At 74.8% G+C, this 53,911-nt stretch carries 42 protein-coding genes; 11 read left to right on the plus strand and 31 right to left on the minus strand.

Annotated elements, in window-relative coordinates; genetic code table 11:
• Window positions 1–69: 69 nt before the first annotated feature.
• From O4J56_RS15925 to O4J56_RS15945, 5 genes are all read right to left on the minus strand, one after another.
• The gene (locus O4J56_RS15925) at window positions 70–708 is read right to left on the minus strand and encodes a TetR/AcrR family transcriptional regulator (RefSeq protein ID WP_270686589.1); all 639 of its coding nucleotides are present in this window, start codon (window positions 706–708) and stop codon (window positions 70–72) included.
• 135 nt (window positions 709–843) lie between these two features.
• Window positions 844–1,998 carry an acyl-CoA dehydrogenase family protein gene (locus O4J56_RS15930; protein ID WP_270686590.1) on the minus strand — a complete coding sequence of 385 codons (1,155 nt, stop codon included), beginning with the start codon at window positions 1,996–1,998 and terminating at the stop codon, window positions 844–846.
• Between the two features lie 666 nt (window positions 1,999–2,664).
• Window positions 2,665–4,716, minus strand: a complete 2,052-nt coding sequence (locus O4J56_RS15935; RefSeq protein WP_270686591.1) for an ATP-binding protein — start codon at window positions 4,714–4,716, stop codon at window positions 2,665–2,667.
• A gap of 70 nt (window positions 4,717–4,786) precedes the next feature.
• Entirely contained in the window at window positions 4,787–6,382 is a 1,596-nt protein-coding gene (locus O4J56_RS15940; protein WP_270686592.1) for an acyl-CoA carboxylase subunit beta, read from the minus strand.
• Complete coding sequence (locus O4J56_RS15945; protein WP_270686593.1) at window positions 6,379–8,106, minus strand: acyclic terpene utilization AtuA family protein; 1,728 nt, start codon at window positions 8,104–8,106, stop codon at window positions 6,379–6,381. The genes O4J56_RS15940 and O4J56_RS15945 overlap by 4 nt, the downstream gene beginning before the upstream one ends.
• 1,888 nt (window positions 8,107–9,994) lie before the next feature.
• On the opposite strand from O4J56_RS15945, the gene O4J56_RS15950 reads away from it, so the two are divergent.
• Window positions 9,995–10,534, plus strand: a complete 540-nt coding sequence (locus O4J56_RS15950; protein WP_270686594.1) for an isochorismatase family protein — start codon at window positions 9,995–9,997, stop codon at window positions 10,532–10,534.
• A 158-nt stretch (window positions 10,535–10,692) separates the two neighbouring features.
• On the opposite strand, the gene O4J56_RS15955 is transcribed toward O4J56_RS15950, so the two are convergent.
• The 11 genes from O4J56_RS15955 to O4J56_RS16005 all read right to left on the minus strand — a co-directional run bounded on the left by O4J56_RS15955 (window position 10,693) and on the right by O4J56_RS16005 (window position 23,307).
• On the minus strand, window positions 10,693–11,982 hold the full coding sequence (locus O4J56_RS15955; RefSeq protein WP_270686595.1) for a thymidine phosphorylase: 1,290 nt from the start codon (window positions 11,980–11,982) through the stop codon (window positions 10,693–10,695).
• Window positions 11,983–12,159: 177 nt separating this feature from the next.
• Window positions 12,160–12,573, minus strand: a complete 414-nt coding sequence (locus O4J56_RS15960; protein ID WP_270686597.1) for a cytidine deaminase — start codon at window positions 12,571–12,573, stop codon at window positions 12,160–12,162.
• Between the two features lie 124 nt (window positions 12,574–12,697).
• Window positions 12,698–14,008, minus strand: a complete 1,311-nt coding sequence (locus O4J56_RS15965) for an ABC transporter permease (RefSeq protein WP_270686599.1) — start codon at window positions 14,006–14,008, stop codon at window positions 12,698–12,700.
• Window positions 14,005–15,582: an ABC transporter permease gene (locus O4J56_RS15970; RefSeq protein ID WP_270686601.1), complete on the minus strand. Its 1,578-nt coding sequence runs from the start codon at window positions 15,580–15,582 to the stop codon at window positions 14,005–14,007. The genes O4J56_RS15965 and O4J56_RS15970 overlap by 4 nt, the downstream gene beginning before the upstream one ends.
• A gap of 481 nt (window positions 15,583–16,063) precedes the next feature.
• The gene (locus O4J56_RS15975; RefSeq protein WP_270686603.1) at window positions 16,064–17,710 is read right to left on the minus strand and encodes an ABC transporter ATP-binding protein; all 1,647 of its coding nucleotides are present in this window, start codon (window positions 17,708–17,710) and stop codon (window positions 16,064–16,066) included.
• Window positions 17,711–17,781: 71 nt separating this feature from the next.
• Complete coding sequence (locus O4J56_RS15980; protein ID WP_270686605.1) at window positions 17,782–18,852, minus strand: BMP family lipoprotein; 1,071 nt, start codon at window positions 18,850–18,852, stop codon at window positions 17,782–17,784.
• Window positions 18,853–19,457: 605 nt separating this feature from the next.
• A complete protein-coding gene (locus O4J56_RS15985) occupies window positions 19,458–20,210 on the minus strand; it encodes an alpha/beta fold hydrolase (RefSeq protein WP_270686606.1) in 753 nt (250 codons plus the stop codon).
• A 19-nt stretch (window positions 20,211–20,229) separates the two neighbouring features.
• Window positions 20,230–20,589, minus strand: coding sequence for a biotin/lipoyl-containing protein (locus O4J56_RS15990; RefSeq protein WP_270686607.1), 360 nt, complete (start codon window positions 20,587–20,589; stop codon window positions 20,230–20,232).
• Window positions 20,586–21,623, minus strand: a complete 1,038-nt coding sequence (locus O4J56_RS15995) for an alpha-ketoacid dehydrogenase subunit beta (protein ID WP_270686645.1) — start codon at window positions 21,621–21,623, stop codon at window positions 20,586–20,588. The genes O4J56_RS15990 and O4J56_RS15995 overlap by 4 nt, the downstream gene beginning before the upstream one ends.
• 8 nt (window positions 21,624–21,631) lie before the next feature.
• Complete coding sequence (locus O4J56_RS16000; protein WP_270686608.1) at window positions 21,632–22,669, minus strand: thiamine pyrophosphate-dependent dehydrogenase E1 component subunit alpha; 1,038 nt, start codon at window positions 22,667–22,669, stop codon at window positions 21,632–21,634.
• A 281-nt stretch (window positions 22,670–22,950) separates the two neighbouring features.
• A complete protein-coding gene (locus O4J56_RS16005) occupies window positions 22,951–23,307 on the minus strand; it encodes a hypothetical protein (RefSeq protein WP_270686610.1) in 357 nt (118 codons plus the stop codon).
• A gap of 177 nt (window positions 23,308–23,484) precedes the next feature.
• Here O4J56_RS16005 and O4J56_RS16010 point away from each other — a divergent pair, with 177 nt between their 5' ends.
• Window positions 23,485–24,081 (plus strand): Lrp/AsnC family transcriptional regulator, encoded by a 597-nt coding sequence (locus O4J56_RS16010; RefSeq protein WP_270686611.1) that lies wholly within the window; start codon window positions 23,485–23,487, stop codon window positions 24,079–24,081.
• Between the two features lie 72 nt (window positions 24,082–24,153).
• Here the strand turns inward: O4J56_RS16010 and O4J56_RS16015 are convergent, their stop codons facing one another.
• The 6 genes from O4J56_RS16015 to deoC form a co-directional block, all read right to left on the minus strand.
• Window positions 24,154–25,818, minus strand: a complete 1,665-nt coding sequence (locus tag O4J56_RS16015; protein WP_270686613.1) for a phospho-sugar mutase — start codon at window positions 25,816–25,818, stop codon at window positions 24,154–24,156.
• Between the two features lie 713 nt (window positions 25,819–26,531).
• Window positions 26,532–27,329 (minus strand): purine-nucleoside phosphorylase, encoded by a 798-nt coding sequence (locus O4J56_RS16020; RefSeq protein WP_270686615.1) that lies wholly within the window; start codon window positions 27,327–27,329, stop codon window positions 26,532–26,534.
• Window positions 27,330–28,489: 1,160 nt separating this feature from the next.
• Entirely contained in the window at window positions 28,490–29,224 is a 735-nt protein-coding gene (locus O4J56_RS16025; protein ID WP_270686617.1) for a GNAT family N-acetyltransferase, read from the minus strand.
• Between the two features lie 61 nt (window positions 29,225–29,285).
• Window positions 29,286–30,173, minus strand: coding sequence for an aldehyde dehydrogenase family protein (locus O4J56_RS16030; RefSeq protein ID WP_270686619.1), 888 nt, complete (start codon window positions 30,171–30,173; stop codon window positions 29,286–29,288).
• Window positions 30,166–31,632, minus strand: a complete 1,467-nt coding sequence (locus tag O4J56_RS16035) for an aldehyde dehydrogenase family protein (RefSeq protein WP_270686647.1) — start codon at window positions 31,630–31,632, stop codon at window positions 30,166–30,168. Before O4J56_RS16035 ends, O4J56_RS16030 begins: the two co-directional genes overlap by 8 nt.
• A 140-nt stretch (window positions 31,633–31,772) precedes the next feature.
• The gene (deoC, locus tag O4J56_RS16040; protein ID WP_270686620.1) at window positions 31,773–32,717 is read right to left on the minus strand and encodes a deoxyribose-phosphate aldolase; all 945 of its coding nucleotides are present in this window, start codon (window positions 32,715–32,717) and stop codon (window positions 31,773–31,775) included.
• A 256-nt stretch (window positions 32,718–32,973) separates the two neighbouring features.
• Between deoC and O4J56_RS16045 the strand changes: the two genes are divergently transcribed.
• The 4 genes from O4J56_RS16045 to O4J56_RS16060 all read left to right on the plus strand — a co-directional run bounded on the left by O4J56_RS16045 (window position 32,974) and on the right by O4J56_RS16060 (window position 36,440).
• Complete coding sequence (locus O4J56_RS16045) at window positions 32,974–33,678, plus strand: hypothetical protein (protein WP_270686622.1); 705 nt, start codon at window positions 32,974–32,976, stop codon at window positions 33,676–33,678.
• 137 nt (window positions 33,679–33,815) lie between these two features.
• Window positions 33,816–34,283 (plus strand): PTS sugar transporter subunit IIA, encoded by a 468-nt coding sequence (locus tag O4J56_RS16050; RefSeq protein ID WP_270686623.1) that lies wholly within the window; start codon window positions 33,816–33,818, stop codon window positions 34,281–34,283.
• Window positions 34,284–34,559 carry a PTS sugar transporter subunit IIB gene (locus O4J56_RS16055; protein WP_270686625.1) on the plus strand — a complete coding sequence of 92 codons (276 nt, stop codon included), beginning with the start codon at window positions 34,284–34,286 and terminating at the stop codon, window positions 34,557–34,559. It abuts the gene before it with no gap.
• A gap of 387 nt (window positions 34,560–34,946) precedes the next feature.
• Window positions 34,947–36,440, plus strand: coding sequence for a PTS ascorbate transporter subunit IIC (locus tag O4J56_RS16060; RefSeq protein ID WP_270686626.1), 1,494 nt, complete (start codon window positions 34,947–34,949; stop codon window positions 36,438–36,440).
• A 126-nt stretch (window positions 36,441–36,566) separates the two neighbouring features.
• Here the strand turns inward: O4J56_RS16060 and O4J56_RS16065 are convergent, their stop codons facing one another.
• A complete protein-coding gene (locus tag O4J56_RS16065) occupies window positions 36,567–38,168 on the minus strand; it encodes an MFS transporter (RefSeq protein ID WP_270686627.1) in 1,602 nt (533 codons plus the stop codon).
• Window positions 38,169–38,376: 208 nt separating this feature from the next.
• Here O4J56_RS16065 and O4J56_RS16070 point away from each other — a divergent pair, with 208 nt between their 5' ends.
• On the plus strand, window positions 38,377–39,126 hold the full coding sequence (locus O4J56_RS16070; RefSeq protein ID WP_270686629.1) for a TetR/AcrR family transcriptional regulator: 750 nt from the start codon (window positions 38,377–38,379) through the stop codon (window positions 39,124–39,126).
• Window positions 39,127–39,197: 71 nt separating this feature from the next.
• Here O4J56_RS16070 and O4J56_RS16075 read toward each other — a convergent pair whose 3' ends face one another.
• A complete protein-coding gene (locus O4J56_RS16075; protein WP_270686630.1) occupies window positions 39,198–39,932 on the minus strand; it encodes a hypothetical protein in 735 nt (244 codons plus the stop codon).
• Window positions 39,933–39,942: 10 nt separating this feature from the next.
• Window positions 39,943–40,731 carry a GbsR/MarR family transcriptional regulator gene (locus tag O4J56_RS16080; RefSeq protein WP_270686631.1) on the minus strand — a complete coding sequence of 263 codons (789 nt, stop codon included), beginning with the start codon at window positions 40,729–40,731 and terminating at the stop codon, window positions 39,943–39,945.
• A 244-nt stretch (window positions 40,732–40,975) separates the two neighbouring features.
• Between O4J56_RS16080 and O4J56_RS16085 the strand changes: the two genes are divergently transcribed.
• From O4J56_RS16085 to O4J56_RS16095, 3 genes are read left to right on the plus strand one after another with little or no spacing between them, the layout of a single operon-like run.
• Window positions 40,976–42,190, plus strand: a complete 1,215-nt coding sequence (locus O4J56_RS16085; RefSeq protein WP_270686632.1) for a cytochrome P450 — start codon at window positions 40,976–40,978, stop codon at window positions 42,188–42,190.
• Window positions 42,187–42,387, plus strand: a complete 201-nt coding sequence (locus tag O4J56_RS16090; RefSeq protein ID WP_270686633.1) for a ferredoxin — start codon at window positions 42,187–42,189, stop codon at window positions 42,385–42,387. Before O4J56_RS16085 ends, O4J56_RS16090 begins: the two co-directional genes overlap by 4 nt.
• 38 nt (window positions 42,388–42,425) lie before the next feature.
• Window positions 42,426–43,199 carry an enoyl-CoA hydratase-related protein gene (locus tag O4J56_RS16095; RefSeq protein WP_270686634.1) on the plus strand — a complete coding sequence of 258 codons (774 nt, stop codon included), beginning with the start codon at window positions 42,426–42,428 and terminating at the stop codon, window positions 43,197–43,199.
• 34 nt (window positions 43,200–43,233) lie between these two features.
• Here O4J56_RS16095 and O4J56_RS16100 read toward each other — a convergent pair whose 3' ends face one another.
• The 6 genes from O4J56_RS16100 to O4J56_RS16125 all read right to left on the minus strand — a co-directional run bounded on the left by O4J56_RS16100 (window position 43,234) and on the right by O4J56_RS16125 (window position 52,288).
• Window positions 43,234–45,729: an FtsX-like permease family protein gene (locus O4J56_RS16100; protein ID WP_270686635.1), complete on the minus strand. Its 2,496-nt coding sequence runs from the start codon at window positions 45,727–45,729 to the stop codon at window positions 43,234–43,236.
• Between the two features lie 186 nt (window positions 45,730–45,915).
• Complete coding sequence (locus O4J56_RS16105) at window positions 45,916–47,169, minus strand: heparan-alpha-glucosaminide N-acetyltransferase domain-containing protein (RefSeq protein ID WP_270686636.1); 1,254 nt, start codon at window positions 47,167–47,169, stop codon at window positions 45,916–45,918.
• A 75-nt stretch (window positions 47,170–47,244) separates the two neighbouring features.
• Window positions 47,245–49,215 (minus strand): acetoacetate--CoA ligase, encoded by a 1,971-nt coding sequence (locus tag O4J56_RS16110; RefSeq protein ID WP_270686637.1) that lies wholly within the window; start codon window positions 49,213–49,215, stop codon window positions 47,245–47,247.
• A 264-nt stretch (window positions 49,216–49,479) separates the two neighbouring features.
• Window positions 49,480–50,019: a Uma2 family endonuclease gene (locus O4J56_RS16115; protein ID WP_270686638.1), complete on the minus strand. Its 540-nt coding sequence runs from the start codon at window positions 50,017–50,019 to the stop codon at window positions 49,480–49,482.
• Window positions 50,020–50,216: 197 nt separating this feature from the next.
• Window positions 50,217–50,924, minus strand: coding sequence for a dethiobiotin synthase (gene bioD, locus O4J56_RS16120; RefSeq protein ID WP_270686639.1), 708 nt, complete (start codon window positions 50,922–50,924; stop codon window positions 50,217–50,219).
• A complete protein-coding gene (locus tag O4J56_RS16125) occupies window positions 50,921–52,288 on the minus strand; it encodes an adenosylmethionine--8-amino-7-oxononanoate transaminase (protein ID WP_270686641.1) in 1,368 nt (455 codons plus the stop codon). The genes bioD and O4J56_RS16125 overlap by 4 nt, the downstream gene beginning before the upstream one ends.
• Before the next feature lie 278 nt (window positions 52,289–52,566).
• Here O4J56_RS16125 and O4J56_RS16130 point away from each other — a divergent pair, with 278 nt between their 5' ends.
• On the plus strand, window positions 52,567–53,784 hold the full coding sequence (locus O4J56_RS16130) for an 8-amino-7-oxononanoate synthase (protein WP_270686643.1): 1,218 nt from the start codon (window positions 52,567–52,569) through the stop codon (window positions 53,782–53,784).
• Window positions 53,785–53,911: the final 127 nt, after the last annotated feature.

Below are 53,911 nucleotides of genomic sequence, written 5' to 3' on the forward strand. Positions count from 1 at the left end.
ACGCTACCGGGCCGCTTTTAGGGGCGCTTTTCCCGAGATCAACGACGTGGGGGCGACGAGTGCCCCGCCTCAGCGGCCCGGCCTCCGGGCGCCCAGTTCGCGGTCGAGGATGCCCGCCCACTGGCGCACGATGCGGCGGCGGCGCGCGGTGTCGTCGGTGAGCAGGGCCGCCAGGCCCAGACCGCGCCCCATGTCCAGGGTGGCCTGCACGGTCTCGCGCACCCCCGGGGCGGACTCGTCTGCGCCCAGGACCTCCACCGCCGCCCGGTGCGCCTCGCGGCCCACGTGCTCCTCCAGCGGGATGACCGAGGCGCGCAGCGCCGGATCGCTGGCGGCGGACGCCCACAGCTGCAGCGCGGCGGAGAACACCGGCCCGCAGTAGGCGTCGACCAGCATCTCCACCACGGCCTCGGTGCGGCCGGGGCCGCTGGGCAGCCGTTCGGCGCGGGCGCGGAGCTCCTCCAGGCGGGTGTCGCTCATGTGCCGCAGCGCCGCGGTGAACAGGTCCTCGCGGGTGCGGAAGTGGTGCTGGGCCGCACCGCGCGAGACCCCGGCGCGCTCGGCGACGGCGCCCACGGTGCTCCCGGCCACCCCCTTGTCGGCCAGGCAGGCCACGGCGGCCTCCAGCAGGCGCCGCCGGGTCGCGCGGCTCCGCTCCTGGCGCGGCTCGCGCTCCCCGGCCCGTTCCTCCCGCTGCGCCGTCCCCATCCGGTCCGTCTCCCCGTCCTCCCGGTGTCACGGCACGGCCGACCAGGGCCCGTGCCGCCGCCAACCTATCCCGACCCGGCCCGGCCGCGCGGTCCGGCGCGGCGGGCCGCCGGGGCGCAGGACCGCTTCAGCGCCTCAGTAGGACTTCGGCAGGCCGAGCGAGTGCTGGGCGACGTAGTTGAGCACCATCTCCCGGCTGACCGGGGCGATCCGGCCCAGCCGGGAGGCGGCCACGGCGGCGCCGATCCCGTACTCGCTGGCCAGGCCGTTGCCGCCGAGGGTCTGCACGGCCTGGTCGACCGCCCGCGCCGAGGCCTCGCCCGCCGCGTACTTGGCCATGTTGGCGGCCTCGCCCGCGCTCTCGTCGTCGCCGGCGTCGTAGAGCGCGGCGGCCTTCTGCGTCATCAGCCGGGCCAGCTCCACCTCCACCTTCACCTGCGCCAGGGGGTGGGCCAGGCCCTGGTGGGCGCCGATGGGGCGGCCCCACACCTCGCGCTCGCGGGCGTAGCCGACGGCGGCCTGTAGGGCGTGCCGGGCCGAGCCGGTGGCCAGCGACGCGGCCATGATGCGCTCGGGGTTGAGCCCGGCGAACAGCTGCAGGAGCCCGCTTCCGGGGTCGCCGACCAGGGCGTCGCCGGGCAGCCGGACGTCGTCCATGAACAGGGCGAACTGGTGGTCGGGGCTGACCAGGTCCATCTCGATGCGCCGCGCCTCGAAGCCGGGGGCGTCGGTGGGGACCATGAACAGGGCGGGGGCGAGCCTGCCGGAGGTGTCCTCCATGCGGCCGACGACGAAGACCGCGTCGGCGACGTCCACCCCGGAGATGAAGGTCTTGCGGCCGGAGAGCACCCACCCGCCGCCGTCGGGCCGGGCGGTGGTGGTGATGTTGTGCGCGTTGGACCCGGCGTCGGGCTCGGTGATGGCGAAGGCCGCGATGGTCGTGCCGGAGGCGATGCCGGGCAGCCAGCGGCGCCGCTGGTCGGGGGTGCCGAAGCGGGAGAGCACGGTGCCGCAGATGGCGGGCGAGACGACCATCATGAGGGTGGGGCAGCCGGCGGCGGACAGCTCCTCGAGGACGGCGGCCAGGTCTCCGATGCCGCCGCCTCCCCCGCCGAACTCCTCGGGGATGTTGACGCCGATGTAGCCGAGCTTGCCCGCCTCGGCCCACAGTTCGGTGAGGTAGGCGCCTTCGCGGGCCTTGGCACGGTAGTAGCCGCCGCCGTAGGAGGAGGCGAAGGAGCGGACGGCCTCCCGGAGGGCGAGGCGCTCGTCGGGTTCGGTGAATCGCATGCTGGGCCCTTCCGTGGTTCGAGGGGGTTCGGAGCGTCGGTTCGCGGGAGGAGGTGGGGGCCGGCGCCGTCCGGTCGGTCCGCGGGGAGCGCGGGGCCGGGCGGAGGGGCGGGCTCGGGGCGGCCGCCCGCGGGGCGGTGTCGGCGGCGCGGGCGGGGCGCGGAGGACCGCCGGAGCGGCGGCCGATGCGGGTCGGTGTTCCCGGGATCGTCTCCCGTGTGGGCCCCCTCGCGCACGAGAACCGGCACCCGCACCGCAGGGAACAGGGGGATCCGCCGCTTTTGGCCCGAATGCGGACCGGGCCGCGTTGCACCCGGAACCGGCCGTGGCGACCGGCCCGGAATTCGCCGAGCGGAAGTCGGGCGCCGGTCGGGGCGGCGCGGGCTCCGGGGCTCGGCCGCCCCCTTCGGGTCCCGGACGAGCCGGTCGGCGGGTCCGCCGGCGGCCGGGCGGCCTCCGCACCTTCCACGAGCGGCGGTCACGGTCGCCCGAGGGCCGCGGTCGCCCGCGCCGCTGGGTCCTGTCCGGAGTTCCCCCTCACCCGGCACCTCAGACGTTGAACGCGCCGAAGGTGCGGCCAAATCCGCCGGAATGACAGCACCTTCGTCGAGATCATCGACGAGGGGGCGGCTGCTCGGCGGGGCGCCGCCGAACTCCGGACAGGACCTAGAGGGCACCGTCGGCCCCGGGGTCCGGCTCGACGACCGCCAGGACGGTGCCCGTGTCCGCCCGGGTGGCCGCCCGCGCCACCTCGGCCACCGTTCCGGCCACCGGCGCCCGGATCTCGTGCTCCATCTTCATGGCCTCCAGCCACAGCAGCGGGGCGCCCTCCTCCACGCGGTCCCCCGCCGCGGCGGCGACGCGCGCCACCGTGCCCGGCATCGGCGCGAGCAGTGTCCCCGGCGGCACCGCCGCCTCCCGCTCCGGGAACCGGTCCTCGGGCACCAGGGCCACCGGTCCCAGCGCCGAGTCGACGTACACCGCGCCCTCCGCCCGGGCGACCGCGAAGGCGCGGAGGACCCCGTCGGCCAGCAGCTCCACCCGGTCGGGCGCGGCGCCGTGCACCCGGACGCCCGCCGCGTCCCCCGCCGGAACCGGGCCGGTCCGCCCGGAGGCGTACGCAACCTCGACCTCCTCCCCCGACGGCCCCCGGTAGCGGCGGACGTGCGGCGCCGACGGCAGGTTGCGCCACCCGGCGGGAAGCGCGCCCAGCACCGGCGCCTCCGCCCGGTTCCGCTCGGCCTCGGCCAGGGCCGCCGCGAGCGCGGAGAGCCGCACCGCGCGCGCATCGGCCAGGGGCAGCGCCAGCTCGGGGACGCCTCCGCCGGGCGGGCGCGCCCCCTCCGCGCGCCCGTCAGCACCGCCGCCGTCCGGCACGGGGCCGTCCAGGCCCTGCTCGGCCAGGAAGCGGATGTGCATCTCCCCCGCCGCGAAGACCGGGTGCCGCAGCACCCGCACCAGCAGGTCCCGGTTGGCGCCCACCCCGTGCAGCCGCGCCCCGGCCAGGGCCGCCGCCAGCCGCCGCAGCGCGTCGCCCCGGTCCCGCCCCCAGGCGATGACCTTGGCGAGCATCGGGTCGAACTCCACCCCGACGCGGGTTCCGGCCTCCACGCCCGCGTCGACGCGCACGCCGAACCCGTCGGGCACGGCGAAGCGCGTGCGCGCCGCGGGCACGTCGAAGCGGGCCACCGTTCCGCTGTAGGGCCGCCACCCGGCCGCCGGGTCCTCGGCGTACAGCCGCGCCTGCACCGCGTGCCCGCGCGGGGCGGGCGGGCCGCCCTCCGGCAGCGGCTCGCCCTCGGCGATGCGCACCTGCCACTCGACCAGGTCGAGCCCGGTCACGCACTCGGTCACCGGGTGCTCGACCTGAAGCCGCGTGTTCATCTCCAGGAACGCCGCTTCGCCGTCCTCGCCGACCAGGAACTCCGCCGTCCCCGCGCCGGTGTATCCGATCGCCCCGGCCATCCGCCGGGCCGCATCGTGCAGGCGCTCCCGGAGGCCGTCGCCGATGCCGGGGGCGGGCGCCTCCTCGATCACCTTCTGGTGGCGCCGCTGCACCGAGCAGTCGCGGTCGCCCACGGCCCACACCGCGCCGTGCGCGTCGGCGAGGACCTGCACCTCGACGTGGCGGCCGCGCTCGACGTACGGTTCGCAGAAGACGGCGGGGTCGCCGAAGGCCGAGGCCGCCTCCGCGCGTGCCGCCTGCACCGAGGCCTCCAGACCGGCCAGGGCGCGCACGACGCGCATGCCCCGTCCGCCGCCTCCCGCCGACGCCTTCACCAGCACCGGGAGGTCTGCCTCGGTGACCCGCTCGGGCTCCAGCGCGGCCGAGACGGGTACGCCCGCGCGCTCGGCGAGGGCCTTCGCGGCGGTCTTGGAGCCCATCGCCTCGATCGCCTCCGCTGGCGGGCCGATCCAGGTCAGCCCGGCTCCGGCGACGGCGCGTGCGAAGGCCGCGCTCTCTGAGAGGAAGCCGTAGCCGGGGTGCACGGCGTCCGCCCCGGCGCGCTCGGCGGCCTCCACCAGGGCTTCGGGGCGCAGGTAGGCGCGGGCGCCGTCGCCGTCCAAGGGCACCGCGGCGTCGGCCTCGCGCACGTGGGGCGCCCCCGCGTCGGCGAGCGCGTACACCGCGACCGTGCCCAGGCCCATGTCCCGGCAGGTGCGCATGACCCTGCGGGCGATCTCGCCGCGGTTGGCGACCAGCACGGTGCCGATCATCTGCGGGCTCCTCCTCAACGTCGCCTCCGCTCCGCCGCCGCGGCGGCCGACTGCCTGCACGCCCCGGTGCTCACATCCGGAAGACGCCGAACCCGTCGGCGCCGCGCACCGGGGCGTTGTGCACGGCCGACAGGCACAGGCCCAGCACGGTGCGCGTGTCCCGGGGGTCGATGACCCCGTCGTCGTAGACCCGCCCGGACAGGAACAGCGGCAGCGACTCGGCCTCGATCTGCCGCTCGACCGCCTCCCGCATGGCCGCGTCGTCCTCGTCGCTGTAGGCGCGCCCCTTGGCCCGGGCGGACGCGCGGGCGACGATCGAGAGCACCCCGGCCAGCTGCCTGGGGCCCATCACCGCCGACTTGGCGCTGGGCCAGGAGAACAGGAAGCGGGGGTCGTAGGCGCGGCCGCACATGCCGTAGTGCCCGGCACCGTAGGAGGCGCCCATCAGCACCGACAGGTGCGGGACGGTGCTGTTGGAGACCGCGTTGATCATCATCGCGCCGTGTTTGACGATCCCGCCCTGCTCGTACTCCTTGCCGACCATGTAGCCGGTGGTGTTGTGCAGGAACAGCAGCGGGGTGTCGGCGCGGTTCGCGAGCTGGATGAACTGGGCGGCCTTCTGTGACTCCTCGCTGAATAGCACCCCTTGGGCGTTGGCGAGCACGCCGAGGGGGCGGCCGTGCAGGCGGCCCCAGCCGGTGACGAGGGCGGCGCCGTAGGCGGGCTTGAACTCGTCGAACTCCGATCCGTCGAGGACGCGCGCCAGCACCTCGCGCGGGTCGAAGGGGGTGCGCAGGTCCTCGGGGACGATCCCGGCGAGCTCCTCGGGGTCGTACAGGGGCTCCGCGGGGCGGGCGGGGGCAGGGCCCGGCTTGCGGTGGTTGAGGCGGGCGACGATGCGGCGGCCGATGCGCAGCGCGTCGTGCTCGTCGTCGGCCAGGTGGTCGGCGAGGCCGGACACGCGGGCGTGCATCTCGGCGCCGCCCAGGGACTCGTCGTCGCTCTCCTCCCCGGTGGCCATCCTCACCAGGGGCGGCCCGCCGAGGAAGACCTTGGAGCGCTCGCGCACCATCACCACGTGGTCGCTCATCCCGGGCACGTAGGCGCCGCCGGCGGTGGAGTTGCCGAAGACCAGGGCGATGGTGGGGACCCCGGCCGCCGAGAGCCGCGTCAGGTCGCGGAAGAGGCGGCCGCCGGGGATGAAGATCTCGCTCTGGGCCGGCAGGTCGGCCCCGCCCGACTCCACCAGGTTGACCAGCGGCATCCGGTTCTGTTCGGCGATCTCCATCGCCCGCATCGTCTTGCGGCCGGTCCAGGGGTTGCTGGCGCCGCCGCGCACGGTGGGGTCGTTGGCGACGACCACGCACTCCACACCTTGGACGACGCCGACGCCGGTGACCACGCTCGCGCCGACCGGGTAGTCGCTGCCCCAGGCGGCCAGCGGGGACAGTTCCAGGAACGGGGCGTCGGGGTCGAGCAGCAGCTCGATGCGCTCGCGGGCCAGGAGTCCGCCGCGGGAGCGGTGCCGCTCGGTGTACTTGGGGCCGCCCCCGGCCAGGGCCTTGGCGTGCTCGGCGTCGATCTCGGCCAGCTTGGCGAGCATGGCCGCGCGGGCGGCGGCATAGGCGGGCGATGCAGGGTCGAGACGGGAGGGCAGGGCGGTCACGGCAGCAGGGCCTCCGGGATGTCGAGGTGGCGTCCGCGCAGCCACTCGCCGAGGGCCTTGGCCTGCGGGTCGGACCGGGCGCCGCTGCCCGCGCCGCCGCCGAGCAGGCCCTCGACGGTGAAGTTCAGCGCCCGCAGGCGGGGGAAGGCGTGGCGGGTGACGGCCAGGGGCGCGGTCTCGGGCAGCAGCCGGGTGAACTCCTCGGTGGTGAGGGCGTGGGCGAGCCAGCGCCAGGCATCGTCGGTGCGGGCCCACACGCCGACGTTGGCGTCGGCGCCCTTGTCGCCGCTGCGGGCACCGGCGACGAGGCCGAGCGGGGCGCGCCGGACCGGGCCCGGTGCGGGCGGGGGCGGGAGGTCGGGCTCGGGGACGGGGAGCACCTCGGAGGACGCCTCGGGCGGTGGCACCGGGACGCGGGTCCCGTCGGGGAGGACGGCGGTGTGCGCGGCCTCGGCGGCGGGGACGGTCGCGGCGGAGAAGGCGACCCCGTCGGGGCGGGCGTCGCCGGGCGGGGCGGTGGCGTGGAAGCCGGGGACCCCGGACAGGGCCAGCTCCACGGCGGCCTTCGCGAAGCGGCGGCCGACCTTGGAGCGGTCGGGGTCGGCGGCGGTGATGTGCAGCGGCACCGAGGCGCCGTCCTGGTCGGGGGCGTCGGGGTCGGCGGGCGGACCCACGCGGAACTCCAGCCGCTCGGGTTCGCGCCCGCGCAGGGCCGCGCGGAGCTGCCGTTCGGTGAGCGCGGCCTTGGCGGGGACGTCGAGGCCGGTGAGCACCAGGGTGACGTCGTTGCGGAACCCGCCGACGGTGTTCCTGCCGACCTTGAGGCCGGGCGGCGGCGCCTCCCCGCGGACCCCGTCCACGCGTACCCGGTCGGGGCCCAGCCCGGTGAGGCGGACGGTGTCGAGGCGGGCGGTGGCGTCGGGGTTGGGGTAGCGGGCGCCGGCGACCTCGTAGAGGAGCTGGGCGGTGACGGTGCCGACGGTGACGGCGCCGCCGCTGCCGGGGTGCTTGGTGATCACCGAGGACCCGTCGGCGTGCACCTCGGCGATGGGGAACCCGGGGCGGGTCAGGTCGCGCCCCTCGGCCTCCAGCTCGGCGAAGAAGGGGTAGTTGCCGCCGGTGGCCTGGGCGCCGCACTCGATGATGTGCCCGGCGACGACGGCCCCGGCCAGGGCGTCGTGGTCGGCCGGACCCCACCCGAAGCGGGCCGCGGCGGGGCCGACGGCCAGGGAGGCGTCGGTGACCCGGCCGGTGACGACGACGTCGGCGCCGGCGCGGAGGCATTCGGCGATGCCGAAGGCGCCGAGGTAGGCGTTGGCGGTGAGCGGGGCGCCGAGCCCGAGTTCCGCGGCCCGGGGCAGCAGGTCGTCGCCTTCCACGTGGGCGATCCGCACTCGCAGGCCGAGCCGGTCGGCCAGCTCCCGCAGCCGGTCGGCGAGCCCGGCGGGGTTGAGGCCCCCGGCGTTGGCGACGACGGCCACGCCGCGGTCGACGGCGGTGCCCAGGCACTCCTCCATCTGCCGGAGAAAGGTCCGTGCGTACCCGAGCGAGGGGTCCTTGAGCCGGTCGCGCCCGAGGATGAGCATGGTGAGCTCGGCGAGGTAGTCCCCGGTGAGGACGTCGAGCGGCCCACCGTCGAGCATCTCCCGGACCGCCGAGAAGCGGTCCCCGTAGAACCCGGAGGCGTTCCCGATCCGGATCGCTGTGGCACCGGTCTCACCCATGCCGAAGAGCGTGCCACGCAAGGACCCGAAAAACAAGCACGCGTGATTGTTTTTGGGGGCGCCCCCCTGGGGCGGGCGGCTGAGCTGGTACCCCACTTCAGGGCCCCGGCCGGGTGGAAGGCCGCCGGGATGCGAGGTCACTGGGCAGCGACGACGGGAGGGCGGCCCTCCTCGCAGCGCTGTCGGCCGTGCGGTGCGTGCGTGGTCACCGCGATGGGCAGCGACGGCGACAGCGGGGTGGTTCCCCGGCCATGCCTGCCGCCCGTCCGGTCGCTCGCGGCCCGGGTGGCAGGGCGGCTGAGCTGGTCCCCCACTTCAGGGCCCCGGCCGATCGAGAGGCCGCCAGAGTGCGAGGTCACTGGGCAGCGACGACGAAGGAAGGCGGCCCTCCTCGCAGCACTGTCGACCGTCCGGCGCGCGCGTGGTCACCACGATGGGCAGCAACGGCGACAGCCAGGCGGTTCCCCGGCCCCGTCTGCCATCCGGCAGGCGCCGAGGGGTCGGCGAGGCGGCGCGACGGGCGGGGGTCGCGCTCTTCGTCGCCCGGGACACTCGCCGGGCCCACTAAGCGAACCACCACAGACCCGTGACCTGGGTGAACACTCCACGTCAAGGGTGGGAAGGGACGGGATGCGCGCTCCGCGACACCCACCAAGGCCCTGGGGCGACGAACACGGCGACACCAGAACGGGATTCGGGAACACGATGCCCGGTTCGCGCCCATTTGACTGGCTCGACTCGCCGCCCGTGGCGACCGCACGGCCACCCCACCACCACGGACTCACGCCCAGGGCCCGAGGTGGGCCGATATCGACTACACGCGGTGACACCGGGCCCGACAAACGGTCCCGGTGTGCTGTTTAGGGCCCTCTGGGGCCGAATCCCGTTCTGGTGTCGCGATGACCGTGCACCCGCACCGCTCGCGAGGCCGGTCCGGGTGTCGAACAGGGCGCTGGAGGGGTCCGGCGCTCTCGGAACCGGGCAAACCGGGCGCCGGGCCGGTATGGGTGCGACCGGAACCCGCCTTCCGGGCGCCTCGGGCACCCCGGGGTCATCCTGGGTCGTAAAACCGACGCCTGATCAGCCCGAAAGCGTCGATCTCACGACGCAGGATGCGCGCCCCCTCGCCCGCTGCCCGTTATGCCCGGTATGTGTAGCCCGGACGGCCCTCTCCGCGATGATCTCGGGGAACCCGGGGTTAAAACGGACACGATAAGCCCGGCTTCCCCGAGATCAACACCAGTGCGTCCCGCGCCGCTGCCCCGTCGTTGATCTCGGGAGAAACGACGCTAAAACCGGCCTGGTAGGGGCGTTTTTCCCGAGATCAACGAGGAGCGGCACCGGGGGTGCGGGCGCCACGAACGCGGGCGAGCACCCGCCCACCCGGCCGCGCCGGCCACCCGAACCGCGAGGGGCCCGCCGCCCGGCAAGCAGGGCCGGGGAACCGCCCCGCTCACTCCGTCGCCGCCATCAACGCCGACCACGCACACGCGCCGCGCCCGACAGCGCTGCCAGAAGTGTCGCCCACCTTTCCTCGTCGCCGCCGACCACGCCACACCCCGCTGACCTACCGCTCGGCCGGGGCCGTAAGCGGGGTAACTGGTCAGCCGCCTTCCTGCCCGGACCGCGAGGGGCCTCGCGCCCGGCAGGCAGGGCCGGGGAAACGCCCCGCTCACTCCGTCGCTGCCGAACTCGCCGACCACGCACACGCGCCGCGCCCGACAGCGCTGCCGGAAGGGCCGCTGACCTGTCCTCGTTGCTGCCCTCTGCCTCACTCTCCGAAGGCCTTCCACCCGGCCGGGGACCATAAGCGGGGTACCAGGTCTGCCGGTGGGACCACCCCGAAAACCGCTGTTCCGTCGGTCGTCTGTCTCCTTACGCTGGGCCCATGACCCGAGCGCTTCTCGTCATCGACATGCACGCCTTCCTCGTCGAAGGACTCTGGCGCGGGGACGGTCTCGCGCGGCGGATCGCGGGGATCGTCGACCGCGCCCACCGGCAGGGCGTTCCTGTGCTCGTCCCCCACCAGGTCGGACCGCCCGGGGACCTCTTCGACCCGGCGCTGGACGGGCGCGGGGTCAGTCCCCTCGTCGGCATCCGCGACGAGGACCGGATCATCCCCAAGCGGGCCACCGACTCGTTCTGGGAGACCGGCCTGGACGAGGCCCTGCGCTCCCTGGGCGCCGACACGGTCGTGGTCACCGGGGCCGCCACCGACTACTGCGTCGACGCCACCGTCCGCTCCGCCGCCACCCACGGCTACGACGTGGACCTGGTCGAGGACGGACACGCCCCCATGGCGGCCGGCGACCCCGGTGCCGGGCTGTCGCCCGAGCAGATCATCGCCCACCACAATGCCGTCCTCTCCCGGGCGGTCCACCCCGGTGGGACGACCCGCCTGGTCAGCGCCGCCGACGCGCTTCGGTGAGGCCCACCGGCCTCCGTCGCCGCCGGGCACGGTGGCCGGGCACAGCGGCCTGGCACCACGACCAGGCACGTCTGCCGTGCACACGCCCGACGGCCGCCGACGCTGCGGGTGGCCCCACCGCCTGGCGGGCCGCCTATGCGAGGGCCCGGGGGCGCGGGTCAGCCCGTCGGGGCCTCTACGCGGTCGATGATCAGGGGCAGCGACTCGGCTCCCGCCGGCTGCAGTTTGGCGGCGCCCGTCAACGCCTCGGCCGCCGCGCGGAAGCGGGTCGGGTCGTCGGTGTGCAGGGTGAACAGCGGCCGCCCCGCCCGGACCCTCTCCCCCGGCTTCGCGTGCAGCACCACGCCCGCCCCCGGCGACACCGCGTCCTCCTTGCGCGCCCGCCCCGCCCCCAGCCGCCAGGCCGCGATCCCGACCGCGTGCGCGTCCACGGACGCCAGCACCCCCGACGCCGGCGCCAGGACCTCCCCCTGCTCCTTCGCCTGCGGCAGCGGCGCGTCCGGGTCTCCCCCCTGCGCGGCGACCATCGCCCGCCACGCGTCCATCGCCGTCCCGTCCGCGAGCGCGTCGGCCGGGTCCTTGGCCCCGCTCAGCCCCGCCGCCTCCAGCATCTCGCGCCCCAGCTCCACGGTCAGGCGCACCACGTCCTCGGGCCCTCCCCCGGCCAGCACCTCCAACGCCTCCTCCACCTCCAAGGCGTTGCCGACCGCGCGCCCCAGGGGCGTGTCCATCGCGGTCAGCAGCGCGCGGGTGCGCACCTTGTGGTCGGTCCCGATGTCGACCATGACCCGGGCCAGCTCGCGCGCGCTCTCCACGTCCTTCATGAAGGCGCCGGAGCCCACCTTCACGTCCAGTACCAGCGCCCCGGTCCCCTCGGCGAGCTTCTTCGACATGATCGACGCCGCGATCAGGGGGATCGACTCGACGGTGCCGGTGACGTCGCGCAGCGCGTACAGTCTCCGGTCGGCCGGGGCCAGCCCCGGTCCCGCCGCGCACACGGCGCCGCCGACCTCGCGCAGCTGTCCGCGCAACCGCTCCGGCGACAGGTCCGCACGCCAGCCCGGGATGGACTCCAGCTTGTCCAGGGTGCCCCCCGTATGCCCCAGGCCGCGCCCCGACAGCTGGGGGACGGCCGCGCCGCACGCCACCACGGCGGGCGTCAGCGGCAGCGTGATCTTGTCCCCCACGCCCCCCGTGGAGTGCTTGTCGGTGGTGGGCCGGTCCAGCCCGGCCAGGTCGAGGCGGTCCCCCGAGTCCAGCATGGCCTCGGTCCAGTGCGCGACCTCGGCCCGGGTCATGCCGCGCCAGACGATCGCCATGCACAGCGCGGCCATCTGCTCATCGCTGATGCCGGAGCCGTCGGCGTACCCGGCGATGACCCGGTCGATCTGCTCCCGGGTGAGTTCGGCGCCGTCGCGCTTGGCGGTGATGATGTCGATGGCGTCCATCGATGCCTCCGAGGGTCGTACGCTGGGCGGCCTCGGCGGGCCGCCCCGGGTGGGGAACGACGAGCGGGGGTCGCAGCCTAAGGAGCGCACGGGGCGGGCCGGAAGGGCCGGACGGACGGCTCGGCGGGGATTCCCGTACCGTCCGGCGCGCGGGGCCGGTCACCGTGCCGCTACCGGTCACCCCTTCAGGTCGTCGGGCCCGAACGCCTGCGGGAGCAGCGCCTTGAGGGCCATCGGGCCCTCGGCGGTGTCGACCAGCATGTCCGGCCCTCCGTGCTCGTAGAGGACCTGACGACAGCGGCCGCACGGCAGGAGGAGCCGCCCGTGCCCGTCGACGCACGCCATCGCCCGCAGCCTGCCTCCCCCGGTGGCATACAGGTCGGACACCAGTCCGCACTCCGCGCACAGGGTCAGCCCGAATGAGGAGTTCTCCACGTTGCAGCCGGACACGATGCGCCCGTTGTCCGTAACACCGGCGGCGCCCACGTGCAGGCCGGAGTAGGGGGCGTAGGCGTGCCTGGCGGCCGCCTGCGCCTCCGCCCGGAGCGTAGGCCAGTCGGGTGCGCCCGGATCGGCTCCTGTCTCGTCCATGCACGGACTCCTTCCCCGCCGCGGGCGCGGCGCAGCGGCCGTGTCCGGCCATCGTGATCGGGAACTCCGGTCCATGCGCCCATGCGGGGCCGGGGCCTTCCCGTGGAGGAGGCCCCGGCCCCGTTCAGCCGCTCCTCCTGCGCCACTGCCTCCCGATGCCCGCCGGCGGCCGCAGCCGCTGCGAGGCCAGCGCCAGCACGAGCAGGGTCGCGATGTACGGGCTGGCGATGACGACCTCGCTCGGCACCGTGTCGGTGAACAGGTACCAGGCGCCCAGGCCGGCGCCGAGCGCCGCCGCCACCGCGGCCGTCCGGAGCGGGCGCAGCCGCCTGCGCCACACCGCCGTCGCCACCGCCCCCAGGACGACCACCAGCAGCACCCCCGCCAGCAGCAGGAGCAGGGCGTGCACCGCGGGCCCCTGGCCGCGGATCTGCAGCGCGTCGGTGAACCCGAACAGCCCCGCCCCCATGGCCAGCCCGCCCGGGCGCCAGTTGCCGAAGATCATCGCGGCCAGGCCGATGTACCCGCGCCCGCCGGTCTGCCCCTCCTGGTACACCGAGGAGGCCACCATCGCCAGGAAGACGCCGCCCATCCCGGCCAGCCCGCCGGAGACCGCCAGCGCCGCGTACTTGTAGGCGTAGACGTTGACGCCCAGCGACTCGGCGGCGTCCGGGTTCTCTCCGCACGAGCGCAGCCGCAGCCCGAACCGGGTGCGCCACAGGATCGCGTAGGTCACCGGGAGCAGCAGCAGGGCGATGAGCGTGACCACGGACATCCCGGTGGTCAGCCCGGTGACGATCCCGGCCGCGTCGGCCGCCAGGAAGACGCCGCTCTCCTGAACCGGCCGCAGCAGGTCGGCGACGAACGGCAGCCCCACCGGGGAGAAGTCGGGCAGCTGCGGCGACTGCCCCGCCCCGCCGCCGGGGGCCTCCATGAAGTACAGCACCGACAGGTAGCGCATCGCGCCCACGGACAGGATGTTGATGGCCACGCCGGAGACGATGTGGTCGACGCCGAAGGTCACCGTCGCCACCGCGTGCACCAGCCCCCCGGCGACGCCGCCGAGGATCCCGGCCGCCAGCCCGGCCCACGGGTTGCCGGTGGTCCAGGCAGCGTAGGCGCCGAACCAGGTGCCGAAGACCATCATCCCTTCGAGGCCGATGTTGATGATGCCCGCGCGCTCGGCCCAGAGCCCGCCCAGTCCGGCGAGCCCGATGGGCACGGCGAAGGCCAGCATGGTCTGCACGGTCCCGCTCGCGGTCAGCGCGTCCTGCCCGCTGATCTCGCGGACCGCCGACAGCGCGACGAACGCCGCGAGCACCAGGCTGAGCACCCGCCACCGCCGCCACACCGCGCCCCAGCGGTCCAGGCGGCCCGCCCGCGCCGTCGGCGGCGCGGACTCCGCCGGCGCCTCCGCGGTCGTGTCCCGGCTCATGCGGCCACCTCCGCCCGGCCCAGCTCCCTGCCGACCTGCTGCTGCTCGTAGCGGCGCCCCCACCGGTGCACCACCTCGTAGACGACGACCACGGTGAGCACCACCGTGGCCTGGGTGACCACCGCCATCTCCTTGGGGATGCCGCGGAAGTCCAGCACCAGGGAGGCCTGGTCGAGGAAGCCCCAGAACAGCGCGGCCAGCGCGATGCCCACCGGGTGGTTGCGGCCCAGCAGCGCGATGGCGATGCCGATGAACCCGAGCCCGGCGGGGAAGTCCAGGGCGTAGTAGTGGGAGTCGCCGAGGAGCTGCGGCATGCCGACCAGCCCGGCGACCATCCCGGAGATGACCATCGCCAGCAGCACCATCCGCTTGACGTCGACCCCGCTGGCCTGCGCCGCGGTGGGCGACTGCCCGGTCGCGCGCAGGTCGAAGCCGAAGCGGGTGCGCTCCAGCATCCACCAGTACCCGGCGCCGACGGCGGCGGCGAGCAGCACCAGGCCGAACATGTCGACCCGCGAGCCCATGAAGTCCATGGGCACCGAGGGCACCCACCCCGAGGCGGGGATGGGGCTGGTGCCGATGTTGTTGACGCCGATCTCCACCGCCAGCCGGTCGGTGCTGAGCAGGTAGGCGGTGATGCCGGTGGCGATGGCGTTGAGCATGATCGTGGAGATCACCTCGGAGACGCCCCGGGCCACCTTGAGGAACCCGGCGAGCCCGGCCCACAGCCCGCCGACCGCCACCGCGGTGGCGATGATGACGGCCTGGTGCAGCACCGGCGGGAGCGCCACCGCCCCGCCGACGGCTGCCGCGGCCAGCGCCGCCAGCCGGTACTGGCCGTCGACGCCGATGTTGAACAGCCGCATGCGGAAGCCGATGGCCACCGCGACCGCGGACAGGTAGAGGGTGGAGGCGTTGTTGACGATGTTGACGAGGCTGTCGGGCCGGGTGCCGTGCCCGAGCATCTCGGCGAACGCGAACAGCGGGTCCACCCCGGTGGCCACCAGCACGGCCGCGGTGGCCAGGACCGCGAGCACCACGGCGGTCCCGACGGCGGACGCGGCCAGCGCCAGGTCGCGGCTGAGCCCGCGGTGGACGAGCGGCGCGGCGGCCCCGCCGGCGAGCCCGCCGAGGGCGTAGGAGACCGGTTCGATGAGCCACAGGTCCGCGACGGCCGCCACGGCGAGCCCGACGGCGACGCCCAGCACCGGGGACAGGACCAGGACGGCCCCCCGGATGAGCGGCGGCTCGCCGTCGCGCACGGCGGCGGCGAAGGCCGGGGGCAGCGCGCGCGGGGCGAGCACCGAGGCGAGGTAGGAGGCCGCGACGGCGACCGCCAGCGCCGCCGCGGCGATCAGGGACAGGTCCAGGAGCCAGGTGACCGCGGCCGCCGCGACGGCGGCCCCGGCGATGCCGGGCCAGACCTGTACGAGGCCGCCCCGCGGCGGCGCCTCGGAGGACGTGGGACGGGGCGCGGTCTCGGGTTCCCGCTCCGTGGGCCCCAGCGGCCCTTCGGGCCGGTCCGGCCCCTCGGGCGGTCCGCCGCCCGGCGGCCCGTGCTCGGCGCCGCTCATCGGCCGCCTCCGCTTCTGTTTCCGTTCGCGTCGGAGCGGCCGTTCCGGCCGCCTTTGCTGCCCCGGAGGCGACCGACCGGAGAGCCGTTCCAGTCGGCCCCGTTCAGCGCCCGTGCCGGGCCCTGCGGGTCCACCACGCGGGTCACGTCCGCCATCGGAGCCCTGACCGGCGCCGCGCCCTTCGGCGGTGGGCCGGGGGAGGCCCGCCGGAGGCGGCCACGCCCGCCGAGGGCCCCACCACTCCAGCGGACGTCATCGGGCCCACCCCGCCCGGTGCTCGGCGACGGCCGTACCGGGCGGGCGACTGCGCACCGGCGGCATCGCAACCTCTGCGGTACCGCATCCGTAAGGTGCTGTTCGGGGTTCGGCGGTGTCCCGCCCAGGAGCGGCCCTCCGGTGGACCCAGTGGACACATTGGTCCGGAGTCCCATTGGTCTCGGGGAACCCGTGCAGCATCGGAGGCCGACGGCGGCCACGCCGGTCATGCGTCGCCCCCGCTTCGGTCGCCGCCGCCGTCGGCGGGGTCCGCGTCCTGCTCCGCGTCCCCGCCCTCTCCCGGGGCCGCCAACGGGCGTACGCCGCCCTCGTCGGACTCGTCTCCCAGGGACACGCCCGTCATCGCCGAGCCCAGCCGTTCGGGGGTCACCCGACCCGGGTCGGCCTCGGCGACGAGCCGTCCGCGCAGGATCACCAGCAGCCGGTCACTCATCCCGATCAGCTCGTCCAGGTCGGCGGAGACCAGCAGCACGGCCAGCCCCTCCGACCGCGCCCGGCGCAGGTGCTCCCAGATCGCCGCCTGCGCGCCCACGTCCACCCCGCGGGTCGGGTGGGCGGCCAGCAGCAGCACCGGGTCGCCGCTCATCTCCCGCCCGACGATGAGCTTCTGCTGGTTCCCGCCGCTCAACGCGTCGGCGGCGGTGTCCACCCCGGGCGTGCGCACGTCGTAGTCGCGCACGATCCTGCGGGTGTCCTCCCGCGCCCCGTCGGCGTCGATCAGCGCCCCTTTCGCGCTGGGCGGCCGCGTCTGGTGGCCGAGCACCCGGTTCTCCCACAGCGGCGCCTCCAGCAGCAGCCCCTGCCGGTGCCGGTCCTCCGGGACGAACCCGACCCCCGCCTCGCGCACCGCCCGGGTGGGCAGGCCGGTGATGTCGGTGCCCATCAGCTCCACCCGCCCGGCGGCGGCCGGGCGGATGCCCATCACCGCCTCGATCAGCTCCGACTGGCCGTTGCCCTCGACCCCGGCGATGCCGACGATCTCGCCCCGCCGCACCCGCAGCGACACCCCGTCCACGGCGGCCCGCCCGTCCGGGGTGCGCACGGTCAGCCCGTCCACCTCCAGCGCCGCCTCCTCGGCCGCCGTGGACGCGCGCAGCTCCGGCACCGGCAGCGACCCGCCGACCATGAGCGCCGCCAGCTCCCGCGCGGTGGTGCGCGCCGGGTCCACCGTGTCCACGGTGGTGCCGCGGCGGATGACGGTGACGGTGTCGGCGACCCGCAGGACCTCGTCCAGCTTGTGCGAGATGAAGATGACGGTGAGCCCTTCGCGCTTGAGCTCGCGCAGGTTCTCGAAGAGCTCGTCCACCTCCTGGGGCACCAGCACCGCCGTCGGCTCGTCCAGGATGACGATGCGCGCGCCCCGGTAGAGCACCTTGAGGATCTCCAGGCGCTGGCGGTCGCCCACGCCGAGCTCCTCGGTGAGCGCGTCGGGGCGCACCCCGAGCCCGTACTGCCCGGACAGCTCCTCGACCCTCCGCCGGGCGCGCGCCCCGATGCCGTGGGCGGCCTCGGCGCCCAGCACGGTGTTCTCCAGCACCGTGAGGTTGTCGGCCAGCATGAAGTGCTGGTGCACCATGCCGATGCCGCTGCGGATGGCGTCCGCCGGGGAGGAGAGCGCCACCTCCCGCCCGTCGACGCGCACCGTCCCCTCGTCGGGCCGGTGCAGCCCGTAGAGGGTCTTCATCAGCGTCGACTTGCCCGCGCCGTTCTCGCCCACGATGGCGTGCACGGTCCCGGCCGCCACCTCGATGTCGATGTCGTGGTTGGCCACCACGCCGGGGAACCGCTTGGTGATCCCCCGCAGCTCGACCGCCGGAGGGGGTTGCCCCCCGGCCGCCTGCGCCCTGCCCATCTTCCTCCCGTCGGTGCTCCGCTCCGCGCCTTCCGGGCGCGGACGGGGTCCCCGTCCGCGCCCGGTGCCCGTCAGGAGGAGGAGACCTCGATCTCCCCGTCGATGATCTGCTGCTTGGCCTCTTCCAGCTCGTCGCCGATCTCGCCCATGGCCTCCTCGTTGGAGTCGGCGTAGTCGACGCCGCCGTCGGACAGGTCGAAGCGCTGCACGCCGGACTCCACCTCGCCCTCGGCCACGGCGGAGACGAACTCGAACACCGCGGTGTCGATGCGCTTCATGGCGGAGGTGACGACCAGGGGCTTCTGCGCGTCGGTGGCGCTCTCGTACTGGTCGCTGTCGACGCCGATGAAGTACTTCTCCTCCTCCTCGGCGGCCTCCAGCACGCCGTTCCCGGAGGCCCCGGCGGCGTGGTAGATCACGTCGGCCCCGGCGTCGTACTGGCTGCGGGCGGCCGACTTGCCCGCCGCGGGGTCCTGGAACCCGCCCATGTCCGGGGGCTGGCTCAGGTACTGGGTCTCGATCTCGATGCCGTCGTCGACGTGCTCGACCCCGGCGGTGAACCCGGACTCGAACTTCTCGATGAGCGGGGTCTGCACGCCCCCGACGAAGCCGACGTGGTCCTCCTCGGTGGTGTGCGCGGCGGCGACCCCGGCCAGGAAGGAGGCCTCCTCCTCGGCGAAGACGAGGCTGGTGACGTTGTCGAGGTCGTCGATCTCCTCGTCGACGATGGCGAAGTGCACGTCCGGGTAGTCCGGGGCGACCTCGCGCAGCGGCTCGGCGTAGGCGAAGCCGACCGCGATGACCACGTCGAAGTCCTGGTCGGCCATGAGGCGCAGCCGGTCGACCTTGGCGCTGTCGGGCTCGTCCTTGCTCGGCTCCAGGTCGTTGACCTCGGCGACGCCCAGCTCCTCCTCGACGCGCTGGAGCCCGCGGTAGGCGGAGTCGTTGAAGGACTTGTCGCCGCGTCCGCCGATGTCGTAGGCCAGGCCGACGCGCAGGTCGGAGGCGGAGCCGCCGCCCCCTTCGCCGCCGCCCTCCCCGTCGCCCCCGGAGCCCCCGGGGTCGTCGCAGGCGGACAGGGCGAGGGCGAGGGTCCCGGCCGCCACGGCGGCGGCGCCCCTGGCGGCGATCGTGCGTCTCACAGTTCATCTCCCCTTCGAGCACCGCGCCGACCCGGTTCGCGGGCCGGCCGCCGGGCCGTGAAACGGCCGGGCTATGCCGCCGGACGATATCCGTTTAGGGGAATTGCCACCATTAGCACCGGAAAGGTTGTTACGAAGGCGAGAGGAGAGTGTTGTCGGAATCCCGGAAAAACGTCGGATGAATGTCGTTCCGTCACAAGGACGGGCCGCGCGAATACCGTCCGCGATTCAGCCGAATCAAGACGAAACAGGGAGGAAACGGAAACGGCTCCCCTGGGCCCCGGGCCCACCGCGGCGACGGTGCGCCCCGCCCCCGAAACGCCCGGAAGCCCGGCCGCTCCGCCGGTCCGGCGGGGAAGCGGTCCGGCAGGGCGGGGCCCACGGGCGGAGCCGGACGCCCCCGGGCCCACGAGCACGAGAAAGGGCGGTGGAACGCCCGCTCGGCTTCACCGAATACGGACGTTCCACCGCCCTCATTCATCTCCTGGGCCACACGGTTCACATGGGGCACGGCGGGGTCGGCCCCCGGAGCCGAGAAGAGGAGGCGACGGGAAGGGCAGGCGCCGCCCCGAAAGACGGCGGCGGCCTCTCAGAGCCTTCCGTTTTCAGGACCCTCCGCTGCCCGCGGGCTCCTCCACCGCCAGGAAGTCCAGCACGGCCTCCTTGAGAGCACGCGCCGACACCGCGGTCGCATGGTCCCGCTTGGGAATCCGCACCACCCCGGCGCCGCAGCGCTCGGCCAGCTCCTCCACGTCCTCGGCCACGGCGTCCCGCTCCCCCGCCGCGAACAGGATCGGCGCACCCGGCACCGGGTCGGGGGTGAACGGCCGCGACGCCTGCCCCCGCGCGCAGGCCGCCAAGGCCTCCAGGTCGTTGCCGGGCAGGGTGCCCGCCACCCGGTACAGCTTCCCGAACGGCGAGTCGTCCCGCTCCAACGCGTGCAGGTCGGCCCCGGCGAAGGGGTCATTCGGGCCGAACCCCGCCAGCACCAGGCGCCGCACCCGGTCGGGGTGGCGCAGCGCCAGCTCCCAGGCGTTGCGCGAGCCCATCGAGTACGCGACGACGTCGACCCGGCCCGCGCCCACGGCGTCCAGGACGTGCACCACGTCGTCGGCGATCCGCTCGGGCGTGTAGGCGTCGTCCTCGTACGGCTTGCCGCTCCCGCCGTGCCCGCGCAGGTCCGGGGCGATCGTCGCGCGGCCCTCCAGGGCCGCGGGCCACCCGGTGCGCACCCAGTTCATCTCGTGGTTCGACCCGAACCCGTGCAGCAGCAGGACGGGGGGCGCCCCGCCCGCGGCGGCGGGGTCGCCCTCGACCGCGCACCGGATGGGCACCCCTGCGGGGAAGACCTGGTCCATCACTCACCGTTTCCCTGTGTCACTCCTCCGGCGGGCGCAGGCGCACCCGCCGCCGCGGCGGCTCCTCCTCCGTCGGGACGCGGCCCACGATCCCCGACTGGGCCCCCGCGCCGCCCTCCCCGGCCGGGACCTCCACCACGAAGGTGACCAGGGGCGCCCCCACCTGGACCACCTCGCCCTCGGCCGCGTGCAGCCGGGCGACGGTGCCGCCGTGCGGGGAGGGGATCTCCACCGCCGACTTGGTGGTCTCCAGCTCCACCAGCGGGGCGTTGCGCTCGATCGCGTCGCCGGGGGCGGCCAGCCACTCCAGAACGGTGGCCTCGACCAGCCCCTCGCCCAGGTCGGGCAGGGTGAAGGTGCGCTCGGTGGTCTCGGTCATGGGCGCTCGTACTCCAGGGTCCTCTGCACGGCGGACAGGATGCGGTCGATGGTGGGCAGGTACTGCGGCTCCAGCGGCCCGGCCGGGTAGGGCACGTCGAACCCGGCCACCCGCTCCACCGGGGCGGCCAGCGCGCCGAAGGCGCGCTCGGTGACCAGCGAGCCGACCTCCGCCCCCAGGCCCGCGGTCAGCGGCGCCTCGTGCACCACCACCGCGCGGCGGGTGCGGGACACCGAGGCGGCCAGCCCCTCGGCGTCGATCGGCTTGAGCCAGCGCAGGTCCACCACCTCCAGCTCCACCCCGTCCTCGGCGGCGTACTCGGCGGCCTGCAGGCACCGGTGCACCATGGCCCCCCACGCCACCAGCGTGGCGTGCCGCCCGGGGCGGAGCACGCGGCTGCGGCCCACCGGCATGTCGCCCGCCCCGGCGGCGGTGTCCACCGGGCGGCGCTCCCAGTAGCGGGCCTTGGGCTCCATGTAGACGACGGGGTCGTCGCAGCGCACCGACTGCACCAGCAGCCGATAGGCGTCCTGCGGGTCGGAGGGCGCGCACACCTTGAGCCCGGGCACGTGGGCGAAGAGCGCCTCCAGGCTCTCCCCGTGGTGCTCGGGCGCCTGGATGCCGCCGAAGCTGGGCAGGCGCAGGGTGACCGGCATCGGGGCGGCGCCGCGGCTGCGGTAGTGCATCCGGGCGAGCTGGTTGACGATCTGGTCCACGGCCGGGTAGGCGAACCCGTCGAACTGCAGCTCGGGGATGGGCCGCCAGCCGTTCATGGCCAGGCCCACCGCCATGCCGACGATGGCGGACTCGGCCAGCGGGGTGTCGAAGACGCGCTCGGCGCCGAAGTCGCGCTGGAGGCCGTCGGTGACCCGGAAGACGCCGCCGAGGGCGCCCACGTCCTCACCGAAGACCAGGGTGTCGGGGTCCTGTTCGAGGACGGTGCGCAGCGCGGCGTTGATCGCCTGCTGCATCGACATCTCACGGGTCACGGCCCCGGCGGCGGGGCCGCGGGCGGCGCCGGCCGCCTCGGTCATCGTGCCGGTCACGGGCGGACCTCCTCGTACCAGACGCGCTGCTGCCGGGCGAGCTCCTCGGTGGGCTCGCGGAAGACGTGGGCGAACAGGTCGGTGCCGTCGGGCTCGGGGGCCGTGCTCACCCCGTCGCGCACGGCCTCGGCGCGCTTGCGGGCCTCCTGCTCGGCCTGTTCGAAGAAGGCGGCGTCGCCGCTGCCGTCGGCCTCCATGCGCGCCCGCAGGAGCGTCAGCGGGTCGCGGTCGCGCCAGGCGCGCTCCTCCTCGGCGTCCCGGTAGCGGGAGGTGTCGTCGGAGGTGGAGTGCGGCTCCACGCGGTAGGTGAGCGCCTCGATGAGGCTGGGGCCCTGTCCCGCGCGGGCGCGCTCCAGCGCCTGGGCGGTGGCGCGGTGGACGGCGGCGGCGTCGTTGCCGTCCACCGCCGTGCCCGGCATGCCGTAGCCCTGGGCGCGGGCGGCGACCGACCCGCCGGCGACCTGCCGCTCGTTGGGCACCGACAGGGCCCAGCGGTTGTTCTGGCAGAAGAACACCACCGGGGCCCGGTAGACGGCCGCGAAGTTCATGGCCTCGTGGATGTCGCCCTCGGAGCTGGCGCCGTCGCCGAAGTAGGCCATCGCGCAGCCGGTCCCGCCGCGCAGCCGCTCGCCGACCGCCCAGCCGACCGCGTGCGGCACCGGGCCGCCGACGACCGCGTTCAGGCTGGAGAATCGGGAGGCCATGGGGTCGTACAGGCCGCCGTGCCACAGGGCCCGGTGGCTGGCCATGTAGCCGACCATGTCCACGCCCAGTGCCAGGGCCACGCCCATCTCCCGGTAGGTCGGGAAGGCGAAGTCGCGCTCGGCGTCGAGCGCCGCCGCCCCGGCGACCTGGGCGGCCTCCTGCCCGCGCAGCGAGACGTAGGCGGGGAAGACGCCCTGGCGCTGCAGGGCGATCGCCTCCTCGTCGATGCGCCGCGCGGTGAGCATCTCGCGGTAGCAGCGCCGCGCGAGGTCGGGGCCGAACCCCGGGTGGGGGTCGGGCCCGGCTGGGGTGGGGCTCGGCGTCGTCATGAGGGGCGGCTCCCTTGTCACCGGCATGACCTACGGTGTCGGCGTCGGCGGGTCGGTGTCGCTTTCGGTGCGCCGGCCGTCCGCCCGGGACGGTCGGCGACGTATCGGTCCACGTGCCCCGATTCTGGACACGGGATCGACAGTTGCGCTAGATATCGCGGCAAAGTCGAAACAGCGGCGGACGAAATCGGCGTTTCGGTTCGTGATCGTCTAACGCCAGGCGACGGAAAGGGGCCACGGACGGGGGTGGGGCGAGACGCCGCGGGATGGGCGCCGGGGGGTCACAGGTCGGGGAAGGGGTCCTCGGGCAGGCCGTCGTCGGCGATCTCTGCGTCGCAGGCGTTGATCACCGAGACGTACTCCTCCTCCACCTCGAAGGTGTGGCCGCCCAGCTCGAAGGCGGGGATGAGGTTGGTCTCCACCGGGCCGATGCGCACCCCGCGCGGGAAGACGTGCCAGATGCGCTTGGGGCGGGTACGGCTCCAGAACCGGTTGGAGAGCACCGTGACGGCCGAGTCGGTGACCACGAACACGAAGAAGACCGTCTCGTTCCACGAGGCCGGGAAGATGTAGCGGATGTCCTCGCCCGCGGGCAGGAAGCCGCGGACACGCTCACGCACTTCGGCGGGGACCGGCATGGCCCCTCCTCTCCCGGGGGCGGCCGTCCGCACGGAGCGCGGAAGGGGGCGGCCGCCGTCCCATGGTAGGCGGGGCCCAACCGTTCGGCCCCGTCTCACCGGTCAAGACGATAATGGACGAAAACGTCTCATACCTGGTACTTCGTTTCTGAGCACCCGCACCCATGGAGACGCCGCATGGCCCACGGGGACACCCGACCCGGACCAGACGCCCCGCCCGACGCCGAAGCCGTGAACGGCGCCGACGCCGAGCCCGACCGCCCCCGCGCCGCGGCCGTACCGGACCGCTCGCGCGCCCGCCCGCGGCGCGCCGCCCGGCTGCCCGACGCCACCGACGAGGTGATCATCTCCGCCCTGGCCGAGGACGCCCGCACCGGGATCACCGAGATCGCGGCGCTGGCCAACGTGTCCCGCGCGACCGCCTACAACCGCATCAAACGCCTGACCGACGACGGCATCATCCGCGGCTACTCGGTGATCGCCGACCACGCCCGGATGGGGCTGGGCGTGACCGCCCTGGTCCTGATCTCCGGCAGCCAGCCGGACTGGAGGGCCAATCGGGAGGTGCTGTCGTCCTACCCGGAGGTGGAGTACTGCTGGTACGTGGTGGGGTCGGCCGACATCGTCCTGCTGGTGCGCGTCGCCGACACCGACCAGCTGCGGGACCTCATCCTGACCCGGCTGCAGTCGCTGCCGGGGGTGACCGCGACCCAGACCCTCACCGTCATCGACGAGGTGGTGCACCGCCCGGTCGTCCGCCCGGCCGAGGACTGACGGCGGGGCACCGCCCGCGGACGCACGCCTCCGGCCCGCTCCCGGAGGCGGCCGCCGCCCGCCCGTACGCCCTCACATCACCCGGGCGACGGCCTCCTTCAGCGCCTCCAGGTGGCCGTCGGCCTCCCGCCGCACGTCGTCGATCTCGTCGACCACCGGCAGCACGACCTCCAGGTACGCCTTGAGTTTCGGCTCGGTGCCCGACGGACGCAGCGTCACGCGCCCGCGCGCGCCGCCGCCCAGCCGGTAGCGCAGGGCGTCGGTCGGCGGCAGTCCGCCCGCCCCCGGGGCGAAGTCCTCGACCCCCTCCACCTCCAGCGGCCCGAAGGCTCGCGGGGTGCGGTCCCGGAGCCGCCGCATGGCCCCGGCGATCCGGGCCGCGTCGTCGGTCCGCAGCGACACCTGGGCCGTGCGGTGCAGGCCGTAGGCGCGCGCCTGGTCGTCCAACAGGTCGAGCAGGGTGCGTCCGGCGCGCTTGGCGCGCGCGGCGATCCCGGCCAGGACCAGGGCCGCGCCGATGCCGTCCTTGTCCATCACCGGGCGGCCGTCGTCGCCGCCGATGCAGTACCCCAGGGCCTCCTCGTAGCTGAACACGTTGCGCTCGCCGGGGCCGCCCGCACGGACCAGCCACTTGAACCCGGTGAGCGTCTCGGCGCAGCGCACGCCGTACGCGGCGGCGATCTTGGGAAGCAGCCCGGCCGACACGATGGTGGTGGCCACCACCCGGTCGGGGCCGGAGGTGCCGCGCAGCACGTGCTCGGCGATCAGGCCGCCCACCTCGTCACCGGTCAGCAGCCGCCCGCCGGGGACGCCCACGGCGAGGCGGTCGGCGTCGGGGTCGTTGGCCAGGACGATGTCGGCGCCGACGCGCTCCCCTTCGGCCATGGCGGCGTCCATCACCCCCGGCTCCTCGGGGTTGGGGAAGGGGGCGGTGGGGAAGTCAGGGTCGGGCTCGTCCTGCTCGGCGACGCCGTAGGGGGCGGGCAGGCCGGCGGCGGCGAAGGCGGCGCGGAGCACCGGGCCGCCGACGCCGTGCAGGGGCGTGTAGCAGACGCGCACGTCGCGGTCGTCGCCGATGGGCAGGGCGGCCAGGGCGGCGGTGTAGTCGGCGGTCAGCCCCTCGGGGGCCGGGTCGACGGCGGTGCCGAGGGGCAGCTCGTCGGCGAAGGGGGCCCGGTCGATGGCGGCGGAGATCTCCGCGTCCGCGGGCGGGATGATCTGCGCGCCCTCTTCGCCGGGCGCGGCGCCGCCGGCGGTGCCCTGGAAGACCTTGTAGCCGCTGTCGCGCGCAGGGTTGTGGCTGGCGGTGACCATCACCCCGGCGGCGGCGCCCAGGCGGCGCACGGCGTAGGCGAGCAGGGGGGTGGGCAGCGGGCCGGAGAGGAGGACGGGACGGCACCCGGCCCCGGCGAGGACCTCGGCGGTGGCGCGGGCGAAGTCGGCGGAGCGGTGGCGGGCGTCGTACCCGACGGCGACGACGGCGCCGGGACCGGCCCAGTCGGCGACCCCGGCGGCCGCGCGCATGGCCACGGCGGTGTTCATCCGATTGGGCCCGGCTCCGAGCTCGCCGCGCAGGCCAGCGGTGCCGAACTCCAGGTGGGCCCCGAACCGGTCGGCGAGGGCCGCGTCGTCACCGGAGTCCAGGAGGGCGACGAGCTCGGCACGGGTGACGGGGTCGGGGTCGTGGGCCAGCCATTCGCGGGCACGGTCGCGCAGGACGGCCGTGGTCTCCTCCATGCGAACGCCTTTCTTACGCAGAGGGTGCGCCCCGGTCGCCCGGGCGTTGGCCAGCCTACTCCGCAAGCCTTGAAGGAGAACGGCCGTTGGACCCTAGCGAGAGGGATACGCCAGCGAACACACCGAATCGCCGGGCGCGGCCTGCCGCGCCACCCCAAGGCCGCATGGCCGCAGCAGCCGGCCAGCCGCCTACTACGGCAACCCCGCATACGCGGGGCTCAGGTTGCGATCTGGAGTTCACCGACGCAACAACGCGGTCCATCCCCGCGTACGCGGGGCTCAGCGCTCATCGCCCCCCGGCCCGGCGAGGACGCCCGGTCCATCCCCGCGTACGCGGGGCTCAGGAGTACGACGCGCACGAGACCGTGCACGCGACCGGTCCATCCCCGCGTACGCGGGGCTCAGCGCTCACGGGACGCTGAGGCTAAGCACAACGACGGTCCATCCCCGCGTACGCCGGGCTCAGGCGCCGTGGGCGGCGCTCCTCACGCGCGGCGCCGGTCCATCCCCGCGTACGCGGGGCTCAGCTGTAGTTTCCCTTTCTCCTGATGAGGCGCGCCGGTCCATCCCCGCGTACGCGGGGGTCAGACCGCCGACCACGGCGGCGACCTGTTCGTGGACGGTCCATCCCCGCGTACGCGGGGCTCAGAGCGAATGACCTGCTGAGACGTGAGGCGTTACCTTCCTGCAACCTCTCCTCGGCGACCGAGGCCTCAGAGCTTGGCGACCACGCCCGCAAGCAGGTCCCCGAGTCCGGAGGCGGCCTCGCGGCCGGTCTCCAGGACCTCCTTGTGGTCCAAGGGCTGGTCCGACAGCCCCGCCGCGATGTTGGTGACCAGCGAGATGCCGAGCACCGACGCCCCAAGGGCGCGGGCCGCGATCGCCTCCAGGGCGGTCGACATGCCCACCAGGTCGGCCCCGAGCGCGCGCAGCATGCGGATCTCGGCCGGGGTCTCGAACTGCGGGCCCGGCATGGCCGCGTAGACACCCTCGGGCAGCGAGGGATCGACCTCGTGCGCCAGCGCGCGCAGGCGCGGGTCGTACAGGGTCGTCAGGTCGACGAACTCCGCACCGGTCAGGGGTGAGCGGGCGGTGAGGTTGATGTGGTCGGCGATGAGGACCGGGCTCCCCACCGGCACGTCCGATCGCAGGCCGCCCGCAGCGTTGGTGAGCACCACGTTCTGGGCGCCCGCGCTGACGGCCGTGCGCACCGCGTGCGCGACAGCGTCGGTGCCGTGCCCCTCGTACAGGTGGGTGCGGCCGAGGAAGACGAGCACCTCGCCGCCGCCGGAGCTCACGGCGCGCACCGTCCCGGCGTGCCCAGTGACGGCGGGCGGTGGGAAGCCGGGGAGGTCGGTCACGGAGACCTCCTCGACGGTCTCCCCCAGCGCATCGGCGGCCGGTCCCCAGCCCGAGCCCAGAACGACGGCGGCGCGGAAGGAATCGGTACCGGTGCGCTCGCGCAGTGCGTCCGCGGCCTCTCGGGCTCTGGCGATGGGATCGGTGCTCACGGGTCGCGTTCTCCTCACGGTGGTCCGGGTCGTCGCGACCGCCCGCATGACGGGGCCGGTCGCGGGTGTGCCGCTTGGGGCATCCTTTCCCGTACCGACGGTCGAAGGCAATGGTGGCCGCTCCGGGCGCCACGTGTGTCGCGGAGGGAGGCGACGACGAAGGCCGGCGGCCCTCGTCGCAGCGTCGTCGGCCGTGAGGCGTGTACGTGGCCACCGTTGATGGCGGCGACGGCGAGACCGGGGCGGTTCCCCGGCCCTGCCTGCCGTCCGGCAGGCCGCGAGCGGTCCGGGCAGCGGCGCGACCGGGAGGGCGCGTGGTCACCCGCGCTCGTGGCGGCCGCCGCCCCGGCGCCCCCACCCCGGCGATGATCTCGACAAAGGTGCTGCCAAAACCGCCGGAATGACAGCACCTTTGTCGAGATCATCGCCGAGGGGGCCGCACGGGCGGCACATACCGGGCATACCGGACAGTAGGCGAAGGGGTCGGGCATCCCGCGTCGTGAAATCGACACTTTTCGGCAGATCAGGTGTCGATATCACCACCCAATTCGCCCCGGCACCGCCCGCCCCCGCCTCGGGACCTCCCGGATCGCGAGAAGCCCGCCGGCTGGCAGGCAGGGCCGGGGAACCGCCCCGCTCACTCCGTCGCCGCCGAACACAGCGACCACCCACACGCGCCACACCCGACAGCGCTGCCACACGGGCCGCCGACCTCTCCTCGCCGCCGCCAGCCACCCCACACCCCGGCGACCCGCCACCCGGCCGGAACCCGCAAGCGGGGAACCAGCCCAGCCGCCAGCCCACCCGAACCGCGAGGAGCCTGGCGGACGGCAGGCAGGGCCGGGGAACCACCCCGCTCACTCCGTCGCCGCCATCAACGACGACCACCCACACGCGCCGCACCCGACAGCGCTGCCCCACGGGCCGCCGACCTCTGCTCGTCGCCGCCAGCCACCCCACACCCCGACAGCCCACCGCCCGGCCGGAACCCGTAAGCGGGGAACCAGCCCAGCCGCCCGCCCACCCGAACCGCGAGAAGCCTGGCGGACGGCAGGCAGCACCCAGGAACCGCCCCCTCTTGCCGTCGCCGCCATCAACGACGACCACCCACACGCGCCACACCCGACAGCGCTGCAGCAACGGCTCCGCCCCGCCCCCGCTCACGTCAAGGGCATCGACAGCACGTGCTGCACGCCCGCGTCGGCGCCCAGGTAGCGGCGGCCCGTGTCCTCGAAGCCTCCGGCGATGTACGCCCTGTACCCCGCAGGGTTGGCCGCCTTCACCGTCGCCAGGATCTCCTCCGCCTCAGGGACGGCCTCGCGGGCCAGCGGCGGCAACAGGCGGCAGGCCCGGCGCGCCACGCCCTCCCCCTGCCATCGGACCTCGATCAGGAACGACCTCAGCATCACCGCCCGCTCCGGCGCCGCGGTCAGGCTCGACCCGTCGCCGGGCACGATCCCCGTCCCCGACGGCACGGACCTGTTGAGGATCCCGAAGCCCGCCGTCTCGCCGTCCACCAGGACCGCGAAGGGCACCTGCCCGGGATCGGCGTCGGCCTTGGGCAGCGTCGCCACCGGCGGATCCACGAACCTGCCCTGCCCCGGCGCCAAGCGCAGGCCCAGGACCTCGGCGCGGACGCGGGTGATGCGCGCGATCCGCGCGTCGGCGCCGGTCGGCGCCTCGCCCGTCGCCTCACCCGTCCCCTCGACCGCTGCCCCGCCCTGCGGCTCGTCCGACGCCCCCGCCAATGCCTCGTTCGCCGGTTCCCCCGACGCCCCCGACAACGCCCCGTCCGACGCCTCGATCGCCGGTTCGTTCGCCGGCTCGTCCAGTCTGTCCAAGCGGAGCAGCTCTACCGCGCCGCGGCGCGCCGGGGCTCCGGGTGCGCCGGGCATCGTCTCTCTCCTCCAGGTCTGCTCGCCGGGCCGTGGCGGCCAGGCCGATCCGAACGGCGGCTCAGGTGCCGACCGGGTGCCACACGGTCTTGGTCTCCAGGAACGGCCGGATACGGCTCAACCCCGGATCGGCCTCCCACTCCACCGCCGGATCCGGCCGCAGCACCCGCTTCAGGGTCTCGGCCGCCGCCTCCTCCAGGTCGGCCGCCGACTCCCCCGCCCCGGCCAGGTCCAGTGCGTTCACGTCGGCGTGCGCGGCCAGCGGCGGGGCGAGCTCGGCGGTGCGGCCGGTCAGGATGTTGGCCACCCCGCCGGGCAGGTCGGAGGTGGCCAGCACCTCGGCCAGCGCCACCGCGGGCAGCGGCGCGCGCTCGGAGGCGACGAGCACCGCCGTGTTGCCCATGGCGATCACCGGCGCCAGCACCGACACCAGCCCCAGCAGCGGGGCCTCCTGCGGCGCGAGCACCCCCACCACCCCGGTCGGCTCGGGCGCGGAGCGGTTGTCGTAGGGTCCGGAGACCGGGTTGGATCCGCCGAGCACCTGGGCGGCCTTGTCGGTCCAGCCCGCGTAGTACACCCACCGGTCGATCGCGGCGGACACCTCGCGCTCGGCCTCGGGGCGCCCCGCCCCGGTGGCGGCCGACAGCTCGGCGGTGAACTGGGCCCGCCGCCCCTCCATCATCTCCGCCGCCCGGTACAGGATCTGCCCCCTGTTGTAGGCGGTCCGCCCCGCCCACCCGGGGAACGCCTTGCGGGCCGCGGCCACCGCGTCCCGGGCGTCCTTGCGCGAGGCCATGCCCGCGTTGGCCAGGTGCTCTCCGTCCGCCGACGCCACGGGGTAGGACCTCCCCGACTCCGATCGCGGGAACGCCCCGCCGATGTACAGCTTGTGGGTCTTGCGGACGGCGACGCGCGGCGCCTCCGCCCCGTCGTGCCGGTGCTCAGGCAAGGTAGGCCTCCAGTCCGTGGCGCCCGCCCTCCCGGCCGTAGCCGGACTCCTTGTACCCGCCGAACGGGCTGGCCGGGTCGAACCTGTTGAAGGTGTTGGACCACACCACCCCGGCGCGCAGCCGCTCGGCGGTCCACAGCATCCGCGACCCCTTCTCGGTCCACACCCCGGCCGACAGCCCGTAGGGCGTGTTGTTGGCCTTGGCGACCGCCTCCTCGGGGGTGCGGAAGGTCAGCACGCTCAGCACCGGCCCGAAGATCTCCTCCCGCGCGACCCGGTGCGCCTGGGTCACGCCGGTGAAGACCGTCGGGGGGAACCAGTGGCCGCGCTCGGGCAGCGGGCACGGCGGCGACCAGGCCTCGGCGCCCTCGGCGCGCCCGGTCTCGGCCAGGGCGCGGATGCGCTCCAGCTGGGCGGCGGAGTTGACCGCGCCGATGTCGGTGTTCTTGTCCAGGGGGTCGCCGAGCCGCAGCAGGGCCATCCGGGCGCGCAGCCGGTCCAGGAACTCCTCGGCGACCGACTCCTGGACGAGCAGCCGCGACCCCGCGCAGCACACGTGCCCCTGGTTGAAGAAGACGCCGTTGACGACGCCCTCCACGGCCTGGTCCAGGGCGGCGTCGTCGTAGACGATGTTGGCGCCCTTGCCGCCCAACTCCAGGGTGAGGCGCTTGCCGGTCCCGGCGAGGGTGCGGGCGATGCCCCGGCCCACCTCGGTCGAGCCGGTGAAGGCGACCTTGTCGGCCCCCGGGTGCGAGACGAGCAGCCGGCCGGTCTCCCCGTCGCCGGTGACGATGTTGACGACGCCCGGCGGCAGCTCCGCCTCCTGGCAGACCTCGGCGAACAGCAGTGCCGACAGCGGGGTGGTCTCGGCGGGCTTGAGCACCGCGGTGTTGCCCGCCGCGAGCGCCGGGGCGATCTTCCAGGCGAGCATCAGCAGCGGGAAGTTCCACGGCACGACCTGCGCGCACACGCCGACCGGCCGGGGGTCGGGCCCCATCCCGGCGTAGGCGAGCTTGTCGGCCCACCCGGCGTGGTAGAAGAAGTGCGCGGCGGCCATGGGCACGTCGAAGTCGCGCGTCTCCTTGATGGGCTTGCCGTTGTCGAGGGTCTCCAGTACGGCGATCTCGCGGGCCCGCTCCTGCAGGATGCGGGCGATGCGGAAGAGGTACTTGCCGCGCTCGGCGCCGGGCAGGTCCCGCCACACGGTGTCGTAGGCGCGCCGTGCGGCGGCCATCGCCCGGTCGACGTCGGCCTCCCCGCAGACGGCCACCTGCGCCAGCGGCTCCTCGTCGGCGGGGTTGGCGGTGGTGAGGTGCTCGCCACTCTTGGCGGGCGCGAACTCCCCGTCGATGAACGGGTCGTAGGCCTCGCGCAGCCGCACCACCGAGCGCGACTCGGGGGCGGGCGCGTACTCCAGGGGCTGTCCGTCCAACCGCGAACCCTTCCTGCTCGTGCTCATGCTCGTGCCGCCGCCGGTGGCCGACACGCCGCCGCCGGCAGCCGACGCGCCGCCGTCGCCCGGTGCGCCGTCCGCACCGCCGGCCCCGTTCCCGCCCTCCGGCGCCGGAGGCCTGTCCTCGCTGCTCATGGGTGGCCGCCTCAGTCGATGGTGAAGTAGTCGGGACCGGCGTAGGCGCCGGTGCGCAGCTTGGAGCGCTGCATCAGCAGGTCGTTGAGGAGGCTGGAGGCGCCGATCCGGAACAGCGCCGGGTCCAGCCAGCGCGGCCCGGCCACCTCCTGCACCATCACCAGGTTGCGGATCGCGTCCTTGGCGGTGCGGATGCCCCCGGCGGGCTTCACGCCGACGGCGCGGCCGGTGGCCGCCAGGTTGTCGCGGACGGCCTCCAGCATCACCAGCACGACCGGGGGCGTGGCGGCGGGCGCCACCTTCCCCGTGGAGGTCTTGATGAAGTCGGCGCCCGCGCCCATCGCCAGCCAGGAGGCGCGGCGCACGTTGTCCAGAGTGGCCAGCTCGCCGGTCTCCAGGATGACCTTGAGGTGGGCGCCGCCGCAGGCCTCCTTCACCGCGGTGATCTCCTCGTGGACCTTGCGGTAGTCCCCGGAGAGGAACGCGCCGCGGTCGATGACCATGTCGATCTCGGTGGCGCCGTCGGCCACGGCGCGGCGGGTGTCGGCCAGCTTGGCCTCCAGCGGCGCGCGCCCGGAGGGGAACGCGGTGGCGACCGAGGCGACGCCCACGCCGCTGCCGCGCACCGCCTCGGAGGCGACGGCGACCAGGTCGGAGTAGACGCATACGGCCGCGGCCGACGGGGCGTCCGGGTCGTCGGGGTCGGGGCGGCGGGCCTTGGCCGCCAGCGCGCGCACCTTCCCGGGGGTGTCGGCGCCCTCAAGGGTGGTCAGGTCGACCATGCGCACGGCCAGGTCGAGCGCGGCGGCCTTGGCGGTCGTCTTGACCGAACGGGTGGCCAGCCCGGCGGCGCGTTCGCGGGCGCCGACCTCGTCCACACCGGGCAGGCCGTGCAGGAACTCGCGCAGGGCCCGGTTGGTGGGGGCCTGCTCGGCGGCGATGGCGGTCTGGGGCACGGTCCACCTCGTGAGCGGTCGTCGTGAGCGGTTCCTCGTCGTCGGCCGGGGATCGTCCGGCCCTCGCCTGGGGCCACCCTAACGCGCGGGCGACGGGCGGCCGCCCCGCGCCTGCCCCGTGCCCGCCCCGCACCCGACCGGCGCCCGGGGCGCGCCGGGTCCCGCCAGCGCTCGCACCGCCCGTGCGCCCCGTACCCTGAACAGGCGAAGGACGCCGGCACCGGGCCGGCGCCGCGCCGGAGGGGGCGAGGGGGACATGGCCGAGTTCCGGATCGTCTCGCAGGACGGGTTCGACCTGAAGCGGCTCGCGGCGGCGCTCGCCGAGTCGCAGGGCTGGCCGCGCGAGCGCATCGGCATCTGGGAGAACCGGCGCGACGGCGAGGTCGTCGTCACCGTCGACGACGAGCTGCTGGCCCCTTCCACCGGCCCCGACCCGCTGACCCTGCCCATGCACACCCCCCGCGACGTGCACCGTGCCTGCGAGCTGATCCGCCGCCGCGACGGTTCGCTGCGCGGGGTGGACTTCACCGAGCTCCGCCGCGAGGCCGCCCGCTTCTTCTCCGCCGGGTGGTCGGTGGCCGACCTGCTGCACGCGCTCAGCCACCGCCCCGACGGCGCCCCGTGGCCGCGCGGCGAGGGCTACCAGGGGGTGGAGTGGCTGCGGCACCGGCTCAAGCACTGGACCACCCCCAGCGGCGACATCCGCCCCTCGGTCTCCCAGGAGACGGTGCAGATGCGCATCGTCGGCCGGGCCGGGCTTCCCGAGGACATCGGCATGCCACCCGAGGGCACCGAGGGCTCCGCGCCGCGCACCGGCCGCGCGGCCCCCGACCGGGTGCGCGCCGCCGCCGACGACGCCCGGCGGCTCATCCGCGCCGCGACCCGCACCACCAGCGACGGGCTGTCCCACCAGGAGCGCACCGCATCCCGCATCAATCGGACAACAGACCCGGAACAGTAGCTTCGGGGCACGACACCCCAGTCGGTGATGCGTTACATTCCTCCGGTAGAACCGTAACGTTGTATACGGTCCGCACCGCGGACCCGCGGCCGCGGCCCGCCGCGGCCGTCCCTCGCGTCCCGTCGCCGGGAGGGCCCATGGCCGACACGTCCCTGTCCACCCTGCTGCCCGCCGACGCCATCGTGACCGGGATCGCGGCCGAGGACTGGCGCGCGGCGATCCGCGCCGCCGGGGAGCTGCTCGTCGCCGGAGGCGTGGCGACCTCGGACTACATCGGCCAGATGCAGGCGGCGGTGGACGAGTACGGCCCCTACATCGTCATCGCGCCAGGGCTGGCCCTGGCGCACGCCCGGCCCAGCGAGGCGGTGCTGCACACCGGCATGTCCTGGGCGAGCCTGGCCCGGCCGGTGGCCTTCGGCCACCCCCAGAACGACCCCGTGGAGCTGGTCATCGGGCTGGCCGCGGTGGACCACGACGGCCACTCCGGCGCCCTGTCCCGCCTGGCGCGCATGCTGGGCGACCCCGAACGGCTGCGCGAGCTGAAGAGGATGCGCGAGCCCGAGGCGATCCACAAGGCGATCACCGAGTACGAGAGGGGCGAATAGGTGAGGATCCTCGCCGTGTGCGGCATGGGCATCGGCACCAGCGTGCTGCTGAAGGCCAACGCTGAGAAGGCCGTCCAGGACCTGGGGCTGGACGCGGAGGTGGAGGTCGCCGACATCGGGACCGCGCGCGGCGCCGCCGCCACCGCCGACCTGGTGCTCACCTCCGGTGAGCTGGCCGCGGAGCTGGGCGACGTGGGCATCCCGGTCACGGTGGTGGCCAACTTCATGGACGCCGAGGAGATCCGCCGGGCCGTCGCCGAGGCCACCGGTCGTTGATCCCCGGGGAAGCCGACGCTGAGACCACGCGCTCACGTTCCGGGTCTTCCGGGGTGCCGGTGTCCTGCCCGGTCAGGGCGGCGGCCGCCGAGCTCCGTGATCGCGGGCGCTCAAGTGGCGGCAGCGGCGGCCCGACTGGCGGGGCCACTGCCGGTGCTGTCGGCGCTGTCAGCGCTTCCGGTACTGCCGGCGCAGCCGGCGCTCCCGGGGCCGTGGCGGCGGAGCACCGTCTCGCCCCGGGGCGAGCGGCCCCTCCCCCGCACACCGACAACCCCCGTCGTGAGACGGCGCTTGTAGGGGCGTTCTCCCCGAGACCGGCGCGGTCCGTCCGCGCGGGCTCTGGAGGGCCCCGAGACCCACGGTAGTTCGGACAGGCGGGAGCCGCCCATGGACGCGATCCTCGCGATCGCCCGATTCGTCGTCAACGAGATCCTCAGCGTCCCGGCCTACATGGTCGGCCTCATCACCGCCGTCGGCCTGATCGCGCTGCGCCGCTCCGTCGGACAGGTGGTCGGCGGCGGCATCAAGGCCGTGCTGGGCTTCCTGCTCATCGGCGCCGGGGCGGGCCTGGTCACCGCCGCCCTGGAACCGCTGGGCACGATGATCCAGGGCGCGGCCGGCGCGCAGGGCGTGGTCCCCACCAACGAGGCGATCGTGGCCATCGCCCAGCAGCAGTTCGGGGCCCAGGTCGCCTGGATCATGATCGCCGGTTTCGCGCTGAGCCTGGTGCTGGCGCGGTTCACCCCGCTGCGGTACGTGTTCCTCACCGGCCACCACACCCTGTTCATGGCCACCCTGCTCACCATGGTGCTGGCGACGACCGGCCTGCCCGCCGCTGCCGCGGTCGCCCTGGGCGCGCTGCTGCTGGCGGTGGTGATGGTGTCCCTGCCCGCCCTCGCCCAGCCGTGGACCCGGGCGGTGGGCGGCGACGGCAAGATCGCCATCGGCCACTTCGGCACCCTGGGCTACGTCGCAGCGGGCGCGACCGGGCAGCTCGTCGGCAGGGGCAGCCGCAGCACCGAGGACATGAAGCTGCCCGAGGGGCTGCGCTTCCTGCGCGACTCCATGGTGGCGACGGCGCTGAGCATGGTCGTCATCTACGTGGCCGTGGCCCTGCTGTACTGGGCCCGCCAGGGCACCGCCGCGGCGCTGGAGATGTTCCCGCCCGCCGAAGGGGTCGACCCCACCGTCGGGCACTTCGTGATGGCCTCGGTGATGGAGGGGCTGCAGTTCGGGATCGGCGTCGCGGTGATCCTGTACGGCGTGCGGACCATCCTGGGCGAGCTGGTCCCGGCCTTCCAGGGCATCGCCGAACGCGTCGTACCCGGGGCGGTGCCCGCCCTGGACGCCCCGATCGTCTTCCCCTTCGCGCAGAACGCGGTGCTCGTGGGGTTCCTTGCCAGCTTCGTCGGCGGGCTGGCGACGCTGGCGTTCATGGCCTGGGTGGTCAACCCGGTGTTCGGGCTGGCGCTGATCCTCCCCGGGCTGGTGCCGCACTTCTTCACCGGCGGCGCGGCGGGCGTGTACGGCAACGCGACCGGCGGGCGCCGGGGCGCGGTGGCCGGCGCCTTCGTCAACGGCGTGATCATCACCGTGCTGCCCGCGCTGCTGCTGGGCGTGCTGGGCACGTTCGGGGAGGCGAACACGACCTTCGGGGACGCCGACTTCGGGTGGTTCGGCATCGCGGTCGGCTACTCCTTCCGGGCCGGGGACGCCGCCGGGGTGGTGCTGTCGCTGCTGGTGGCGGCGGCGCTGTTCGCGGCGGCCGTGCTGGTGCAGCGCAAGGCGGTGCTCGGGGGCTGGGACCCGGCCGCGCGCCACAAGGAGGCGCTGGAGCGCCGCAAGGCGGAGGGCGAGAGGAAGAAGGGCTCTCCCGAGTAGGCCGCCCCGGACTCGGCGCACGACGCACAGCACACGGCGCACACGGGGGCACGGTGCACGGCGGGGCACAGTGCACAGCGAAGGGGGGCGGCCCCGCAGGGCCGCCCCCCTTCCTCCCGGTTCAGGTCACAGGTGGACGGCGGGCTCGGGCGCGGCCCCGTCCTCGGCGCCCTCCTCCTTCGCTGCCGGCTTCATGAACAGGGACAGCACCGCCGCCCCCGCCATGACCGCGGCCGCCACGCTGAACGCCAGGAACAGGCCGTCCATGAACGCCAGGTGGCTCGCCCGGGTGATCGCCTCGGCGACCGCGTCGGAGGCGCCCTCCGGGATCACCGCGGAGCCCTGGGCGACCGCGCTCTGCAGCGCGGCGAGGCCCTCCCCCTCCGGCAGCTCCACCCCGGCGTCGCCGAAGTGCCCGGGCAGCGTGGCGGCCACCCGCACCGACAGCACCGCACCCAGAACCGCCGTGCCCAGCGATCCGCCCAGCTGCATCGCGGCCTGCTGCATGCCCGAGGCCACCCCGGCCAGGGAGACCGGCGCGCTGGTGAGGATCGCGGCGGTGGCGCCGGTCATCACCATGCTCAGCCCCACGCCCAGCAGCACGAAGCCGACCGAGGTGTAGACGACCCCGGTGTCGGGGGTGAGCCGGGAGAGCATGAACAGCGCGACCGAGGCGCTGACCAGGCCGCCCACGGTGGGGACGCGGGTCCCCACGGTGTCGATGAGGCGCCCGGCCGGGGTGGCGCAGATGGCCATCATCGCGGTCAGCGGGAGCAGCTGCAGCCCGGCCTGCAGCGGGGTCAGCTCCAGCACCCCCTGCAGGTAGAAGGTGATGAAGAAGAGCGACCCCATCAGCCCCAGGGCCATCAGCACCATCAGCACCACGCCGATGGAGATGGGCGCGGAGCGGAAGATGCCCAGCGGCAGCAGCGGCGCCTCGGCCTTGCGCTCCCACAGCACGAACGCGGTGCCGAAGACCAGCGAGACCGCGAGCACGATCAGCGTCTCGGAGTGGGTCCACCCCTTGACCGGGGCCTCCACCAGCGCCCAGACCAGGGCGAAGATGGCGACGCTGAGCAGGGCGATCCCGGGCAGGTCCATCCGCGAGGAGGTGTCGGTCGGGCGGTTGGGCCCCAGCAGCCACACCCCCAGGCCCAGCGCGGCCAGGCCGACCGGGATGTTGATCAGGAAGGCGGCGTGCCAGCTGAACGCCGACACCAGGATGCCGCCGACGATCGGGCCGGCCGCGGTGGCGCCGCCGATCAGGCTGCCGAACATCCCGAAGGCCCGGCCCAGCTTCTCCGGCGGGAAGCTGGAGCGCAGCAGCCCCATCGCGGCGGGGGCGATGGTGGCGCCGAACACGCCCTGCAGGATGCGGAAGGCCACCAGCGGGACCACCGCCGAGGACAGGGCGATCGCCACCGAGGTGAGCGTGAAGCCGACGACGCCGGCCATGAACACGCGGCGGTGCCCGTAGCGGTCGCCGAGCTTGCCCGCGGTGATCAGGAAGACCGCCAGGCCGAGCAGGTAGCCGTGGGTGACCCACTGCAGCTCGGCCAGGGAGGCGTCCAGGTCGGCGCCGATCGCCGGGTTGGCCACGGCCACGATGGTGCCGTCGAGGGCGACCATCATCACGCCGAAGGCGATGGCCACCAGCGTGCCCCACGGGCTGCCGCGCAGCCCCTGGCGCCGCCCCGGCGGCGCCTCCCGTGGTGCGGTCTGCGTCATGCGTCCCCCGTTCCCCCGCGGTCCGTCCCGCGGTTCCTCCCGATCCGTCGCGACCCGGCAACACTAATGGCAGCCGCTGACAGATGACAATCACTGACGAATTTTGCATCCGGCGGTATCCTCGGACCGATCGACCCGCGAAAGCGGAGGTGGCGCCGCCCCCGCACGCGCCCCCGAGCGGGGGCGCGCGGCCGAACCGGAGGAGCACGTGACGGGAATCACCGACGGATCCGGTGCGCCGGACCACCCCGGCGGACTGCGCGAGCGCAAGAAGGCCCGGACCCGCGAAGCCCTGGTGGCGGCCGCGCTGGACCTGTTCGCCGCGCGGGGCTTCGAGGCGACGACCACCGAGGAGATCGCCGCCGAGGCCGACGTCTCCCAGCGGACCCTGTTCCGCTACTTCCCGTCGAAGTACGACATCGTTCTATCGGTCTACGACGACATCGAAGAGGTCTTCATCCACAGGCTCCGGGACCGCCCACTCGACGAGCACCCCTTCACCGCCATGGCCCGGGCGGTGCAGGACACGCGCGAGGACCTGAGCGCGACCGTGGTCGCGGGCCAGCTCCGGCTGCTGCCGGTGCTGGCCGAGTCCCCCCACCTGCTCGCGGCCCGGTTCGACTCGGGCAACCGGCACACGGCGCGCCTGGAGGCCCTGATCGCCGAGCGGTGCGCGGCCTCGTCCCGCGACCTCAGGCCCCGGCTGCTGGCCTCGGTCTTCGGATGCGCCATGAAGACCGCGGTCACCCAGGCCTGCATGGTCTCCGAGCCCAGCGCCGACCGGTTCTACTCCCTCATCGAGACGGTGATGGACACGCTCGTCCCAACGCTCACCGAGCCCTGGCACCTTCCGGGCGGGAAGGAGGCGCCTCCCACAGCGGACGGCGCCGGGTCGGTGGATCAGGGGTCGGGTTCCTCATCGTCGAACACAGCGGGCGATGTTTCCATGGCGTCCTGATCAGCCGCCACCCGTTTTTCACCTGCACGGACGCGCCGAGCCCCGGCGCCGCCGACCGAGCGCGGGGCGGCTCACCCCCCGTCGCCTCCCGTCGCCCCCGGCGCGTCCCCGGTCCCGGCGGAGTCGGCGGACCCGGCAGTGTCGGCGGAGTCAGCAGTATCGGCGAAGCCGTCGCCGCGCACCCCGGGCCGGAGCCGCATCCGCCTCCACAGCAGGGCGCCCGCGGCCGCCGCCACCGCCGCCGCGCCCGCGGCGGCCACCGGACCCACCCCCCAGGTCTGCACCGCCGCCTCGGCGAGCCGACGGCTCTCCGCCTGCGGGTCGGCCAGCACGGCCAGGCTGAAGACGGCCACCAGCAGGGCCACCGCCCCGGTGAGCAGCGCCCGCTGGAGGCGCCCCGGCTCCGTGCGGCGGTTCAGCACGCGGCCCGCCTTGAGGATGCGGGAGGCCCGCAGCAGCCGCAGCGACACCGCCACCCGCGCCAGGCGCAGCATCTGCAGCGGGCCGACCACCAGCACCACCGCGAGCACGGCGGCCGCGGCCGCCAGCGTCGACCAGCGGTGCTCGCGCAGCCACGCCCGCTTGCCCTCGGCCAGCAGGAACAGCAGCCCCCATTCGGCCCACAGCACCGCACCGGCGGCGATGTTGGCCCACCGGCCCGCCACCGCCACCGCGCCGGAGCCCCAGACCTCGCAGAACACGGCGGGGACCGAGAGGAGCGCCGCCGCGACCACCACGGGGGCCATGCGGCGCTCGGCTTCACGGGCCCGGAGGTTCACCGCTCCGAATCCGTTCCCGCCGCCCATGCGAGCGAGGCTACTCCTCAGGGTCCTGCGCCTCGGCTCCGGTGTCCGCGCCGGCCGGCGCCGCCGTCCCTCCGCCCGCGTCCGGCTCGCCGCCGACCGGGGACCACCACCCCGTCTCGCGCTCCCAGCGGGCGGTGATGTCCAACAGCGCCTCGGAGGACATGGCGAAGAAGGCCCCCACCTCGTCCAGGCGGGCACCGGCAGGGGTTCCGGGCCCGAGGATGCGCGCGCATTCACGGGCCGCGTCGGCCAGGCGCAGGTTCGCCCGGATGCTCGCCTCCCACGCCCGGACCCACGCGAGCCGGTCGGCGAGGTACAGGTCGCGGCGCCCGCCCGGTACGCGCTCGCGCCGCACCAGGTCCTGTTCCTCCAGGTAGCCGACGATCTTGGACACCGACGCGGGGCTGAGTCCGAGCCGCTCGGCGAGCTCGGCGGCGGTGAGGCCGGCGTCGGCAACGAACAGGGCGGCCATGACCCGCGCCGGGGTGCGCGGCAGGCCGGTCGCCTGGAGCGGCCCGACGACGATCTCCTCGGCGCGGCGCCGCGCCCCGTCCACCGGGCCGGGGGCCCGGGACGCCGAGCGGGGCGGCGCGGCGGGGCCGCGGCGGGCGCGGCGCTCGGTCTCCTTCTGGGCGCGGTCGGGCCGGTAGTCGTTCGGCCCCCCGTTGCGCATCACCTCGCGCGTCACGGTGGAGGTGGGCCGCCCCAGCCCGCGCGCGATCCCGGCGTAGGACAGTCCGTCGCCCAGACCGCGGGCGATCCGGCGGCGCTCCTCGGGGGTGAGGCGTCCTCCGGGCATGGGCTCCCCCTTCACTCGTCGGCGGGCCGTGCCGACATGCGCGGCCCTGCACCCCATTGTGCGTTCACTCGAACTCCATTGCAACGTCATGACGACGCGAGGGTTGCATTCACCTCATCCCCACCGCAACAATTTTCTCCACAGACCAGGGACAACAGGCGATCCGACCTCCGCATGCATTGATGAGTTTTTGAATGCAACGTAGCGTTTCATTCGATCGAAACTCCGACGGGGGAGATCCACCATGACCACGGCACCGTTGCCGGAACTGCCCGAGATGCCCACCGCGCGCCCTGCCGGGCGCCCCTTCGCCCCGCCCGAGGAGCTGGCGGCGGTGCGCCCGCTGGCCCGCATCCCGCTCGCCGACGGAAGCCCGGGGTGGCTGGTCACCGGGTTCGCCGCCGCCCGCGCCGTCACCTCCGACCCGCGCTTCAGCAACCGGATGGAGCTTCAGCGCCTCGTGCTGCCCCGGGCCGGCATGCCCGACCGGATGCCGCCCGCCCCGCCGGGGATGTTCCTGCAGACCGACCCGCCCGAGCACACGCGCTACCGGCGGCTGCTCGCCGGGAGGTTCACCGTCCGCCGGATGCGCCTGCTCACCGAGGGCGTGGAGCGGACCGTCGCCGAGCACCTGGACGCCATGGAGCGCGCGGGCGGCACCGCCGACCTGGTCGCCGCCTACGCCCAGCCCATCCCCGCCCTGGTGATCTGCGAGATCCTCGGGGTCCCGACCGAGGACCACGACCGCTTCCAGGAGAACACCCGGGCCTTCAACGACCCCGCGGCCACCGCCGAGGAGATGGGCCGCGCCATGCAGGAACTGGCCGGCTACCTGCGGGACCTGGTGAACGCCAAGCGCGCCGCCCCCACCGACGACATCCTCAGCGAGCTGACCGACTCCGACCTCACCGAGGAGGAGCTGGTCAACGTGGCCACGCTGCTGCTGGGGGCCGGGCTGGACACCACCGCCAACATGATCGCGCTGGGCACCTACGCCCTGCTGCGCCACCCCGACCAGCTCGCGGTCATGCGCGACGACCCCGAGGCGGTCGACGGCGGAGTGGAGGAGCTGATGCGGTACCTGAGCATCGCGCACACCGGCCAGCGCGCCGCCCTGGAGGACGTCGAGCTGGAGGGGCACATGGTCAAGGAGGGCGACATCGTCGCCCTGTCGATGGCCGCCGCCAACCGGGACCCCGAGCGGTTCCCCGACCCCGACCGGCTCGACCTGCGGCGGGAGGCGCCCGGGCACATCGGCTTCGGGCACGGCGTCCACCAGTGCCTGGGGCAGCAGCTCGCCCGCGTGGAGATGCGGGCCGCCTTCCCCGCGCTGCTGCGGCGCTTCCCCGACCTGCGCCTCGCGGTCCCGGAGGAGGAGGTGCCGCTGCGCTCCGATTCGGACATCTACGGCGTGGACCGCCTGCCCGTGGCCTGGGGGCCGGAAGGGGCCGGGCGATGAGGATCAGCGCCGACCGCGACCGGTGCATCGGGGCGGGGATGTGCGTCCTGACCGCCGCCGACCTCTTCGACCAGGACGAGGAGGAAGGGCTGGTGCTGGTGCGCGACGGGGCGCCCGGCGCCGACCGGGAGAAGGACGTGCTCCGGGCCGCCCGCCTGTGCCCGTCCGGCGCGCTCTCGGTCACCCGCGACGCCTGAACCGGCCCGCTCCCCGGACCTCGGCGTAACGTCGGTTCATGAGCAGCAACGACCGTGTCCTCGTGGAACGCTCCGGACCGCACGCCACCATCACCATGAACCGGCCGGAACGCCGCAACGCCCTGTCCGAAGGGTTCATGGACGAGCTGACCGCGGCCTTCGAGGAGGTCGCCGCATCCGACGCGCTGGGCATCGTCCTCGCCGCGAACGGCCCGGTGTTCTCCGCCGGGCACGACTTCGCCGACCTGGCCGGCGCCGACCACGCCGCGACCCGCCGCACCCTGCTCACCTGCGCCCGGCTCATGCGCACCGTGCAGTCGGCGCCCCAGGTCGTCCTGGCCCGCGTGCACGGGCTGGCCACCGCCGCGGGGTGCCAGCTCGTCGCCACCTGCGACCTGGCCGTGGCCGGGTACAGCGCCGGGTTCGCCGCCCCCGGCGGGAAGGGCGGCTGGTTCTGCCACACCCCGATGGTCGCCGTCTCCCGCAACGTGGGGCGCAAGCGGGCCGTGGAGATGGCGCTGACCGGCGACGTCATCGACGCGGGCACCGCCGCCGAGTGGGGCCTGGTCAACCGGGCCGTCGCCGACGCCGAGCTGGAGGGGGCCGCACGCGACCTGCTGGACCGCGCCACCCGCGGCTCCCCGCGCAGCAAGGCCCTGGGCAAGCAGGCGCTCTACGCCCAGCTGGACCGGGCCGAGTCCGACGCCATGGCGTACGCGGTCGAGGTGATGGCGGCCGCCGCCCAGACACCGGAGGCCCAGGAGGGCATGGCGGCGTTCCTGGAGAAGCGCACACCGAAGTGGCCCGCTTGACCCGCCCTCCGTCCGCCACTGTGCGGGGACCGCCTCACTCCCCTGCCAGGGAGGCCGCGATCGACGTCCGCCCCGCCCGGCGCGCGGGCAGGGCGGCGGCCGCCATCGCCGCGAGCCCCGATCCGACCACGATCACGGCCAGCTGGCCGACCGGCACCGCGGGCACCGCGTCGGCGCGCATCGCGGTGATCGCCGCCAGGCCGTACACGCCGCCGACGACCGCGCCCGTGCACGCCCCGACGGCCCCCAGGACCAGCGCCTCGACCGTCAGCATCCGCCCCAGCTGCCGTCGGGTGACCCCCAGGGCGCGGAGCAGGGCCGACTCCCGGGTCCGCTCCACCACCGACAGGCTCATCGTGTTGGCGATCCCGACCAGCGAGACGAGCACGGACAGGGCCAGCAGGCCGCCGACGATCATCACCAGGTTGGACAGCGTCGCCTCCAGCTGCCGCCGGGCGTCGTCGGTGCCGGTGATGGACACGGCCGGGTGGTCCTCGGTCCCGGCCTCCACGGCGGCCCGGCCCTCCTCGGGGCTCAGCCCCGGGTCGGTGTTGATCATCAGCGCGCCGTAGCCGCGCTCCCCGAACAGGGCGGTGAAGGCTTCCGGGGCCATGGAGAACGGCGGGTAGGGCGACGCCCGGACGATCGCGGCGACCTCCAGGTCGACCGTCCGCCCGTCCCCGGTGGCAGCGCTGACCGTGTCCCCCACGCCGAGGCCGAACTCCTCGGCCCGTTCCGGAGTGACCGCGACCTGTCCGCGCCCCATCTGCTCCGGGTCCACCCCGGCGACGACCACCGGCTCCTCGAACGGGCCGCCGGGGACCACGCTCGCCAGTCCGGCCTCCTTCCCGTCCAGCTCGACCACGGCCTCGCGCTGTGCGCCGATCTCGGCGATGCCGTCGGTCCCCTGGAGCCGCTCGACCACCTCGGGCGGGATCTGCGCCTGCTCCGCCGTCCCGGGTGCCGTCACGATGAAGTCGACCGGGAGCGCATGCTCCACGCCCTTGCCCACCGACGCCGAGAAGCTCTCCGTGGCCACCGACACCCCGGACATCAGGGTCACCCCGACGGCCAGGGCGACCGCGGTGGTGGCAGCGCGGCGCGGGTTGCGGCGGGCATTGGCCACCGCGAGGCGCCCGGGGGTGCCGAACAGCCGCCGCGGGAGGAAGCCGACGACCGCCACGGCCGGGCGCACGAGCACCGGCCCCAGGGCGACCAGCCCCAGGAAGAGGACCATGCCGCCGGCCACGACGGTGGTCAGCGCCGTGGGCCCCGCGCCCAGGACCGGCACGGCCGCCGCGGTGGCCCCCGCGCCCGTCGCAGCCGCCGACAGGCCCAGCACGCCGCGCACCGAGCCGAACCGCCCGCCTTCGCGTTCACGGGTGCTGTTCAGCGCCGCGACCGGGGGCACACGCGTGGCGGCGTGCGCGGGGAGGGCCGCGGCGCCGACGGTGACGGCGAGGCCGGCGGCCAGGCTGATGGCGAGGGTCTGCGGCGTGACCGTGACCACCGAGAAGGGGATGTCGCTGCCGAAGGCCCTGAGGAGGGGGACGGCCGCGTACCCGGCACCGACCCCGGCGGCGGCTCCCAGCACCGACGCGGCGGCGCCGAGCGCGGCCGACTCGGCCAGGACGCCGCCGAACACCTGGGAGCGGGAGGCCCCCACGCAGCGCAGGAGGGCCAGCTCGCGCTTGCGCTGGGCCACCAGGATGCCGAAGGTGTTCCCGATGACCAGTCCGGAGACCAGGAGGGAGACCAGGGCGAGCACCGCCAGCCCGGCGCTGAGCAGGGCCGGGTCCACGCCGCTGCCCGCCGCCTTCGCGTCGGCCCACTCCCGGCCGGTCAGGACCTCGCGGCCCCCTTCACCGACGGCGGCGGCCACGTCGGCGCGCAGGTCCTCGGGGGCCGGGCCCGACGAGGTGACGTAGATGCCCGCGTACCCCGCCTTCCCGGTGACCGCCTTGGCCGAGGGGAGGGTGAAAACCGCCGCCCCGCGCAGGGCCATGGTGCCCTCGCCCCGGGTGTCGACCAGGCCGGTGACGGTCATATCCCGCTGCCGTCCCCGGGCGTCGAGCACGCCGACCGTGTCGCCGACGGCCGCGCCCGCGTCCTCCGCGGTCGACGCGGCCAGCGCGACCTCGTCGTCGGCGCCGGGGGCCCTGCCCTCCGCCAGGGAGGTGCGCAGGGTGACCGAGGCGGCGACGGGCTTCTGGCGCAGGGGGCGGCCGTCGGCTCCGAGCAGGGTGGCCTGCCCTTCCACGGCTCCTTGGGCGCGCTCGACGCCGTCGAGCGCCGCCAGCTCGTCCACCGCCTCCTGGGGCAGTTCGCGCAGGCCGCTGGTGGCGAGCACGGCCACGTCGACGTCGGCGGTGTTGGCGGTGACCGTCCGTTCGGCGTCCGCGCGCAGGGTGTCGCCGAGGACGAGGGTCCCGGCGGTGAAGGCCACCCCGAGCACGGTCGCCAGGGCCGCCATGGCCAGCCGCGCCTTATGGGCGCGGAGCCCGGCGAGCGTCGTCCTCCACACTGGCATCACCCTTCCGGCATCGCTGCGAGCGCGGAGGCGCGGTGCCCCGCCGCCGCTTCTTCGGCATTGCGGCGACGGTAGTCAGGAGGCTTCGCCGGCGGGATCGGCCGATCGGCCGAATGGATTCACGGGGGCCTCGTCCTCGTGGACGACCCCCTGCGCCGACCCCGGCAGGGCCGTATAAGGCTGGACTCAGGCCTGCCGGACCGGGCGGGCTCCCCGGTCGGGGACCAGGGCGGCGCCGCGGTCGGCGAGCCATCCCAGGGCGCGTTCCAACGGCCCCCGGCCCAGCGTCAGTTTCCACAGCGTGCACAGCACCAGCGCCGCGACGACGAAGGCCTCCCACCGGAACGGGGCCGTGTCCTGGAAGGACATGCCGCCGATCGCCATGACCACGATGTGCCCGGCGTACACCGTCAGCGCCATGGACCCGGCGGCCGACAGCGGGTACACCAGCACCCGCGCGCGCTCGGCCGCGTACAGGCAGGCCACCAGCACCATCAGGGACGTGCCGATCGCGCCCACGGCCTCGTAGCTGGTGCCGCTGTGCGGGCTGGCGATGAGCAGCCACAGCGGGGAGTCCGTCGGGACCTGCCCGTGCATGTTGTCCAGCTCCCCCACGACCCACTCGCGCATGGGCGCCAGCTCGGAGGCGTTCAGGGCGCTGGTCCCCCAGGTCGACGCCGCGAGGTCGGTGGCCAGCCGGTCGACCCCGCCCAGGGGGAACAGCAGCAGCCACGAGCCGCCGTAGCCGAGCAGGGCCAGCGCGGCGCCGGTGCCCAGCATGCCCAGGCGCACGCGGGTCGCGTTCAGGTCCATCCGGCCCACCGCCATGCCCGCCACCACGAACGCCATGAACGTGAACGCCGGGTAGTAGCCCGTGAGGAGGAGGTCGGTGACGCCGCCGATGGAGTTCTCCCGGAAGCCCTGATCGTCCATGGCCGAGCGCAGCAGGAACGACGCCTGCGGGCCGATCAGCGCGATCGCCGCCGCCGTGCAGCCCAGCGCGACGGGGCCCAGGGTGAGCAGCGGCAGGGCCAGGACGAAGAACCCGGCGTAGTAGGCCAGGATGACCGCGACGGGGGCGCCGAGCAGGTCCAGGAACATCCCGAGCAGGGCCAGCACCACCGCGCGCACCAGGATGCGCGCCACGGGGCGCTGCAGGGCCAGGCCGGGCAGGGGCCGGTTCCTGCCGGTCATCAGTGCCAGGGACACCCCGGCGAGGAAGGCGAAAAGCGCCGAGGAGCGGCCGCGGGTCAGGCCGTGGAAGGCCTCGGCCGCCTCGTCGCCCGCCAGTCCGGCGAGGCCGAGCGAACCGATGCCGAGGTGCACGGTGAGCATGCCGAAGACGGCGAGGGCGCGCGCGGCGTCGATCCCGGCGATGCGCTCGCGCGGCGCGGGCGCCGCCGGCCCGTCGGGGAGGCGGGGGTCCTGGGGCGGTGTCACGACGCCCACCCTAGGAGGTATTGCGGTGTTTTGGGGCGGTCGACGGGGACCGGTTCCCCGGTCCCCGTCCGCCGCTCAGTCCTCGCCGCGCGCGAGCTTCGAGAAGTAGTCCAGTGCCTCGGGGTCGGCCAGGGAGTCGCGGCTGGCCACCTTCTCGGCGGGCTCGCCCATCAGGATGCGCTTGACCGGCACCTCCAGCACCTTGCCGGACAGTGTGCGCGGGACCTGGGCGATGGCCCGTACCGAGTCCGGGACGTGCCGGGGCGAGCAGTCCTCGCGGATGCGGCGCGCGATGGCCTTGGTGAGCGCCTCGTCCAGTTCGGCGCCCTCGCGCAGGACGGTGAACAGCTCGATGCGCGAGCCGCCGTCCTCCTGGGGGACGTCCACCACGAGGGCGTCGACGATCTCGTCCAGGGACAGCACCGCGCGGTAGATCTCGCTGGTGCCCATGCGCACCCCGCCCCGGTTGATGGTGGAGTCGGAGCGGCCGTAGATGACGGCGGTGCCGCGGTCGGTGATGGAGATCCAGTCGCCGTGCCGCCACACCCCCGGGTACATGGAGAAGTAGCTGTCGCGCAGGCGCTCCCCGTCCTCGTCGCCCCAGAAGTACAGCGGCATGGACGGCGCGGGCTCGGTGACGACCAGCTCGCCGACCTCGCCGGTCAGCTCCTTGCCGTCGGGGTCCCAGGCGGCCACCGCCATGCCCAGCGACCGGGCCTGGATCTCCCCCTCGTACACCGGCAGGGTGGGCACGCCGCCCACCAGGCAGCTGCAGATGTCGGTGCCGCCGCTGGTGGAGAAGAGCCACAGCCCGTCGCCGAACTCGCGGTAGCACCAGTCGAACCCCTCGGGGCTGAGCGGCGAGCCGGTGGAGCCGATGGCGTGCAGCGCCGACAGGTCCCGGCCCTGCGTGGGGTGGATGTCGGCCTTCATGCAGGTGGACAGGTACCCGGCGCTGGTGCCGAAGACGGTGACCCCGGCGCGCTCGGCCAGGTCCCACAGGGTGCCCAGGTCGGGGTGGCCGGGGTTGCCGTCGAACAGGACGATGGAGGCCCGGGTGAGCAGCACGCTCACCAGGAAGTTCCACATCATCCACCCGGTGGTGGTGAACCAGAACACCCGGTCGGTCTCCTGGGCGTCCAGGTGGAGGTGGAGGTTCTTGAGCTGCTCCAGCAGGATGCCGCCGTGGCCCTGCACGATGGCCTTGGGCAGCCCGGTCGTGCCGGAGGAGTAGAGCACCCACAGCGGGTGGTCGAAGGGGACCCGCTCGAACTCCAGGCCGGCGCCCTCTCCGGCGCGCTCCAGCGCCTCCCAGGACAGGGCGTCCTCGGGCACCTCGTCGCCCAGGTAGGGCAGGACGACGGTGTGCTCCAGGCCGGGCAGCTGCGCCCGCAGCTCGCGCACCGTGTCGGAGCGGTCGAAGTCCTTGCCGCCGTAGCGGTAGCCGTCGACGGTCAGCAGCACCTTCGGTTCGATCTGGGCGAAGCGGTCGATGACGCTGCGCACGCCGAAGTCGGGCGAGCAGGAGGACCAGACCGCTCCGATGGAGGCGCAGGCGTAGAACGCGGCGGCCGTCTCGGCGATGTTGGGCAGGTAGGCGGCGACCCGGTCGCCGGGGCCCACCCCGAGGCGGCGCAGCCCGGCCGCGATGGCGGCGGTGCGGCGCTTGAGCTCGCCCCAGGTCCACTCGCCGAGGACGCGCAGCTCGGAGGCGTGGCGGATGGCCACGGCGTCGTCGTCGCGGTCGGCGAAGATGTGCTCGGCGTAGTTGAGGCGGGTGCCGGGGAACCAGCGCGCTCCGGGCATGGACCGCTCGGCGAGGACCTCGGCGGGCGGGGTAGAGGAGCGGACGCCGTAGTAGTCCCACACGGCCGACCAGAACCCGTCGAGGTCGGTGGTGGACCAGCGCCAGAGGGAGTCGTAGTCGCCTTCGTCGACGGCCGCCCCCCGCTCCTCGCGCACCCAGCGGGCGAACGCGGTGATGTTGGACCGTTCCCGCCGTTCGGTGTCGGGGGTCCAGAGCACGGGGGGTGGTGGCTGCGTCATTGCTGGCGCCCTCCTCATGTCACGCAGGCGAGCGGTCGGCCGCGCCCGCCGGTCAGGCGGGGCCGCCGCTGTGATGTGACGCCCATCTAACAACACGGTCGGAGTGTCGCGCATCACGGGGGTCGGTGAGCCCGACCGGCGAAGCGCAGGTGGAGGGGGCCCTGGAGGCGTCCCGCCGCGACACAGCCTGACGGCGGGACGGAACGGCCGCCATGGCGATCGGGCACACAGAGGACCGAAGGGAGATGGCGCGACGGGCCACGGCTAACGAAAGGCCGTGGGAAGGCCGTCGCGCATGTGGTCGTCCGGTGCCGGCGTCCGCACGGGCCACGGCAGAGCGGGCACATTCACGTAGTCCCCCATCGCCCCTTCGGAGGTCTCCCTGTACTCCTCCTGCTCAGGCGCGCTGTAGAGGATCCACGGGTCGCCACTCTGCCGAACGATCAGGTAGCAGGGGACACCCAGCCGCGCGTACAGCTCCTTTTTCGCCTTCTCATCACGGATGCGGGAGGAGGGTGACACGACCTCGACGACGAGCAGGACCTGTGCGCCAGGACGCATCCCCGAGGCGGGGAGCCGTGTCCCTTCCTCGAAGACCGCTACGTCCGGCCGTGGATCGTCGTTGCTCCCGGAGAACCGGACGGGAGCGCTCATTGCGGCCGGATGCCCGTTGTGGCGCGCCTGCAGCAGGATGTCCAGTTGTATCTCCTGGTGCAGCTGACCCGGCGACGGCGGAATGATGACCTCCCCATCGATGAACTCATAGCGGATGTCGTGCTGGTCCAACAGCTCCGTGACCTTCACCGACCCCACCCTCTTCGAGGTCCCGAGCGGCGACGCGGGCGGACCAGAGGGGCGGGCCCCACCGACTCCGCCGCAGATCGCCGCAGATCGCCGCCCCTGCGTCGTTGCTCTCGGGAAAAGCGTCCCTGAAACGTGGGCCGACGGCGCCCTTTCTCCCGAGATCGACGCGGAGCACACCAGCTTGTCCGCGCGCCCCCTTACACAGTGGCGCCGCGGCTGAGGACCGTCGCCTCCAGGTCCGGCACCATCGCCTCCACCGCCGCGGCGGAGAACGCCTCAGGCACCAGGGCCGCCATGCCCTCGGGCAGTGCCCCCAGCAGCGGCGCTCCGGCCTCCACGGGAAGATCTCCGAGGTTGCACCGCTCGGCCAGGCCCGGCTCCCGGGGCCAGCTGCCGATCACCACCCCCGCACACATGATCCGCCGGGCGCGCAGCGCCTCGGCCGTCAACGCCGTCTCGTTGAGCGTCCCCAGGCCCGCGCGCGCGACCAGCAGGACCGGGGCCGACAGGGACGCGGCCACGTCGGCCAGGGTCGACCCCCGCTCGTCGAAGCGCACCAGCAGCCCGCCCGCGCCTTCGACCAGCACCAGGTCGTGGCCCTCGTCCTCCAGCTCCGCGGCGGCCCGCGCCGCCCGCTCGGCGGGCAGCCCCGGCATCCCGGCCCGGCGGGCGGCGGTGGCCGGGGCCAGCGGGTCGGGGTAGCGGACCAGCTCCCGCACGGTCGTGCCCGGGGCCAGGCGGGCGACCTCGTCGGCGTCCCCCGGCTCGCCCGGCCGCACCCCGGTCTGCGCCGGTTTGAGCACGGCGACCCGCCGCCCCGCCCGCAGGGCGAGGGCCGCGAGCGCGGCCGTGCACACGGTCTTGCCCACCCCGGTCCCGGTCCCGGCGACCGCCATCACCCTCATGCGGTCGCCTTGAGGGAGGCCTCGGCCGCGACGAGCATGCCCCCGGTGACGGCCTCCAGGTCGGAGGTGTCGCAGATGTAGGGCGGCATCGCGTAGACGTGATTGCGGAAGGGCCGCAGCCAGCACCCGGCTTCGACGGCGGCGCGCGTGGCGGCCGCCATGTCCACGGGCCGGTCCAGCTCGATCACCCCGATCGCGCCCAGGACGCGCACGTCGCGCACGCCGGGCAGGGCGCGCGCGGGGGCCAGCCCGTCGCGCAGCCCCCGCTCGACCCGGGCGACGTCGCCGCGCCAGTCGCCGCCGGTCAGCAGGCCGACGCTCGCCGCCGCGACCGCGCACGCCAGCGGGTTCCCCATGAAGGTGGGCCCATGGGCGAGCACCGGCACCTCCCCCTCCGAGATGCCGCGTGCCACCTCCGGCGTGCACAGGGCGGCGGCGAGCGTCAGGTATCCGCCGGTCAGCGCCTTGCCCACGCACATCACGTCGGGGACGACCCCGGCGTGTCCGGCGGCGAACATGGAGCCGGTCCGGCCGAAGCCGGTGGCGATCTCGTCGAACACCAGCAGCAGGCCGTGCTCGCGGGTGATGCGGCGCAGCTCGCGCAGGTAGCCGGGGCTGTGGAAGCGCATGCCGCCGGCCCCTTGCACCACCGGCTCCACGATGACCGCCGCCAGCTCGCCGGCGTGCGCGGCGACCAGCCGCTCCAGCCCGGCGACGTAGGCGGGGTCCGGGGCGGCGCCGAACCCCTCGGGCGGGGCGTCGGCGAAGACCTGCCGGGGCAGGACGTCGCCCCACAGGGCGTGCATCCCGCCCTCGGGGTCGCACACCGACATGGCGTGGAAGGTGTCCCCGTGGTACCCGCCGCGCCAGGTCAGGATGCGGCGCCGCTCGGGGCGGCCCTGGGAGCGCTGGTACTGCAGGCACATCTTGAGCGCGACCTCAACCGACACCGACCCGGAGTCGGCGAGGAAGACGTGGCGCAGGTCACCGGGGGCGGAGGCGGCCAGCAGGGCCGCCAGGCGGGCGGCGGGCTCGTGGGTGAGGCCGCCGAACATGACGTGTCCGAACCGGTCGAGCTGGGTGCGGGCGGCCGCGTCGAGGACGGGGTGGCGGTACCCGTGGATGGCGGACCACCAGGACGCCATGCCGTCGACGACCTCCCGCTCGCGGCCGTCGTCGCCGACGAGGCGCAGGCGTGTGCCGTAGGCGTCGGCGACGACGTAGGGGGCACCGGCGGCGCCGGGGCCCACGGACGAGTAGGGGTGCCAGAGCAGGTCGCGGTCGACCTCGCGGACCCACTCGGCGGCGGCGCCGTTCGCGGCGGCCTCGGCGCCGTCGGGGGCGGGTCGGGGCGGAGACGTCATACCCGCACATCCTTCCGGGGGCCCGGCGGCGGGGCGATGCTCCCTCCCACAGAGTTGGGCGGGGGAGGTTTGTGCGTTCCCGTGCATGACGAGGGGACCGGAGGCATGTGAGGCTCCACGTGACCGTTTTCCAGGCGGTCCGGGCGGGCGGCGGTACCCCGCCGCCCGCCCGTGGGGACCGGCCGCGGGGCGCCCCACGACCCGACCGGACCGGCGGTCCGCCCGACCGATCGTCATCCCGGTGGGCCCCGCCCCAGAGCAGGAAGGCGGCCCCGACCGTGAACGCGACGACCGACGACACCGCCCCTGTGCCGCCGTTCGGGTGGCTCGCCGGGGCCGCTCGGGAGCGGGCCTCCGCCGGGCTCACCCGGGTCCTTCGACCGCGCCCCCACGACGAGGACGTCCTCGACCTGGCCTCCAACGACTACCTCGGGCTCGCCCGCCACCCGCGGGTCACCGAAGCCGCCGCGAAGGCCGCCCGGCGCTGGGGCGCCGGAGCGACCGGGTCGCGTCTGGTCACCGGCGACACGTTGCTCCACCGCGCGCTGGAAGACGAGCTCGCCGACTTCTACGGCACCGAGTCAGCCCTCGTCTTCTCCTCCGGCTACGCCGCCAACCTCGCCATGGTCACCGCGCTCTCCGGGCGCGGCGCGCACCTGGTGTGCGACCGCCTGAACCACGCCTCCCTCATCGACGCCGCACGGCTGGCCAAGGCGGCGGGCGCCCACGTCTCGCTGTTCGACCACGCCGACCCGGGTTCGGCCGCCCGGGAGCTGAAGACCGCCCGCGACCGGTCCGCCCTCGAACGCCGTCTCGTCGTGTCCGACACCGTCTTCTCCGTGGACGGCGACCTGACCGACCTGCCCGGCCTGTCCGACGCCTGCCGGAGCGCGGGCGCCGCACTGCTGCTGGACGACGCCCACGGCCTCGGCGTCGTCGGGCACGGCGGCGCGGGCGCCCTCACGGCCGCGGGACTGCGCGGCGCCGAGGACGCGGTGGTCTCGGTGACGCTGTCCAAGTCCCTGGGAGCGCAGGGCGGCGCCGTCCTGGGGCCGTCCTGCGTCATCCGCCACCTGGTGGAGACGGCGCGCACGTTCATCTTCGACACCGGTCTGGCCCCCGCGTCGGCCGGTGCGGCCCTTGAGGCGCTGCGGTTGATCCGCGCCGACGCGGGACTCGCCGGGCGCCTGAGGGACCGCGCCCGCGCGCTCTCCACCGGCCTGGCCGCGCACGGTCTGCAGGTCTCCTCCCCCGACGGCGCCGTCGTCTCGGTGACGGCGGACTCGCCCGACGCGTGCACGCGCTGGGCCCGCCGATGCGCGGAGAAGGGTGTGCGGGTGGGGTGCTTCCGCCCACCGTCGGTCCCGGACGGCCGCCCCCGCCTACGCCTGACGGCCAGGGCCGACCTGTCCCCGACCGACATCGCCCACGCGGTCGCCACGGTGGCGCACTGCCGCCCCGATCCCCCATTGATCTCGGGAAGAACGCCCCTGTAGCCGCGCTCTCAAGCTTCGGGTCGCCACGATTCGGCGGGCGGCTGGGCAGGTACCCCGCTTGAGGGCCCCAGCCGAGCGGCAGGCCGACGGAGCACACCGATAAGGGCGCCAACGAGAACAGGCCAGC

It is taken from the genome of Nocardiopsis endophytica (genome assembly GCF_027706725.1).
Lineage (GTDB): Bacteria > Actinomycetota > Actinomycetes > Streptosporangiales > Streptosporangiaceae > Nocardiopsis_A > Nocardiopsis_A endophytica.

What these genes read in the sequence shown, in the direction of transcription:
- O4J56_RS15995 (WP_270686645.1), bottom strand. Translation starts at nt 21,623, where the DNA reads ATGACCGAGGCGGCCGGCGCCGCCCGCGGCCCCGCCGCCGGGGCCGTG.
- O4J56_RS16035 (WP_270686647.1), bottom strand. Translation starts at nt 31,632, where the DNA reads ATGAGCACGAGCAGGAAGGGTTCGCGGTTGGACGGACAGCCCCTGGAG.
- O4J56_RS16090 (WP_270686633.1), top strand. Translation starts at nt 42,187, where the DNA reads ATGAGGATCAGCGCCGACCGCGACCGGTGCATCGGGGCGGGGATGTGC.
- O4J56_RS16015 (WP_270686613.1), bottom strand. Translation starts at nt 25,818, where the DNA reads ATGGAGGAGACCACGGCCGTCCTGCGCGACCGTGCCCGCGAATGGCTG.
- O4J56_RS15935 (WP_270686591.1), bottom strand. Translation starts at nt 4,716, where the DNA reads ATGATCGGCACCGTGCTGGTCGCCAACCGCGGCGAGATCGCCCGCAGG.
- O4J56_RS16075 (WP_270686630.1), bottom strand. Translation starts at nt 39,932, where the DNA reads ATGGGCGGCGGGAACGGATTCGGAGCGGTGAACCTCCGGGCCCGTGAA.
- O4J56_RS16085 (WP_270686632.1), top strand. Translation starts at nt 40,976, where the DNA reads ATGACCACGGCACCGTTGCCGGAACTGCCCGAGATGCCCACCGCGCGC.
- O4J56_RS16005 (WP_270686610.1), bottom strand. Translation starts at nt 23,307, where the DNA reads ATGCCGGTCCCCGCCGAAGTGCGTGAGCGTGTCCGCGGCTTCCTGCCC.
- O4J56_RS15925 (WP_270686589.1), bottom strand. Translation starts at nt 708, where the DNA reads ATGGGGACGGCGCAGCGGGAGGAACGGGCCGGGGAGCGCGAGCCGCGC.
- O4J56_RS16125 (WP_270686641.1), bottom strand. Translation starts at nt 52,288, where the DNA reads ATGACGTCTCCGCCCCGACCCGCCCCCGACGGCGCCGAGGCCGCCGCG.
- O4J56_RS15965 (WP_270686599.1), bottom strand. Translation starts at nt 14,008, where the DNA reads ATGAGCCGGGACACGACCGCGGAGGCGCCGGCGGAGTCCGCGCCGCCG.
- O4J56_RS15945 (WP_270686593.1), bottom strand. Translation starts at nt 8,106, where the DNA reads ATGGGTGAGACCGGTGCCACAGCGATCCGGATCGGGAACGCCTCCGGG.
- O4J56_RS16025 (WP_270686617.1), bottom strand. Translation starts at nt 29,224, where the DNA reads ATGCCCGGCGCACCCGGAGCCCCGGCGCGCCGCGGCGCGGTAGAGCTG.
- O4J56_RS15930 (WP_270686590.1), bottom strand. Translation starts at nt 1,998, where the DNA reads ATGCGATTCACCGAACCCGACGAGCGCCTCGCCCTCCGGGAGGCCGTC.
- O4J56_RS16110 (WP_270686637.1), bottom strand. Translation starts at nt 49,215, where the DNA reads ATGACGCAGCCACCACCCCCCGTGCTCTGGACCCCCGACACCGAACGG.
- O4J56_RS16080 (WP_270686631.1), bottom strand. Translation starts at nt 40,731, where the DNA reads ATGCCCGGAGGACGCCTCACCCCCGAGGAGCGCCGCCGGATCGCCCGC.
- O4J56_RS16095 (WP_270686634.1), top strand. Translation starts at nt 42,426, where the DNA reads ATGAGCAGCAACGACCGTGTCCTCGTGGAACGCTCCGGACCGCACGCC.
- O4J56_RS15990 (WP_270686607.1), bottom strand. Translation starts at nt 20,589, where the DNA reads ATGACCGAGACCACCGAGCGCACCTTCACCCTGCCCGACCTGGGCGAG.
- O4J56_RS16100 (WP_270686635.1), bottom strand. Translation starts at nt 45,729, where the DNA reads ATGCCAGTGTGGAGGACGACGCTCGCCGGGCTCCGCGCCCATAAGGCG.
- O4J56_RS15985 (WP_270686606.1), bottom strand. Translation starts at nt 20,210, where the DNA reads ATGGACCAGGTCTTCCCCGCAGGGGTGCCCATCCGGTGCGCGGTCGAG.
- bioD (WP_270686639.1), bottom strand. Translation starts at nt 50,924, where the DNA reads ATGAGGGTGATGGCGGTCGCCGGGACCGGGACCGGGGTGGGCAAGACC.
- O4J56_RS16060 (WP_270686626.1), top strand. Translation starts at nt 34,947, where the DNA reads ATGGACGCGATCCTCGCGATCGCCCGATTCGTCGTCAACGAGATCCTC.
- O4J56_RS16050 (WP_270686623.1), top strand. Translation starts at nt 33,816, where the DNA reads ATGGCCGACACGTCCCTGTCCACCCTGCTGCCCGCCGACGCCATCGTG.
- O4J56_RS15970 (WP_270686601.1), bottom strand. Translation starts at nt 15,582, where the DNA reads ATGAGCGGCGCCGAGCACGGGCCGCCGGGCGGCGGACCGCCCGAGGGG.
- O4J56_RS16045 (WP_270686622.1), top strand. Translation starts at nt 32,974, where the DNA reads ATGGCCGAGTTCCGGATCGTCTCGCAGGACGGGTTCGACCTGAAGCGG.
- O4J56_RS15950 (WP_270686594.1), top strand. Translation starts at nt 9,995, where the DNA reads ATGACCCGAGCGCTTCTCGTCATCGACATGCACGCCTTCCTCGTCGAA.
- O4J56_RS16065 (WP_270686627.1), bottom strand. Translation starts at nt 38,168, where the DNA reads ATGACGCAGACCGCACCACGGGAGGCGCCGCCGGGGCGGCGCCAGGGG.
- O4J56_RS15975 (WP_270686603.1), bottom strand. Translation starts at nt 17,710, where the DNA reads ATGGGCAGGGCGCAGGCGGCCGGGGGGCAACCCCCTCCGGCGGTCGAG.
- O4J56_RS16010 (WP_270686611.1), top strand. Translation starts at nt 23,485, where the DNA reads ATGGCCCACGGGGACACCCGACCCGGACCAGACGCCCCGCCCGACGCC.
- O4J56_RS16000 (WP_270686608.1), bottom strand. Translation starts at nt 22,669, where the DNA reads ATGACGACGCCGAGCCCCACCCCAGCCGGGCCCGACCCCCACCCGGGG.
- O4J56_RS15955 (WP_270686595.1), bottom strand. Translation starts at nt 11,982, where the DNA reads ATGGACGCCATCGACATCATCACCGCCAAGCGCGACGGCGCCGAACTC.
- O4J56_RS15960 (WP_270686597.1), bottom strand. Translation starts at nt 12,573, where the DNA reads ATGGACGAGACAGGAGCCGATCCGGGCGCACCCGACTGGCCTACGCTC.